At 72.3% G+C, this 57,671-nt stretch carries 53 protein-coding genes (1 of these 53 running past the window's edge); 15 read left to right on the top strand and 38 right to left on the bottom strand.

Features of this window, described 5'->3' with window-relative positions; all coding sequences use genetic code 11:
• The 3 genes from thyX to ABZU91_RS26740 all read right to left on the bottom strand — a co-directional run.
• Positions 1-7, bottom strand: the 5' portion of a protein-coding gene (gene thyX / locus ABZU91_RS26750) for an FAD-dependent thymidylate synthase (RefSeq protein WP_355245997.1). 734 nt of this gene lie to the left of the window's left edge; the window shows 7 of its 741 coding nt (coding positions 1-7); its start codon is at positions 5-7; the stop codon falls past the left edge of the window.
• 132 nt (positions 8-139) lie between these two features.
• Positions 140-661, bottom strand: coding sequence for a DUF2752 domain-containing protein (locus ABZU91_RS26745; protein WP_355245994.1), 522 nt, complete (start codon positions 659-661; stop codon positions 140-142).
• 64 nt (positions 662-725) lie between these two features.
• Positions 726-1,955, bottom strand: a complete 1,230-nt coding sequence (locus tag ABZU91_RS26740; protein ID WP_355245939.1) for a crosslink repair DNA glycosylase YcaQ family protein — start codon at positions 1,953-1,955, stop codon at positions 726-728.
• 80 nt (positions 1,956-2,035) lie between these two features.
• Here ABZU91_RS26740 and ABZU91_RS26735 point away from each other — a divergent pair, with 80 nt between their 5' ends.
• On the top strand, positions 2,036-2,587 hold the full coding sequence (locus tag ABZU91_RS26735) for a GNAT family N-acetyltransferase (RefSeq protein WP_355245936.1): 552 nt from the start codon (positions 2,036-2,038) through the stop codon (positions 2,585-2,587).
• On the opposite strand, the gene ABZU91_RS26730 is transcribed toward ABZU91_RS26735, so the two are convergent.
• A complete protein-coding gene (locus ABZU91_RS26730; protein WP_355245934.1) occupies positions 2,486-3,760 on the bottom strand; it encodes a glycosyltransferase 87 family protein in 1,275 nt (424 codons plus the stop codon). The genes ABZU91_RS26735 and ABZU91_RS26730 overlap by 102 nt on opposite strands.
• A gap of 36 nt (positions 3,761-3,796) precedes the next feature.
• Here ABZU91_RS26730 and ABZU91_RS26725 point away from each other — a divergent pair, with 36 nt between their 5' ends.
• Positions 3,797-4,372 carry a GNAT family N-acetyltransferase gene (locus ABZU91_RS26725; protein ID WP_355245932.1) on the top strand — a complete coding sequence of 192 codons (576 nt, stop codon included), beginning with the start codon at positions 3,797-3,799 and terminating at the stop codon, positions 4,370-4,372.
• Between the two features lie 37 nt (positions 4,373-4,409).
• Here ABZU91_RS26725 and ABZU91_RS26720 read toward each other — a convergent pair whose 3' ends face one another.
• From ABZU91_RS26720 to ABZU91_RS26705, 4 genes are all read right to left on the bottom strand, one after another.
• Positions 4,410-5,294 (bottom strand): carbohydrate ABC transporter permease, encoded by an 885-nt coding sequence (locus tag ABZU91_RS26720; RefSeq protein ID WP_355245929.1) that lies wholly within the window; start codon positions 5,292-5,294, stop codon positions 4,410-4,412.
• A 1-nt stretch (position 5,295) separates the two neighbouring features.
• Positions 5,296-6,417, bottom strand: coding sequence for a sugar ABC transporter permease (locus ABZU91_RS26715; protein ID WP_355245926.1), 1,122 nt, complete (start codon positions 6,415-6,417; stop codon positions 5,296-5,298).
• A gap of 72 nt (positions 6,418-6,489) precedes the next feature.
• A complete protein-coding gene (locus ABZU91_RS26710; protein WP_355245923.1) occupies positions 6,490-7,740 on the bottom strand; it encodes an extracellular solute-binding protein in 1,251 nt (416 codons plus the stop codon).
• Positions 7,741-7,766: 26 nt separating this feature from the next.
• Positions 7,767-8,753, bottom strand: a complete 987-nt coding sequence (locus tag ABZU91_RS26705) for a substrate-binding domain-containing protein (RefSeq protein WP_355245920.1) — start codon at positions 8,751-8,753, stop codon at positions 7,767-7,769.
• 145 nt (positions 8,754-8,898) lie between these two features.
• Here ABZU91_RS26705 and ABZU91_RS26700 point away from each other — a divergent pair, with 145 nt between their 5' ends.
• Positions 8,899-11,001, top strand: a complete 2,103-nt coding sequence (locus ABZU91_RS26700) for a glycogen debranching N-terminal domain-containing protein (protein ID WP_355245917.1) — start codon at positions 8,899-8,901, stop codon at positions 10,999-11,001.
• Between the two features lie 210 nt (positions 11,002-11,211).
• Here the strand turns inward: ABZU91_RS26700 and dapB are convergent, their stop codons facing one another.
• From dapB to rimP, 16 genes are all read right to left on the bottom strand, one after another.
• Positions 11,212-11,964, bottom strand: coding sequence for a 4-hydroxy-tetrahydrodipicolinate reductase (gene dapB, locus ABZU91_RS26695; RefSeq protein ID WP_355245914.1), 753 nt, complete (start codon positions 11,962-11,964; stop codon positions 11,212-11,214).
• A 60-nt stretch (positions 11,965-12,024) separates the two neighbouring features.
• Complete coding sequence (locus ABZU91_RS26690) at positions 12,025-13,422, bottom strand: pitrilysin family protein (RefSeq protein WP_355245911.1); 1,398 nt, start codon at positions 13,420-13,422, stop codon at positions 12,025-12,027.
• A gap of 47 nt (positions 13,423-13,469) precedes the next feature.
• A complete protein-coding gene (locus ABZU91_RS26685; RefSeq protein ID WP_355245909.1) occupies positions 13,470-15,860 on the bottom strand; it encodes a polyribonucleotide nucleotidyltransferase in 2,391 nt (796 codons plus the stop codon).
• Positions 15,861-16,087: 227 nt separating this feature from the next.
• Positions 16,088-16,357 carry a 30S ribosomal protein S15 gene (gene rpsO, locus ABZU91_RS26680; protein WP_007456699.1) on the bottom strand — a complete coding sequence of 90 codons (270 nt, stop codon included), beginning with the start codon at positions 16,355-16,357 and terminating at the stop codon, positions 16,088-16,090.
• 191 nt (positions 16,358-16,548) lie between these two features.
• Positions 16,549-17,478, bottom strand: coding sequence for a bifunctional riboflavin kinase/FAD synthetase (locus ABZU91_RS26675; protein WP_355245905.1), 930 nt, complete (start codon positions 17,476-17,478; stop codon positions 16,549-16,551).
• A gap of 78 nt (positions 17,479-17,556) precedes the next feature.
• On the bottom strand, positions 17,557-18,441 hold the full coding sequence (gene truB, locus ABZU91_RS26670; RefSeq protein ID WP_355245903.1) for a tRNA pseudouridine(55) synthase TruB: 885 nt from the start codon (positions 18,439-18,441) through the stop codon (positions 17,557-17,559).
• Positions 18,442-18,472: 31 nt separating this feature from the next.
• Positions 18,473-19,795: an MATE family efflux transporter gene (locus tag ABZU91_RS26665; RefSeq protein ID WP_355245900.1), complete on the bottom strand. Its 1,323-nt coding sequence runs from the start codon at positions 19,793-19,795 to the stop codon at positions 18,473-18,475.
• A 588-nt stretch (positions 19,796-20,383) separates the two neighbouring features.
• Complete coding sequence (locus ABZU91_RS26660) at positions 20,384-20,593, bottom strand: DUF6186 family protein (protein WP_355245992.1); 210 nt, start codon at positions 20,591-20,593, stop codon at positions 20,384-20,386.
• Positions 20,593-21,000 (bottom strand): hypothetical protein, encoded by a 408-nt coding sequence (locus ABZU91_RS26655; protein WP_355245897.1) that lies wholly within the window; start codon positions 20,998-21,000, stop codon positions 20,593-20,595. Before ABZU91_RS26655 ends, ABZU91_RS26660 begins: the two co-directional genes overlap by 1 nt.
• A gap of 126 nt (positions 21,001-21,126) precedes the next feature.
• A complete protein-coding gene (locus tag ABZU91_RS26650) occupies positions 21,127-22,185 on the bottom strand; it encodes a bifunctional oligoribonuclease/PAP phosphatase NrnA (RefSeq protein WP_355245895.1) in 1,059 nt (352 codons plus the stop codon).
• On the bottom strand, positions 22,182-22,682 hold the full coding sequence (gene rbfA / locus ABZU91_RS26645; RefSeq protein ID WP_355245892.1) for a 30S ribosome-binding factor RbfA: 501 nt from the start codon (positions 22,680-22,682) through the stop codon (positions 22,182-22,184). Before rbfA ends, ABZU91_RS26650 begins: the two co-directional genes overlap by 4 nt.
• A gap of 126 nt (positions 22,683-22,808) precedes the next feature.
• Positions 22,809-23,105 (bottom strand): DUF503 domain-containing protein, encoded by a 297-nt coding sequence (locus ABZU91_RS26640; RefSeq protein ID WP_355245889.1) that lies wholly within the window; start codon positions 23,103-23,105, stop codon positions 22,809-22,811.
• 90 nt (positions 23,106-23,195) lie between these two features.
• A complete protein-coding gene (gene infB, locus ABZU91_RS26635; RefSeq protein ID WP_355245887.1) occupies positions 23,196-26,213 on the bottom strand; it encodes a translation initiation factor IF-2 in 3,018 nt (1,005 codons plus the stop codon).
• 93 nt (positions 26,214-26,306) lie between these two features.
• The gene (locus tag ABZU91_RS26630) at positions 26,307-26,639 is read right to left on the bottom strand and encodes a YlxR family protein (protein ID WP_355245884.1); all 333 of its coding nucleotides are present in this window, start codon (positions 26,637-26,639) and stop codon (positions 26,307-26,309) included.
• Between the two features lie 16 nt (positions 26,640-26,655).
• Positions 26,656-27,699 carry a transcription termination factor NusA gene (gene nusA / locus ABZU91_RS26625; protein WP_355245881.1) on the bottom strand — a complete coding sequence of 348 codons (1,044 nt, stop codon included), beginning with the start codon at positions 27,697-27,699 and terminating at the stop codon, positions 26,656-26,658.
• A complete protein-coding gene (rimP, locus tag ABZU91_RS26620; RefSeq protein WP_355245878.1) occupies positions 27,696-28,403 on the bottom strand; it encodes a ribosome maturation factor RimP in 708 nt (235 codons plus the stop codon). The genes nusA and rimP overlap by 4 nt, the downstream gene beginning before the upstream one ends.
• 230 nt (positions 28,404-28,633) lie before the next feature.
• On the opposite strand from rimP, the gene ABZU91_RS26615 reads away from it, so the two are divergent.
• The 7 genes from ABZU91_RS26615 to ABZU91_RS26585 all read left to right on the top strand — a co-directional run bounded on the left by ABZU91_RS26615 (position 28,634) and on the right by ABZU91_RS26585 (position 35,082).
• The gene (locus ABZU91_RS26615) at positions 28,634-29,086 is read left to right on the top strand and encodes a hypothetical protein (protein WP_355245990.1); all 453 of its coding nucleotides are present in this window, start codon (positions 28,634-28,636) and stop codon (positions 29,084-29,086) included.
• Positions 29,083-29,520, top strand: a complete 438-nt coding sequence (locus ABZU91_RS26610) for a ferritin-like domain-containing protein (protein WP_355245875.1) — start codon at positions 29,083-29,085, stop codon at positions 29,518-29,520. The genes ABZU91_RS26615 and ABZU91_RS26610 overlap by 4 nt, the downstream gene beginning before the upstream one ends.
• Before the next feature lie 52 nt (positions 29,521-29,572).
• A complete protein-coding gene (locus ABZU91_RS26605) occupies positions 29,573-30,175 on the top strand; it encodes a PadR family transcriptional regulator (protein WP_355245872.1) in 603 nt (200 codons plus the stop codon).
• 17 nt (positions 30,176-30,192) lie between these two features.
• Positions 30,193-30,906: an ABC transporter ATP-binding protein gene (locus ABZU91_RS26600; protein WP_355245987.1), complete on the top strand. Its 714-nt coding sequence runs from the start codon at positions 30,193-30,195 to the stop codon at positions 30,904-30,906.
• Positions 30,907-30,923: 17 nt separating this feature from the next.
• Positions 30,924-33,698, top strand: a complete 2,775-nt coding sequence (locus ABZU91_RS26595; protein WP_355245869.1) for an FtsX-like permease family protein — start codon at positions 30,924-30,926, stop codon at positions 33,696-33,698.
• A gap of 91 nt (positions 33,699-33,789) precedes the next feature.
• Positions 33,790-34,290 (top strand): nitroreductase/quinone reductase family protein, encoded by a 501-nt coding sequence (locus ABZU91_RS26590; RefSeq protein ID WP_355245867.1) that lies wholly within the window; start codon positions 33,790-33,792, stop codon positions 34,288-34,290.
• A gap of 54 nt (positions 34,291-34,344) precedes the next feature.
• Positions 34,345-35,082, top strand: a complete 738-nt coding sequence (locus tag ABZU91_RS26585; protein ID WP_355245864.1) for a nucleotidyltransferase domain-containing protein — start codon at positions 34,345-34,347, stop codon at positions 35,080-35,082.
• Positions 35,083-35,089: 7 nt separating this feature from the next.
• Here ABZU91_RS26585 and ABZU91_RS26580 read toward each other — a convergent pair whose 3' ends face one another.
• Positions 35,090-35,803, bottom strand: coding sequence for a VIT1/CCC1 transporter family protein (locus ABZU91_RS26580; protein WP_355245861.1), 714 nt, complete (start codon positions 35,801-35,803; stop codon positions 35,090-35,092).
• Between the two features lie 114 nt (positions 35,804-35,917).
• The gene (gene map / locus ABZU91_RS26575) at positions 35,918-36,775 is read right to left on the bottom strand and encodes a type I methionyl aminopeptidase (RefSeq protein WP_355245859.1); all 858 of its coding nucleotides are present in this window, start codon (positions 36,773-36,775) and stop codon (positions 35,918-35,920) included.
• Positions 36,776-36,870: 95 nt separating this feature from the next.
• Here map and ABZU91_RS26570 point away from each other — a divergent pair, with 95 nt between their 5' ends.
• Positions 36,871-37,185 (top strand): STAS domain-containing protein, encoded by a 315-nt coding sequence (locus ABZU91_RS26570; RefSeq protein WP_355245856.1) that lies wholly within the window; start codon positions 36,871-36,873, stop codon positions 37,183-37,185.
• 17 nt (positions 37,186-37,202) lie between these two features.
• On the opposite strand, the gene ABZU91_RS26565 is transcribed toward ABZU91_RS26570, so the two are convergent.
• From ABZU91_RS26565 to ABZU91_RS26535, 7 genes are all read right to left on the bottom strand, one after another.
• A complete protein-coding gene (locus ABZU91_RS26565) occupies positions 37,203-40,862 on the bottom strand; it encodes a SpoIIE family protein phosphatase (protein ID WP_355245853.1) in 3,660 nt (1,219 codons plus the stop codon).
• A gap of 196 nt (positions 40,863-41,058) precedes the next feature.
• Positions 41,059-41,610, bottom strand: coding sequence for a pyridoxamine 5'-phosphate oxidase family protein (locus ABZU91_RS26560; protein ID WP_355245850.1), 552 nt, complete (start codon positions 41,608-41,610; stop codon positions 41,059-41,061).
• A 47-nt stretch (positions 41,611-41,657) separates the two neighbouring features.
• Positions 41,658-42,407 (bottom strand): gamma-glutamyl-gamma-aminobutyrate hydrolase family protein, encoded by a 750-nt coding sequence (locus tag ABZU91_RS26555; protein ID WP_355245848.1) that lies wholly within the window; start codon positions 42,405-42,407, stop codon positions 41,658-41,660.
• A complete protein-coding gene (locus ABZU91_RS26550; RefSeq protein ID WP_355245845.1) occupies positions 42,404-43,171 on the bottom strand; it encodes a 3-oxoacyl-ACP reductase in 768 nt (255 codons plus the stop codon). Before ABZU91_RS26550 ends, ABZU91_RS26555 begins: the two co-directional genes overlap by 4 nt.
• 5 nt (positions 43,172-43,176) lie before the next feature.
• Positions 43,177-44,532: an aldehyde dehydrogenase family protein gene (locus ABZU91_RS26545; RefSeq protein ID WP_355245843.1), complete on the bottom strand. Its 1,356-nt coding sequence runs from the start codon at positions 44,530-44,532 to the stop codon at positions 43,177-43,179.
• 116 nt (positions 44,533-44,648) lie between these two features.
• Positions 44,649-46,013: a glutamine synthetase family protein gene (locus tag ABZU91_RS26540; RefSeq protein WP_355245840.1), complete on the bottom strand. Its 1,365-nt coding sequence runs from the start codon at positions 46,011-46,013 to the stop codon at positions 44,649-44,651.
• 115 nt (positions 46,014-46,128) lie between these two features.
• A complete protein-coding gene (locus ABZU91_RS26535) occupies positions 46,129-47,679 on the bottom strand; it encodes an amino acid permease (RefSeq protein WP_355245837.1) in 1,551 nt (516 codons plus the stop codon).
• Positions 47,680-48,282: 603 nt separating this feature from the next.
• Between ABZU91_RS26535 and ABZU91_RS26530 the strand changes: the two genes are divergently transcribed.
• Positions 48,283-48,516, top strand: a complete 234-nt coding sequence (locus tag ABZU91_RS26530) for a hypothetical protein (RefSeq protein WP_355245834.1) — start codon at positions 48,283-48,285, stop codon at positions 48,514-48,516.
• Positions 48,517-48,567: 51 nt separating this feature from the next.
• Here ABZU91_RS26530 and ABZU91_RS26525 read toward each other — a convergent pair whose 3' ends face one another.
• The 5 genes from ABZU91_RS26525 to pcaF form a co-directional block, all read right to left on the bottom strand.
• A complete protein-coding gene (locus ABZU91_RS26525) occupies positions 48,568-49,332 on the bottom strand; it encodes an MBL fold metallo-hydrolase (RefSeq protein ID WP_355245832.1) in 765 nt (254 codons plus the stop codon).
• A gap of 67 nt (positions 49,333-49,399) precedes the next feature.
• Positions 49,400-49,900, bottom strand: a complete 501-nt coding sequence (locus ABZU91_RS26520; protein WP_355245829.1) for a DUF456 domain-containing protein — start codon at positions 49,898-49,900, stop codon at positions 49,400-49,402.
• An 85-nt stretch (positions 49,901-49,985) separates the two neighbouring features.
• A complete protein-coding gene (locus ABZU91_RS26515) occupies positions 49,986-52,148 on the bottom strand; it encodes an EAL domain-containing protein (RefSeq protein WP_355245826.1) in 2,163 nt (720 codons plus the stop codon).
• Positions 52,149-52,152: 4 nt separating this feature from the next.
• Positions 52,153-52,965, bottom strand: a complete 813-nt coding sequence (locus ABZU91_RS26510; RefSeq protein WP_355245823.1) for an SAM-dependent methyltransferase — start codon at positions 52,963-52,965, stop codon at positions 52,153-52,155.
• Between the two features lie 147 nt (positions 52,966-53,112).
• Positions 53,113-54,318, bottom strand: coding sequence for a 3-oxoadipyl-CoA thiolase (gene pcaF, locus ABZU91_RS26505; RefSeq protein WP_355245820.1), 1,206 nt, complete (start codon positions 54,316-54,318; stop codon positions 53,113-53,115).
• Between the two features lie 106 nt (positions 54,319-54,424).
• Here pcaF and ABZU91_RS26500 point away from each other — a divergent pair, with 106 nt between their 5' ends.
• The 3 genes from ABZU91_RS26500 to ABZU91_RS26490 all read left to right on the top strand — a co-directional run bounded on the left by ABZU91_RS26500 (position 54,425) and on the right by ABZU91_RS26490 (position 57,543).
• Positions 54,425-55,390, top strand: coding sequence for a glutathione S-transferase C-terminal domain-containing protein (locus ABZU91_RS26500; RefSeq protein ID WP_355245817.1), 966 nt, complete (start codon positions 54,425-54,427; stop codon positions 55,388-55,390).
• Complete coding sequence (locus ABZU91_RS26495; RefSeq protein ID WP_355245814.1) at positions 55,383-56,051, top strand: DUF998 domain-containing protein; 669 nt, start codon at positions 55,383-55,385, stop codon at positions 56,049-56,051. Before ABZU91_RS26500 ends, ABZU91_RS26495 begins: the two co-directional genes overlap by 8 nt.
• A gap of 424 nt (positions 56,052-56,475) precedes the next feature.
• The gene (locus tag ABZU91_RS26490; protein ID WP_355245811.1) at positions 56,476-57,543 is read left to right on the top strand and encodes an NADH:flavin oxidoreductase/NADH oxidase; all 1,068 of its coding nucleotides are present in this window, start codon (positions 56,476-56,478) and stop codon (positions 57,541-57,543) included.
• The last annotated feature ends 128 nt before the right edge of the window (positions 57,544-57,671 follow it).

Raw genomic sequence — 57,671 nt, 5'->3', positions numbered from 1 at the left:
GCACCATCTCCGGCATTCCTGGGACTGTAGTGGCCGGCGGCCCCTTGCCGAATCACCGGGGGCCGTTGGTGTTCAAGATCTCGACAGCCGTGCCGGAGCTCCGCCGATCCCTGGGTCTCCCTCGGACGAAGCGGCGCGGTCAGACGTAGAGCGAGGTGAAGGGCGCCCAGGGCAGGTTACGTATCACCGTGAACGCCAGCCATGCGCCCATGAAGCCGCCGATCACCTTGGGGCTGATCCGCAGCTCGGGCAGCCGCCAGCCGAACGCCTGGTTGCCTGCCCACGCCACGAAGAGGTACGCCAGGAAGGGCAGCGAGAAGACGAACAGGAAGTGGTGTCGGGCGGCGGCCGGCAGATCGGCGTGCAGCACGTACCAGAGCGCTCGGGTGCCGCCGCAGCCCGGACAGTCGAACCCGGTGGTCAGCTTGAGGATGCAGGTGGGCGCGGCGTCCGGGTCGGCGTGGGTCGGGTTGCTCAGCAGGGCGTAGGCCATGCCGAGCCCGACGCAGCCGACCGCGGCCAGTGGGACGGCCCAGCGCGGCGAACGCTCGTGGATCCGCAGGACGAGACGGGTCAGACGGTCGGGCTCGGGCGCCGGATAGTGGTAACCACCGGGCGGGCCTGCCGGCCAGCCGTTCTGGTCGGCGCCGGCGGTGGGCACCGTCTGGACGGCACCGGCGGCGGGCGGTGACTGGTCGACCGGTCCGGGAGCGCTCGTCACGCGTTCACGGTACACCCGACACGCTCGCCAGGGTGGCCGTGAGCGGACCGGCCAGGTCACCGGCGGTGGGTGGCGCGACCGCGTCCAGCCCGAGCCAGCCGGCGAGCCGGTACAACTCGGCGGCCAGCGCCACGGCGGTCTCCCCCGCGTCGGCACCGGGCTCGAGCCAGGCGGCCGGCACCAGCAGCACCCCGGCCTTGCGGTCGGCCTTCAGGTCGACCCGAGCGGTGAACCGGTCGCCCTGGAGGAACGGCAGCACGTAGTAGCCGTACACCCGCTGCGGGGCCGGTACGTAGATCTCGATCCGGTAGCTGAAGTCGAACAGCCGCTCGGTGCGGGCACGTTCCCAGATCAGCGGGTCGAACGGGCTGACCAGTGTGCTGCCCCGAACCCATCGGGGCAGCCGGGCGGACGCGTGCAGCCACGCCGGCTGCCGCCAGCCCGCGACGGTGACCGGCACCAGCTCACCGGCCTCGGCCAGCTCGGCGACCGCCTGGCGAGCGCCCGCGACCGGCAGCCGGAAGTAGTCGCGAAGCTCCGGTTCGGCGGCCACCCCGAGCGACCGCGCCGCCAGGGCCACGAGACCGCGGTACGCCTCGGCGTCGGCCGGTGTGGGCGCGGCCAGCACGGACGCCGGGAGCACCCGCTCGGGCAGGTCGTACCGGCGGGCGAACGAGGTGCTCCGCTCGGCGGCGGTCACCTCGCCAGCCCAGAACAGGTACTCCAGCGCCTGCTTGACCGCCGACCAGTTCCACCCCCAGTTGCCGGTCTGCCGGGGCGCGTCGTGCTCGATCTCGGCGGCGGTCAACGGGCCCCGGGCGGCCACCTCGTCGCGTACCCAGGCCACCAGGTCCGGCTGCTCCTGGGCGATGCGCCGCATGCCGCCCCAGGCCTCGCTGTGTGCCCGGGCCATCCGCCAGCGCAGCAGCGGGTGCAACCCGACCGGCACGAGGGACGCCTCGTGGCCCCAGTACTCGAACAGGTCGCGCGGACGGCGGTAGGCGGCCTGGTCGAGCAGGGTCGTCGGGTACGGGCCGAGCCGGCTGTAGAGCGGCAGGTAGTGCGCCCGTTGCAGCACGTTGACCGAGTCCATCTGGATCAGGGCGACCCGGTCGAGGACACGGCGCAGGTGCCGGCGGGTGGGCACGCCGGTCGGCGGCGGGTCGGCGAAGCCCTGGGCGGCGAGCGCCACCCGCCGGGCCTGGGCGAGCGAGAGTGATTCCGGTGCGGCCATCGTCGGCGACGATAAATCATCGGTACGACGCCGGTGCGGGAAGCTGGACTCCGACCGTCATCGGGGCATAGAACGGTGCAATGCTGACCATCCGCCGGGAGGAGCCGGACGACGCCGAGGCGATCGCCCGGGTGCACGTGCACGGCTGGCAGTCGGGTTACGCCGGTGTCATGCCGGACGAGGTGCTCGGGCGGCTCAACGTGTCGGCCTGGGCGCAGCGCCGTCGGGACGTGGGCACCGCCGACCCGGAGCACCCGTTCACCACTCTCCTCGGCGAGGTCGACGGACTGGCCGTCGGCTTCACGACGTTCGGGCCGTACCGCCGCAACCAGGACCGTGACGACCTGGACCCGAGCGTGGGCGAGCTGCTGGCGCTCTACGTCGAGCCGGCGTTCTGGGGCGACGGGACGGCCACCGCGCTGCTCGCGGCCGCCCGTGCCGGGCTCAGTGAGCGGGGCTGGACCGGCTACCGGCTGTGGGTGCTGGCCGACAACGGGCGGGCCCGCCGGTTCTACGAACGGGCCGGCCTGTCACCGGACGGTGAGCGGTCGACCTACCAGGTGCCGCTCGCCGGCGGGCGCGGGCCGGTCGGGCTCGTCGAGGTGCGGTACGCCGGACGCCTCGACGAGTGACCCGCCCGGCGTCAGCCACCGGCGGACCGGCAGGAAGGCCAACAGGGCCAGACTGATCCAGACGTACGCGTTGCTGCCCAGGAAGCCGTCGACGCCGGTGAAGTCCTTCTCCCAGAACCAGACGGTCCGGCTGATCAGCAGGACGTACCCGATGATCGCGGCGGTCAGCAGGACGCGCCGACGGCGGCCGGCCGGCGCGGCCATCGCGTTGTCGACCAGCAGGATCAGCGCGGGCAGCAGCCAGACCAGGTGGTGCACCCAGGTGACCGGGCTGACCAGGCACATCACCGCGCCGGTCAGGGCCAGGCCGGTCGCCTCGTCGCCGGCCGCCACGGCCGAGCGGGACCGCCAGACCCAGAGCGCCAGGGTGCCGAGCACCAGCAGCAGCCAGAGCAGGGTGCTCGGGTGCTGCGGGTCGAGGCGGGCGACCACCCCGCGCAGCGACTGGTTGGAGACGAACGCCAGTTCGCCGACCCGCCCGGTGTTCCACAGCGCCTCGGTCCAGAACTCCCGGGAGGCGTCCGGGAAGAGCGCACCGGCCAGCACGGACACTCCGGCGGCCGCGCCGCTTGCGGTGAACGCCGCCCGCCACCGCCCGGTGACGAGCAGGTAGACGATGAAGATGCCCGGGGTCAGCTTGATCGCGGTGGCCAGGCCGATGCCCACGCCGGCCCAGCGGTTGCCGGCCGGCAGCAGCCACAGCAGGTCCACCGCGACCAGGAAGAGCAGCAGGGTGTTGACCTGACCGAAGTTGATCGTCTCGCGCATCGGCTCGAACGCGGCGGCGAGGCAGAGGGCGACGGCGAGAGCGAACCAGCGGGTCCACCCGGCCCGCCGGGCGATCGGGTCGACGAACCACCAGATCAGCACCGTGGTGGTGGCCACGCTGGCGAGCACGCTCACCACGATCGCGGCCGTCCACGGCAGGTACGCCATCGGGAGCATGACCAGCGCGGCGAACGGCGGGTAGGTGAAGCCGTACTGGGTGCCGGGCTTGAGGTAGTCGTAGATCTCGCCGCCGTCGTGCACCCACCACGTCAACGCGCCGTAGTAGACCTTCAGGTCGAAGAAGCCGTGCCGTACCGCGGCGACGGCGAGGAACGCGGCGACCGCCGCGGCGAGCACCACCACCCCGACGACCTGCGCGGTCGTCCTGCTGGCACCCTGCGCCACCGTCGCCTCCCTGGCCCTTGAGTAGGCTTCCGTCCCATGGCTCTCGGGTACGTCCGCCCGGCGCGTCCCGAGGACGCCGGCGAGATCGCACGCATCCAGCTCGCGACCTGGCGGGTCGCGTACCGCCGGATCCTGCCCCGGCACGTGCTCGACAACCTGGACGAGGCGTTCCTCGCCCGGCGGTGGAGCGCCGCGGTGCTGGAGCCGCCCTCGGGCGCGCACCGGGTGCTGGTCGCCGTCGAACAGGCCGAGCAATCGTATCTGGTGGGGTTCGCCGCCTCCGGTCCGGCCGACGGCGAGGCGCTCGCGCCGGGTGAGCCGGCCGACGCGCTCGGCCCGGACGTGGCGGCGGTGACCGACCTGCTGGTCGAGCCGCGCTGGGGTCGGCGCGGGCACGGCAGCCGGCTGCTCGCCGCGACCGTCGACCTGTGGCGCGAGGACGGGCTGGGTCGGGCGGTGGCCTGGGCGTTCGACGGCGACGAGGCGACCCGCAAGTTCCTCACCAGCACCGGTTGGGAGCCCGACGGCGCGGCTCGGGCGCTGGACGTCGACGACATGCTGGTGCCTCAGGTGCGCCTGCACGTGGCCGTACCGGCCGAGAAGAGCGAGTGAACCGGTGCGGCGGCTCAGGGCCGCCGCACCGGCACGGTCAGCCCTTGTCCGAACCGTCGTTGGCGTCGCGGACGAAGTAGCGCTGGAACACCACGAAGATGATCGCCACCGGGATGGTGGCGAGCAGCGCCGCGCCCAGTTTGAGCGGGTACTGGGTGCCGCTGCCCAGTGAGCCGCTGACCAGGTCGGCGAGGCCGCGCGGCAGGGTGAACAGGTCCGGGTCCTGCACCGACACGAGGCTGTGCGGGAACTCGTTCCAGGAGCCCTGGAACGACAGGATGGTCAGGGTGATCAGCGCCGGTTTCGCCATCGGCAGCACCACCGACCAGAAGGTGCGGAAGATGCTCGCCCCGTCGATGCGGGCGGCCTCCTCGACGCTCACCGGGATCGACTCGAAGAACTGCTTCATGATGAACACGCCCGCCGCGTCGGCCAGCAGCGGCACCACGAGGCCGGCGTAGCTGTTGTAGATGCCGAGCTGGTTGAGCACCAGGAACTTCGGGATGAGCAGGACCACTCCGGGGACGGCCATCACCGCGATGACCGCCGCGAACAGGCCGCCGCGCCCGCGGAACCGCAGCCGGGCCAGGGCGTACCCGGCGAGCGAGTCGAAGAACACCCGCCCCGCGGTGACCAGCACGGTCACCAGCAGCGAGTTGCCCAGCCAGAGGGGGAAGTTGGTGCCCGCGAAGATCCGCTCGAAGCCGGCCAGGGTGAGGGGGTCCGGGAACGGCGAGAGCGGGTTGGCCGCCGCGTCGGGCTCGGTCTTGAGCGAGCTGGCGATCTGGATGACGAACGGGTAGAGGAACACCAACCCGAAGAACACCAGCGTCGCGTACCCCAGAAGGCGGGTGGCCAGTGTGCGGGCGCCGCGTCGGTCGCCGCGCGCGGGCCTCGCCGGGCGGTCGGTGAGCACGGCCATCTCAGGACCTCTCCGGTACGCGCCGACGCCGCCAGCCGCGGCGCGGCCGGTCACTGTCCCGCTCGGCCAGCGCACGGCGCTGGACCAGCGTGAGCACGATGATGATCAGGAACAGCACGAAGGAGATCGCCGCCCCGGAGCCGTAGTCGAAGTCCCGGAAGGCGGTCCGGTACGACAGGTACGCCGGAGTGAGGGTGGTCTTGGCCGGGTCACCCTGACTCATGACGTACACCTGGTCGAAGACCTGCCAGGAGCCGATCAGGCCGAGGGTGAGCACCAGGAAGGTGGTGGGCCTGATCATCGGCAGCGTGACGTAGCGGAACCGCTGCCAGCGGGACGCGCCGTCGAGGGTGCTCGCCTCGTCCAGCGTCACCGGGACGTTCTGGAGCCCGGCCAGGAACATCAGCATGAACGTGCCGGAGGTCGTCCAGACGACCAGCGTGATGATCGAGGTCATCGCCACACTCGGGCCGGCCAGCCAGTCCCACCAGCTCAGCCCGAACGGGCCGCCGTCGGTGAGCGCCGTCGGGGGCGTGTCGACGCCGACCGCGCCGAACAGCAGGTGCAGTACGCCCCGCGAGTCGGCGAACCACTCGGGTCCGTCGATCCCGACGAAGCCGAGCAGCGCGTTCACCGCGCCCGAGTTGGCGAACAGGAACAGGAACACCACGCTGATCGCGACCGAGCTGGTGACCGAGGGGAAGTAGAAGGCGCTGCGGAAGAAGCTCTTGCCCCTGAGCATCCGGTTGTTGACGACAAGCGCCAGCCCCAGCGCGAGCACGGTCTGCGCCGGCACGACGATCGCCACGTAGTAGATGGTGTTGCGGATGCTCGTCATGAAGTCACGGCGAGCCAGCCCGTCCTCGGTGAACAACTGGGTGTAGTTGCGGCCGCCGACGAACGGGACGTCGCCGGTGAACGGGCTGCCCTGACCGTTCCAGTCGGTGAGGCTGACCCAGAGCGCCATCAGGATCGGCAGCAGCAGGAACAGCCCCAGGATGACGATCACCGGTGCGACGAACAGCCAGCCGGCGACGTTCTCGTTGCCGCGGATGCCACCACGGCGGCGGCGGGGAGCCGCACCGGGCGCGGTGGCCGCGGCGGTCAGTGTCTCGGTTGCCATCTTCCCTCCCTTCCTTTCCTCGGGCCGACGGTGCGAGGGGCCCCGCTCGTCGTCGGGGCCCCCACCGTCACCTCAGCTGCCGCCGAGCGCCGCCTTGGCGTTCTTGTCGAAGTTCTGCAGAACGGCCTTCGGGTCACCGTTGGCGAGGCCCTGCAGACCGGTGTCCAGGTCCTTGAGGACGCTGTCCATCTTCGGAGCGTTGACCGGACCCTGGGCGTACGCGGCACCGTCGATGAAGACCTTGTCGCCCGGGGAGGCGGCGATGTACTGGTCGCGCACCGACTGCCGCGACGGCATAACACCGACCGCCTTGGCGAACGTCAACTGCTGCTCACCGGCGGTCATCGCCTCGACGAACTTGATCGCCTGGTCCTTGTACTTGCTCTTCGCCGCGATGCCCCAGCACTGGGTGAACGAGAGGGTGCCCTGACCACTCGGGCCGGCCGGCAGCGGCACCACCTTGTACTTCACGTTCGGGAAGTCGTTCTGCATGGCGCCCTTGATCCAGTTGCCCTCGATCGTCATCACGGCCTTGCCCTTGCCGAACGCCTCACCCGACCAGCCCGAGTCGAGCTGCTTCGGGTACTTCGCCAGACCGGAGGTGAGCAGGGTCTTGACGTACTCCAGGGCCGCCAGGTTCTTCGCGCTGTCGGCGGTCGGCTGCTTGCCGTCCTCGCTCATCAGCCAGCCACCGTTCTGCACCAGGAAGGCGCCGATCCGGTCCCGGGTGTCGCCGAGCGCCAGGGCGACCTGCCCCTTCGCCTTGATCTTCTGGGCGGTCGTCGTGAGCTGGTCCCAGGTGGTCGGCACGTCGGCGTCGGTCAGCCCGGCCTTCGCCCAGAGGTCGGTGTTGATCTGCAGGGCCAGGGTGGAGAAGTCCTTGGGCGCGCAGTAGAGCTTGCCGTCGTAGCTGAACGTCATCCGCAGGCTCTCGTAGAAGTCGCCCTTGTCCGAGATCTTGTCGCCGTACGGCTCCAGCGCGCCGACGCTGGCGTAGTCGGCGAAGCGGGCCGCGTCGACGTAGAAGACGTCCGGCGGGGTGCCGCCGGCGAGGGCCTGGCCGAGCTGCTGGGTGAGGTCCTGCGCCGGGGTGACCGTCGCGGTGTTGCCGGAGCTGTTGGCCCATGTGGCGGCGGCGTCCTGCACGGCCTTGGTCTCGGCGTCGCCCGAGGAGCCGATGAGGATCTGCAGGCTCGCCGGGCCGCTGGACTGGGCGGCGTCGCCAGAGGAGTCGTCGAAGCCGCTGCCGCAGGCCGCGGAGCCGAGCAGTGCGACGGCGGCGAGGCCGGCGACCGCTGCCCGGGTGAGGGTTCTGGGTGCCATGGGTTTCTCCTGGTGAGGGGGTGGGGTTACGCGGTGTGCCGCAGTGCCAGTGAGGGCGCGAGCAGCACGGGGGTGGGCGTCTGGTTGCCGTCGAGGACACCGGTGAGCAGGTCCACGCAGCGGGCGGCGGCCTCGCCGAGTGGTTGGCTGACGCTGGCCAGGCCGATCGCGGCGGCCACCGGCGTGTCGTCGAAGCCGATCACCGAGACCGGCGGGTCGAGGTCGCGGATCGCCTGGAGCGCGCCGAGGGCGAGCGAGTCGCTGGCGCACACCACGGCGGTCGGCGCCTCGGCGGCGAGCAGGTCACGCATGAGACGTTCCCCCTCGCTGACGCTGTCCTCGGTCTCCCGGTGCAGCCCCGCCGGGTCGACGCCGGCGGCGTGCAACGTGTCGTGCCAGCCGGCGCGCCGGTCGTCGCCGACACCGGAGCCGGCCGGCCAACCGATGAACGCGATCCGCCGGTGCCCGGCGTCCAGCAGGTGGCGGGTGGCCGCGGCGGTGCCGGCCGCACCGTCCACGTCGACCCAGGGGTGCGCGTCGAGCGCGTCCCACGGACGACCGAACGTCACGAAGGGCACCTCCCGCTCGGCCAGCCAGGCGGTACGTGGGTCGCCGTACTTGGTGCCGACCAGCACGAACGCGTCCAGCTCGTACGTGCCGAGCAGGTCGTCGTAGGTGGCGATCTCCCGCTCGTCGTCGGGGGCGGTGTAGAGCAGCACCCGGTAGCCGGCGGCGTCGGCGGTCTCGGTGAGGCCGTGCAGGAAGCGGTCGAGCACCGAGCCGTTGATGCCGTCGCGGGTCGGTTCGATCCGGGCGGCGATGAGTCGGGACCGGCCGGTGCGCATCTGCCGGGCGGCCTGATTGGCCCGGTAGCCGAGCGCGGTGATGGCGTCCTCGACCCGCTGGCGGGTCTCCTGCCGCACGATGTGGGGAGAGTTGAGCACGTTGGAGACCGTTTGGCGGCTCACTCGGGCGTGCCGGGCCACCGTCGCGATGGTTACCTTCTCGGGCACTTTATCCCTCTCGCCGTCTTGAACGATCCAATTTGGATAGTGCAGGATTAGATCGTTCAAGTTTCTGGAATGTTTCGCACTTTGCACCGCCGGGGGCGCGTTGTCAAGACGTCCGCCCCGCACCCTGAGGATCTGGAGCCGCACCGTGATCGAACGCCAGCTGCAACCCCTTCTGCACGAGTTGGTGGGGGTGGTGCTCGCCCCCACCAGCGCGCTGGGGGACGCGACCGGGCAGATCCGCCCGACCGGTGTCCAGGGGGTCTTCCACGCCGACGCGCGCGTGCTCTCCCGAGCCGAGCTGCGCGTGGACGACCAGGAGTTGGAGGGGCTGACCCACGGCGAGGACGGCCCGCACGGCACCCGCTTCGTGGGCCTGGCCCGCTGGCTCGGCGACCCCACGCCCGACCCCACCGTGCGTGTCGACCGCTCCCGCCGGGCCACCCGCAATGGCCTCACCGAGGAGCTGCGGATCGTCTCCACCGCCACGATCGGCGTACGGGCCACCGTCAGCGTCGACCTCGCCTGCGACCTGGCACCCATCGAGGTGGTCAAGTCCGGCGGAGTCGCCGCGCCGCTGGAGGCGAAGACCGGCCAACCAGGCGTGCTCACCTGGACTGCCGAGGGGACCACCGTCACCGTCAGCGCCCCGGACGCCGATGTCCTCGCCACCGGCGAGCGGGCCACCGCGCCCCGACTGACCTGGCCGATCGAGCTGCCTCCACGAGGCGAGACGGTGCTGCGCTGGCAGTTGACCGTCGCGGACCCGCGCGCCGTGGTGGTCGGCCCGGCCGGCGAACCGGAGTGGTCCCGGCCGGAGGTGACCGCCGACGACCGGCGGCTGGTCCGACTCCTCGACCGCAGCCTGGACGACCTGCGTGGCCTACGCCTGGCCGAGACCGGCGCACCCGGGGACGTCTTCCTCGGCGCCGGCGTGCCCTGGTTCCTCACCCTGTTCGGCCGGGACAGCCTCTGGGCCGCCCGGATGATGCTGCCGCTCGGCACCGACCTGGCCGCCGGCACCCTGCGCGTACTCGCTCGCCGCCAGGGCACCCACGTCGACCCGGCCACCGGGGAGGCCCCCGGCAAGATCCTGCACGAGCTGCGGCGGCACGAGTTCGCGCTGCCCGACGACGGGCTTCGGCTGCCGCCGGCCTACTACGGCACCGTCGACGCCACCATGCTCTGGGTCAACCTGCTGCACGACGCGTGGCGTTGGGGCCTGCCGGCCGAGCAGGTCGAGCCGCTGCTGCCGCACCTTCAGGCCGCGCTGCGCTGGCTCGGCGAGCACGCCGACCCGGACGGCGACGGCCTGGTCGAGTACGTCGACACCACCGGCCACGGACTGTCCAACCAGGGCTGGAAGGACTCCGGCGACGCCGTACGCTTCCACGACGGTTCGCTGGCCACCGCCCCGATCGTGCTGGCCGAGGTCCAGGGGTACGCGCACGAGGCGGCGGTGAACGGCGCCGCACTCCTGGACGCCTTCGGTCGCCCGGACGGGGACCGCTGGCGCGAACACGCCGCCGGCCTCGCCCGCCGGTTCCGGGACAACTTCTGGGTCGACGGCCCGTACGGCCCGCAGCCCGCGCTGGCCCTCGACCGGGACAAGCGCCCCGTCGACTCGCTGACCAGCAACATCGGGCACCTGCTCGGCACCGGCCTGCTCGACGCCGACGAGGAGGGACAGATCGCCCGCCTGCTCACCACGGACACGCTGGCCGGCGGTTTCGGACTACGGACGATGTCCACCGACGACGCCGGCTTCAGCCCGCTGTCGTACCACTGCGGTTCGATCTGGACCCACGACACCGCGATCGTGCTCGCCGGCCTGGCCCGGGGCGGGCACTCCGAGGCCGCCCTCGGCCTGGCCGAGGGACTGCTCTCGGCGGCGGAGGCGTTCGACTACCGGATGCCGGAGCTGTACGGCGGCGACGACCGGACCCTGCTGAGCCGCCCGGTGCCGTATCCGGCGGCCTGCCGTCCGCAGGCATGGGCCGCGGCCGGTGCGGTCCTGCTCCTCCAGGCCGCGACGGGCCTCTACCCGGACGTGCCGGGCGGCACGGTCCGGCTGACGCCGCTGGCCGGCCCCGAACTCGGCGCGCTGCACGTGGACAACCTCCGCGTAGCCGGCACACCGGTGAGTGTCACCGTCAACCAAACCGGAAACGCCCAGGTGAAGGGCCTCCCCACCCCCCTGACCCCAACCCTCCCCACCCAACGCAACCCCAAAACCCCCCTCCCGCGATAACCCCGCCCTCACCCTCGCCCTCGCCCCCGCCCTCGCCCTCGCCCCCCGCCCCCGCCCCCGCCCCCGCCGATCTTGCACTTTCTGCTGTCGATATGTACGGGACGCATGCTTATGTCCCCACCGAAAGTGCAAGATCGGCGGGGTTGGGGTGGGGTGTGGGGTGTGGTGGCGGGGTGGGGTGGGGTGGGGGTGTGGCGGTTGTTGAGGCCGTTAGGCGAGGAGGGGGTCCAGGCCGATGGTCAGGCCGGGGCGGTTGCGCACCGCGCGGACGGCCAGCAGCACTCCGGGCATGAAGGACGCCCGGTCGTACGAGTCGTGCCGGATCGTCAACGTCTCACCGGTGGTGCCGAAGAGCACCTCCTGGTGGGCGACGAGGCCGGTGGCGCGTACGGCGTGGACGCGTACCCCGTCGATGTCGGCGCCCCGCGCGCCCGGGACCTCGTCCTTCGTCGCGTCCGGAACCGGGCCGAGGCCGGCCTCGGCGCGAGCCTGGGCGATCTGCCGGGCGGTGTGCGTGGCGGTGCCGCTCGGGGCGTCCAGCTTGCGCGGGTGGTGCTGCTCGATGATCTCGACGGACTCGAAGTGCCGGGCGGCCCGCGCGGCGAACTGCATCATCAGCACCGCGCCGATGCCGAAGTTCGGGGCGATGACCACGCCGACCTCCGGCTTGTCGGCCAGCCAGCCGCGCACCTGCTCCAACCGCTGCTCGGTGAAGCCGGTGGTGCCCACGACCGCGTTGATGCCCTGGCCGATGGCCCACTCGAGGTTGTTCATGACCACGTCCGGCGTGGTGAAGTCGACGACCACCTGAGCGGCGGACGCGGCGTCGAGGCCGTCGCCCTGGTCGACCGCGGCGGCCAGGTCGAGATCGTCAGCCGCGTCGACGGCCTTGCAGACCTCGACGCCCATCCGACCACGGGCACCGAAAACGCCGACCCGGGTCTTCCCCTGCTCGTCAGTCACGGGGCACAACCTATCCCAATCGGGACGTGCCCTTCCGGCCGGTACAGATCCCGACGGGTCTCAGCCGGCGAAGTCGCCCTCGCCGAACGGGCCGACCACGGCCAGCGACATCGGCCGGCTCAGCAGCTCGGCGGCGAGGCTGTTCACGTCCGCGACGCTGACCTCGTCGACCCGGCGGAGCAGCTCGTCCACCGGCATCAGGTCGCCGTAGAGCAGCTCCCCCTTGGCCAGTCGGCTCATCCGTGAACCGGTGTCCTCGAGGCCGAGCACGAACGAGCCCTTGCTCATGCCCTTGCCCCGGGCCACCTCGGCCTCGGTCAACCCGTCGGCGGCCACCCGGGCCAGCTCGGCGCGGGTCAGGGCCAGCACCTCGTCCACCTTGCCCGGGGCGCAGCCGGCGTAGACGGCGAACAGGCCGCTGTCGGCGTACTGGCTGGCGTAGGAGTAGACCGAGTACGCCAGGCCGCGCTGCTCGCGGATCTCCTGAAAGAGGCGGCTCGACATGCCGCCGCCGAGCACGTTGTTGAGCACACCGAGGGCGAAGCGCCGGTCGTCGGTGCGGTCGATGCCGGGGCAGCCCAGCAGGACGTGCGCCTGCTCGGTCTCCTTCGGCTCCACCAGGGTGGTGGCCGGCTTGGTGCGTACCGCCGGGGTGGACGCGCGGTGTGCGGCCGGCGCGGCCGGGTCGCTGTCCAACGGCGTGCCGCGCACGGCCTGGCGGACCAGCTTGATCACCGCGGCGTGGTCGAGGTTGCCGGCGGCGGCGATGACGATCTGCGGCGCCGTGTAGCGACCCCGGTAGAAGGCCTGGATCTGCCGGCGGGTCATCGGCGTGACGGTCTCCTCGGTGCCGGAGATCAGTCGACCCAGCGGGTGGTCGCCGTAGACCGCGCGGGCGAAGAGGTCGTGCACCTCGTCACCGGGCTCGTCGTCGTGCATGGCGATCTCCTCCAGGATCACGCCACGCTCGGTCTCCACGTCGGCCGGCTCCAACAGGGAGTCGGCGACCAGGTCGCACATCACGTCGATCGCCAGCGGCAGGTCCTCGTCCAGCACCCGGGCGTAGTAGCAGGTGTATTCCTTCGTGGTGAAGGCGTTCGTCTCGCCACCGACCGCCTCGATCTGCGACGAGATCTCCAGCGCGGTCCGCTTGTGGGTGCCCTTGAAGAGCAGGTGCTCCAGGAAGTGCGCGGCACCGGCCTGCGGACGGGTCTCGTCCCGCGAGCCCACCGCCACCCAGATGCCGAAGGAGACGCTGCGCATCGTCGGGATCGCCTCGGTGAGCACGCGCAGACCGCTGGGCAGCACGGTACGTCGTACCGTGCCGCCCAGCGGGTCGTCGCTCAGCGTCCGGGTAACCGCGCGGGCGGTGCCGCCGGAGCGGACCGCCGCGGTGTCCCGAGACGGTGCCACCCCCCGTCGATCCGGTGGAAACGGCGCACTGAAGGCCCGACTCACGTGGTGCTCCCGGTTCGACGAGGGGTGGGTGTTACAGGTGCTGGTGGTCAGCTGTGCCGGGTCCGGCGACGCGGACGCTCGCCGCCCTCGCCACCACCCTCGCCGCCGCCGTTGCCGCCCTCGCCGCCGCGCTCCGGGCCACGCCCGCCGCGGTCACCGCCACGCTCGCGGTCACCCCGGTCACGCGGACCCCGGTCGCCCCGGTCCCGGCCGGACGGACGGTCGCCACCGGCGGCCTCACCGGCTGCCGGCGCCTCGGCGCCCTCCGGACGGACCTTGTCCAGGTAGATCTTGCCGCGGGCGTCGATGTCCGCGATCTCGACCTCGACCCGGTCGCCCACGTTGAGGAAGTCCTCGACGCGCTCGACCCGCTTGCCGTCGCCCACCTTGGAGATGTGCAGCAGGCCGTCACGCCCCGGCAGCAGTGAGATGAACGCACCGAACGCGGCGGTCTTGACCACCGTGCCGAGGAACCGCTCGCCCTGCTTCGGCAGCGTCGGGTTGGCGATCCCGTTGATCCGGTCCACGGCCGCCTGGGCCGACGGCCCGTTGGTGGCGCCGACGTAGATCGTGCCGTCGTCCTCGATGGAGATCTCGGCGCCGGTCTCGTCCTGGATCGCGTTGATGGTCTGACCCTTCGGGCCGATCACCATGCCGATCTTGTCCACCGGGATCTTGACGGTGGTGACCCGCGGCGCGTAGTCGGACATCTCGGCCGGAGCCTCGATGGCCGCCTTCATGACGCCGAGGATGACCTGCCGGGCCTCGTTGGCCTGCTGCAACGCGGCGGCCAGCACGTCCGACGGGATGCCGTTGAGCTTGGTGTCGAGCTGCAGCGCGGTGACGAACTCCGGCGTACCAGCGACCTTGAAGTCCATGTCACCGAACGCGTCCTCGGCACCGAGGATGTCGGTCAGCGTCACGTACTGGGTCTTGCCGTCCACCTCGTCAGAGATGAGCCCCATGGCGATGCCGGCGACCGGCGCCTTCAGCGGCACACCGGCCGAGAGCAGGCCCAGCGTCGAGGCGCAGACCGAACCCATCGAGGTGGAGCCGTTCGAGCCCAGCGCCTCGGAGACCTGCCGGATGGCGTACGGGAACTCCTCGCGCGACGGCAGCACCGGGATCAGCGCACGCTCGGCGAGCGCCCCGTGGCCGATCTCGCGCCGCTTCGGCGAGCCGACCCGGCCGGTCTCACCGGTCGAGTACGGCGGGAAGTTGTAGTTGTGCATGTAGCGCTTGCGGTTCTCCGGGGACAGCGTGTCCACCATCTGCTCCATGCGGAGCATGTTCAGCGTGGTGACGCCCAGGATCTGGGTCTCACCGCGCTCGAACAACGCCGAACCGTGCACCCGGGGCAGCACGCCGACCTCGGCGGTCAGCGCGCGGATGTCGCGCGGGCCCCGGCCGTCCATGCGGACCTGCTCACGCAGCACGCGGTTGCGCACCTCGGACTTGGTCAGCGACCGGAAGGCAGCGGACAGCTCCTTCTCCCGACCCTCGAACCGAGCGCCCAACTCCTCGGCGACCCGGGCCTTGACGCGGTCCAGGGCCTCCTCGCGGTCGGCCTTGCCGGCGATGGTGATCGCCTCGGCGACCTCGCCACGGGCCAGGTCGGCGACGGCGTCGTACACGTCGTCCTGGTAGTCCAGGAAGACCGGGAACTCGGTGACCGGCTTGGCGGCGACCTCGGCCAGCTCGGCCTGCGCGCGGCACAGCTCGCGGATGGCGGGCTTGGCGGCCTCGAGGCCGCTGGCGACGACCTCCTCGGTCGGGGCGGTGGCACCGGCCGAGATCAGGGCGACGGCGTTCGGCGTGGCCTCGGCCTCGACCATCATGATCGCGACGTCGCCGTCCTCGAGCGTGCGGCCGGCCACGACCATGTCGAAGGTGGCGCGGGCCAGCTCCTCCAGGGTCGGGAAGGCGACCCACTGGCCGTCGATGTGGGCGACGCGGGTCGCACCGATCGGGCCGGAGAACGGCAGGCCGGACAGCTTGGTCGACATCGAGGCGGCGTTGATGGCCACGACGTCGTACGGGTGCTGCGGGTCGAGCGCGAGGATGGTCTCGACGACCTGGACCTCGTTGCGCAGGCCCTTGACGAACGACGGGCGCAGCGGCCGGTCGATGAGCCGGCAGGTGAGGATCGCGTCCTCGCTGGGCCGACCCTCACGGCGGAAGAACGAGCCGGGAATGCGGCCCGCGGCGTACATCCGCTCCTCGACGTCGACGGTCAGCGGGAAGAAGTCGAACTGCTCCTTCGGGTGCTTACCGGCGGTGGTGGCGGAGAGGACCACCGTCTCGCCCAGCTGGGCGATGACGGAACCGGCGGCCTGGCGGGCCAGCCGACCGGTGGAGAAGGTGATCTCACGGGTGCCGAAGGCCCCGTTGTCGATCACGGCGGTGCGGGATTCGGTGCCGAGTTTGGTCTCGGTCATGTGCTGTCGTGCTCCTTCGCGTCGTGGGCCCGCGACGTCGGGGAGCTGCTCAGCCGGCCGGTCTTCGATCGAAGCGCCCGGGTGGCCGGCTTACTGCCGGGTTCCCGGGGGCCACTACCGGAGACCGGTACGCTGACCGGCTCCCTCTCGGGTGGTCGCGCGGCCCGTGTTTCTTTCAGGTGGGACGCCGATCGGGGGAGCGGCCGGTCGGCCACTCCCCCGTCACGTCACCGGCGCAGGCCGAGCCGCTCGATGAGCGTCCGGTAGCGGGCAATGTCCTTCTTCTGGACGTAGTTGAGCAGCCGACGGCGACGGCCGACCAGCAGCAGCAGCCCACGGCGGCTGTGGTGGTCGTGCTTGTGCACCTTCAGGTGCTCGGTCAGCTCGGCGATCCGCTTGGTGAGGACCGCGACCTGGACCTCCGGCGAACCGGTGTCGCCCTCGGCGGTCGCGTACTCCGCGCGGATGCTGGCCTTGGCTTCCTGGTCGAGCGCCATGTTCTCCCTGTTTCGATGGGTTGATCAAGTAGGTGTCCGTCGTCCCGATGAGACCGGGAACGGACCGGTACCTCGCACCCGCGGCGTCGAGCAGGCACGCGAGGCCCCACGCCGGTCACCCGACGTCCCCGCAAGACTACCAGCACCCGCGGGTAACACCCGGCCAAGGGCCCGCGCGGCCTCGCCGATGATCAGCTCAGCGCGCGCCGGGTGCGCTCGACGTCCTCTTCGATCTGGGCGATCAGGGGCTCGATCGAGTCGTATCGGACCTGCCCACGCAGGTGCGTCACGAAGTCCAGCGCCAACCGCTCGCCGTAGAGATCACCGGAGAAGTCCAGCGCGTACGCCTCCACCCGCCGCTCCCGCCCGGAGAAGGTCGGGTTGGTGCCGACCGACACCGCGGCCATCAGCGGCTCGGGCTGGCCGCGGCGGATCATGCGGGCCGCGTACACCCCGTCGGCGGGCACCGCCGCGTACCGGTGGCAGAGCAGGTTCGCGGTGGGGAAGCCCAGCACCCGGCCGCGCTGGTCACCACGGACCACGACGCCCTCGACCCGGTGCGCCCGACCCAGCGCTCCCGCCGCCGTCCCCACGTCACCCGCGTCGACGCAGGAGCGGATGTACGTGGAGGAGAAGACCGTCCCGTCCTCGGCGATCAGCGGGCTGCCCTCCACCCCGAAGCCGAAGGTCTGGCCCAGCCGTTCCAGCAACGCCACGTCGCCGGCCGCGCGGTGCCCGAAGCGGAAGTTGTTGCCGACCACCACCAGCGCCGCGTGCAGATTCTCGACCAGGATGTCGTGCGCGAACTGCTCGGGGGGCAGCCGGGAGAACTCGGGAGTGAACGGCACCACGCAGAGCACGTCCACGCCGAGCGCCTCGATCAACTCGGCCTTGCGGGCCGGCTCGGTGAGGATCGCCGGGTGCGAGCCCGGGCGGACCACCTCGGCCGGGTGCGGGTCGAAGGTGACCACCACCGACTGCACGCCCAGCTCCCGGGCCCGGGACACGGCGTGCCCGATGGTCGCCTGGTGCCCCTTGTGCACGCCGTCGAAGACGCCGATGGTGACGACCGAGCGCCCCCATCCTCCGGGCGCCGCGTCGTACCCCCGCCACCGCTGCATGCCAATCCTCTCCTGCTGTCCCGCGCATCGGCGGGTCGACTGCGCCGACCGGGGGGCCGGCGGACCTGCGTCCCGCCGTCAGGCCGGGGCGAGCACGATCTCCGCGCGAGCCCGGCCGTCCCGCTCGCTGACGATAGCGATGAGGCCACCGGTCGGCCCGAAGACGGCGTACGGCCCGGCGATGCCGGCCGGGTCCAACGGACCCCCGTGGCCGAGCACCTTGGCCTCGTCGGGGGTCGCGTCGCGGCGGGGGAAGAACCGGTCGGCCGCCGCGTCCAGCGGCAGGTTGACCACCTCCGGGGCGCGCTGTTCCAGGTCGTCGAGGGTGGCCGCCTCGGCGAGGGCGAACCCACCGACCGCGGTCCGGCGTAGCGCGGTGAGATGGCCGCCGACACCGAGGGCCAGGCCCGCGTCCCGCGCGATGGCCCGGATGTACGTGCCCGAGGAGCAGGTCACGTCGACGTCCACGTCGACCACGTCGGACTCGCCGCGGCGGATCGCCAGCACCTCAAGCCGGGAGATGGTGACCCGCCGGGCCGGCAGCTCGACGCTCTCGCCGTCGCGTACCCGCTTGTACGCCCGCTGCCCGTCGATCTTGATGGCGCTGACCGCGCTCGGCACCTGGTCGACCTCGCCGCTCAGGGCGGTCAGCGCGGCGCGGATGGCCTCGTCGGTGACGTGACCGGCCGGGGTCGTGGCGATCACGTCGCCCTCGGCGTCGTCGGTGACGGTGGCCTGGCCGAGCCGGATGGTGCCGGTGTAGCTCTTGCCCGCGCCGATCACGTAGGTCAGCAGGCGGGTGGCACGGCCGACGCCGATCACCAGCACGCCGGTGGCCATCGGGTCGAGGGTGCCGCCGTGCCCGACGCGCCGGGTCCTGGCGAGTCGGCGGATTCGCGCCACCACGTCGTGCGACGTCATGCCGCCGGGCTTGTCGACGACGATCAGACCATCGGTGCTCACGTCGCCCAAGCCTGCCAGACGCGGGCGTCGGTCATCGGACGGCCCCGACCACCGCCCAGCCGCCGGAGCGCACCCGCAGCAGCAGGGCGACAAGTCGAACCACCACGAACAGGGTGAGCCCCGCCCAGATACCCCCGAGCCCCAGGTCGAGCACGTACGCCAGCCAGATGGCGGGCAGGAAACCGCCGAGCGCCGCCACGATGGTGAGGTTGCGCAGGTAGCGGACGTCGCCGGCCCCGATCAACACGCCGTCGAGCGCGAACACCACCCCGGCCAGCGGCAGCATGGCGACGAACCACGGCCAGGCGATCATGGCCTGCTCGCGTACCTGCGTGTCGGAGCTGAACCAGGACGGCACGACGCCCGCCCCGGCGGCGATCACCAGGGCGAAGGCGATGCCGCAGACGCCGCCGAGCAGTCCGATCCGCCGGGCCAGCGCCCGCGCGCCCGCCGCGTCACCGGACCCGAGCGCGGCGCCGACCAGGGACTGCGCGGCGATGGCGAGGGCGTCGAGCACCAGCGCCGTGAAGAACCACAGTTGCAGGGCGATCTGGTGGGCGCCGACGGCGGCAGCGCCGAAACGGGCGGCGACCGCCGTCGCGGAGAGGAAGCTGGCCTGGAACGCCAGGCCCCGGATCAGCAGGTCCCGGCTGAGGACGAGCTGGTCGCGGATCAGGTGCGGCCGGGGTCGCAGCGACACCCGCTCGGCGACAAGCGCCCCGGCGAAGAGCACTCCGGAGAGGGTCTGCGCGACCGCGTTGGCGACCGCCGAGCCGGGCAGGCCGAGGCCGGCGGGGTAGACCAGCAGCGGGCAGAGCAGCGCGGAGACCAGGTTGGGGCCGAGCACGAAGTACAACGGGCGGCGGGTGTTCTGCACGCCGCGCAGCCAGCCGTTGCCGGCCGCGGCGAGCAGCAGGCCGGGAGCGCCGAGCGCCGCGATGCGCAGCCACTGAGCGGCGGCGCCGGCCACGTCGCCACCACCTCCGGCGAGGGTACGCGCCAACGCGCCCCCGCCGATCTGCATGCCGATCGCGACCAGCAGCCCGACGCCGAGCGCCAGCCAGGACGACTGCACTCCCTCGGCCACCGCCGCCGCCCGGTCGCCAGCGCCGAAGCGGCGGGCCGAGCGCCCCGTGGTGCCGTACGCGACGACTGTCCCGAGCCAGGCGGTGAGCGTCATCACGGTGCCGCCGACGGCGAGCGCGGCGAGGGGCACCCGACCGAGGTGCCCGACGACGGCGGTGTCGACGAGCACGTAGAGCGGCTCGGCGGCGAGCACCACGAGCGCCGGGAGGGCGAGACTCGCGATCCGGCGTGGTGAGGCGGATCGGTCGACGGTGGGGGTCTGGCTCATCGCCGCCGATCGTGGCACGAGCGCAGTAAGGACCGCAACCCTGCGGGATGCTTACCCCAAGTGCCGAGCCAACAGCAGCGCCCAATCTCGTCGATCTTGCACTTTCTGCTGGCGAAATGCGGCTTTGAGCCGGCTTTGGCACCACAGCATGTGCAAGATCGGCAGACCGGGTTGGGTGTGGGGTGTGGGGGTTTTGGTCTGCTTGGGCCGGGGAGGGGGAGGGAGGGGGTTACTGGCGGGTGTCCATTGACGTTTGCAGCGCGCGGCGGGCCTGCTCGCGGGCGTCGTCGGTGGTCTCGGGCTTGGGCTTGTTCGGCATGGTGGCGCTCCTTCCAGGGTGCGAGCCACCGGCGCGCGGCGGCCCTCACGGGCGGTCGTGCTGAGCGCCCCACGACGGTCCGGGGTTACCGGAGCAGCCGATCGGGCAGCTGGAGCCCGGGTCGGTCCGACCCTGGAGGGAGGCAGCGCGAGGTGTGGCACCACCGCCCACGACCTGCACCACAACGCGATGCGGGCCGTCTCCCAAGTTATCGTTCAGGTCCATATGCTGCCCACGGTTCCCGCCATGTGGACGCTTCGCAGCCCGCCTCAACGGGCCAGGAAGTGCCAGCCCAGCCACCACCAGAAACCGAACAGACCGATCCTGCCCACCGGGACCGGCCCGACCTCGTAGCGCATGACGTACGCGCACACGTCGCCCAGCGTGGGAACCCGGGAATCCTCCCGCCGGGCCAGCCACTCGACCACGACGAAGAGGGCCAGCGCGGTCAGGAAACCGCCGATCGCAAGGGCCCGCATCATCGCCGCACCAACCCCCAGAACGCGGCCAACCAGGCGAACCACGCCGCCGAGCGGGTCAGATGATCTTCCAACAGAGGATCGGCGAGCCGCGAGAAGGTAGGAAAGTCGTCGCCCACCGCCAGCACGAACGTCGCGCCCTCGAAGACCCCGAAGATCACCACCGGGAGAGCCCACCACGCCGCCTGAGCGCCCAGCCGGGGCGGCGCCGGACGCCGGGGCACCCGGTTGCTCAGACCGAGCCAGATCAACACCCCGCCGGTGCCGAGCGTGTAGAGATTCGCCTCGGTGGAGAACGACGCGAACCGACCGCCGACGAGGGACAGGCAGAGGAGAACCGGAACGGAGACGGCGGGCCGGTCCCAGGCTCGGGGGGCCTCCACGGTGAGGTCGTGCGGCTGCTCCATCCCGCAATTCTTCCCGGTCTCACGCAGCGCGGGAAGACCAACACTCCCCGGAGCTGACCCTGAACTTGCCGCCCCACGCGCAGCCCCGATCGACACCGCCACCCGAGCGGGACGGGCCGCGCACGGTCAGGCGACGCCAGCGATCAGCGCCGCGACCAGCTCGCCGCGGATCGCGTCCACGACCTGCTCGGCGCTCCCCCGGCCGGTGAACCCGGCCGCGAACGTGTGGCCACCGCCACCCAACGCGACCGCCACACGGCTGACGTTCACCGCGCCCTTGCTGCGCATCGACACCGCCCACTCGTCGGGCGCGGTCTGCTTCAACACGCAGCTCACGTCCGCCTCGGCGGTGCACCGCACCGAGTCGATGAGCGCCTCCAACACGTACGGCCGCTGGTCGTGGCGGGCCAGGTCGTCGAGGGTGGCGAAGGTCCAGACCAGCCCTCGACCGGCCGCGGCGGCCGGCTCCAGACGGGCGCGGCCGAGCACCTCTCCGAAGAGGCGGACCGCGCCGAAGGGCCTGGTGTCGAAGACCCGCCGGGAGATGTCACCGGGCGAGATGCCGGTGGCGAGCAGCCGGGCGGCCAACTGGTGTACGGCCGGAGTGGTCGCCTCGAATCGGAACGAGCCGGTGTCCGTGGTCAGCGCCACGTACAGGCACTCGGCGATGGCCCGATCCACAGTCACGCCCAGCCGCGCCAACAGCCGATCGGCGACCACCGACGTGGCCGCGGCCCTCGGGTCGACCAGGTTGACCGTGCCGAAGCCCGAATTCGAGGCGTGGTGGTCGAGCACCAACGCGGCACCTGCCGTCGACAGGCGGTCGGCCAGCTCGCCGAGGCGCGACTCGCTCGCCGCGTCGAAGCAGATCACCAGATCCGGTGCCGGATCGGCGGCGGCCGCCGGGACCAGCAGCTCCGCCCCGGGCAGACCTCGGAACGGTTCGGGCACCTCCGGCGGCCCGGGAAAGGTCGCCTGCAACCGGTGTACGCCGAGCTGACGCAGACCCAGACCGAAGCCGAGCATGCTGCCCAGCGCGTCACCGTCCGGGTTGACGTGACAGATCAACAACACCCGGCCGGCCGACGGAAGGGCGCGGATCAGCGCCTCGGCAGCCGCCCAGTCCGCCTCGGCCGGGCCGACGTCGACCGTCGCGGCGAGTTGGGCACCGGCGGCGCCCGTCACCGCGCTGCCCCACCCCGGGGGGTCTCCGTGACATCGGCGGCCCCGTCGGCCTCATCCGTCTCGTCGGTCTCTTCGGTCTCGTCGTCGACCCGGTACGGCTGCGCCTCGCCCGCGTACTCCGCCCGGGCGGCGATCCGCTGCACCTCCGCGTCGGCGTTGCGGGCGGCGGCGAGCAGGTCGTCGATGTGCTTGACCTGGTCCTGCACGTCGTCGAGGACGAACGTCAGCGTCGGCGAGTGCCGCAGCCCGAGCGCCTTGCCGACCGTGCTGCGCAGCAGCCCCTTGGCGCTCTCCAGGGCGGCTGCGGTGTCCGCCTGGGCCACCGCGTCACCCAGCACCGTGTAGAAGACCGTCGCGTCGCGCAGGTCAGCGGTGATCCGGGCGTCGGTAATGGTGATCATGCCCAGGCGCGGGTCCTTGATCTGGCTCCGCACCACCGAAGCGACCAGCTCACGCACCCGTTCCGCGTGCCGGCGTACCTTGGCCGGATCAGACATCTCGCCACCTCCACGGCGTCCCGCTCCCGGCCGGCCCGGCGACCCGCAGGCCGCCGGCCGACCGACCAACATCTCGAACACTACCTTCGTGGCGGCACCGGTCGCCGGGCACCGCCGGCCCGTGGGTCAGTCGTCGTCCACGCCGTACAACCGGCGTCGAACCGACAGCAACTCGACCTCGGGGCGCGCGGCCACCAGGTGCTCACACGAGTCGAGCACCTCGCGGACGTGCGCCGCCTCTGCGGCGACCACGGCCACCGCTACCTCCGCTCGACCGTGCAGGTCGAGCGCACCCACCTCGGCGGCCGAGACCTCGAAGCGGCGCAGCGCCGCCACGATCGGCCGTACATATGATCTCTTGGTTTTGAGCGACCGGGAGTCGCCCGGCAGCAGCAGGTCGAAGACCGCGGTTCCGGTGAACATCGCCTGGGACGATACCGCCAACCCGCCCCGCATGATCAAGGGGTTTACGCCAGACGGCGTAAACCCCTTGATCAGCGTGTCACTACCGGATCAGGCGCGAACCTTCTCCCGCATCTCGAAGGTCTCGATGACGTCGCCGACCTGGACGTTGTTGTAACCACCCAGGGTCAGACCACACTCGAAGCCCTCGCGGACCTCGGTGGCGTCGTCCTTGAACCGCTTGAGCGAGGTGATCGTGAGGTTGTCCGCCACGACCGTCCCGTCCCGAAGCAGTCGAGCCTTCGCGTTGCGTCGGATGATGCCCGACCGGACGATGCAACCGGAGATGTTGCCGATCTTGGACGAGCGGAACACGTCGCGGATCTCCGCGGAGCCCAGCTCGACCTCCTCGTACTCCGGCTTGAGCAGGCCCTTGAGCGCTGCCTCGATCTCCTCGATGGCCTGGTAGATGACCGTGTAGTACCGGATCTCCACGCCCTCGCGGTCGGCCATCTCGCGGACCTTGTTCGAGGCCCGAACGTTGAAGCCGATGATCGTGACCGGCTCGGACGACGCACTGGCGAGCATGACGTTGCTCTCCGTGATCGCACCGACGCCCCGGTCGAGGACCTTGAGCTGGACCTCCTCGGGGATGTCGAGGTTGAACAGCGCGTCCTCGAGGGCCTCCACCGAACCGGAGACATCGCCCTTGAGGATGAGGTTGAGCGAGGTCTTCTCACCCTCCTTGAGCTGCTCCATGAGCGTCTCAAGAGTGGCCCGGCCACGGGAGTTGGCGAAGGACGCCGCCCGCCGCCGTGCCTGCCGCTGCTCGGCGATCTGCCGCACCGTACGGTCGTCCGCCGCGGCGAGGAACGTGTCACCCGCACCGGGCGGCGCGGTCAGACCCAGAACCATGACCGGACGCGCCGGACCAGCCTCGGAGAGCTGGTTGCCGTTCTCGTCGAGCATGGCCCGGACCCGGCCGTGCGCCCCACCGGCGACGATCGAGTCGCCCGCCCGCAGGGTGCCCTTCTGCACCAGCACCGTCGCCACCGCACCGCGGCCCTTGTCCAGGTGCGCCTCGATGGCCACACCCTGCGCCGGCCCGTCGATCGGAGCGGTCAGCTCCAGCGACGCGTCGGCGGTCAGCAGGACGGCCTCGAGCAGTTCCTCGATGCCGATGCCCGGCTTGGCGGCCACGTTGACGAACATGGTGTCGCCGCCGTACTCCTCGGCGACCAGTCCGTACTCGGTCAGCTGCTGGCGGACCTTGTCCGGGTTGGCGTCCGGCTTGTCGACCTTGTTGACCGCGACCACGATCGGCACGTCGGCCGCCTTGGCGTGGTTCAACGCCTCGATGGTCTGCGGCATCACGCCGTCGTCGGCCGCGACGACCAGGATCACGATGTCCGTGACCTGGGCACCACGGGCACGCATGGCGGTGAACGCCTCGTGACCCGGGGTGTCGATGAACGTGACCGCCCGGTCCTCGCCCTCGTGCGGGACGTGGACCTGGTAGGCACCGATGTGCTGGGTGATGCCACCCGCCTCGCCGGCCACGACGTTCGCCTTGCGGATGGCGTCGAGCAGCTTGGTCTTACCGTGGTCGACGTGACCCATGACGGTCACCACCGGCGCACGGCTGACCAGACGCTCCTCGGCCACCTCCGCGTCGAGGTCGATGTTGAACTGCGCGAGCAGCTCGCGGTCCTCGTCCTCCGGGCTGACGATCTGGATGTCGAAGCCCAGGTGCTCACCCAGCAGGTGCAGGGTGTCGTCAGAACAGGACTGGGTCGCGGTGACCATCTCGCCCAGGTTGAACATCTCCTGGACCAGCGAACCCGGGTTGGCGTTGATCTTGTCGGCGAAGTCCGACAGCGAGGCGCCACGGGAGAGCCGGACGACCTGACCCTGACCCCGGGGAGCACCCGAGCTCATGGTCGGAGCCGACAGGTTGTCGAACTCCTGTCTGCGCTGCTTCTTGGACTTGCGACCGCGCGTCGGCCGACCACCCGGACGCCCGAAGGCACCCGCGGCGCCGCCGCCACGGCCACGACCGCCCGCACCCGGACGACCGCCGCCACCGGCCGGACCACCCGGACGGAAACCGCCACCGGGAGCACCGCCACCGCCGCCGGGACCGCCACGGTAGCCACCGCCACCGCCGGCACCCGCGCCGCCACCGGGGCCGCCGCGGTAACCGCCACCGCCACCGGCGCCACCGCCGGGACCGCCACGGAAACCACCGCCACCGCCACCGGGACGACCGGCGCCACCGCCACCGGGGCGACCAGCGCCACCGGGGCCGGGACGACCGGCGGCCGGACGCTGACTCGGCATGGACGCCGGGCTGGGCCGCGGCGGCATGGAGTTCGGGCTCGGCCGCGGCGGCATACCCGCCGGGCTGTTCGGCCGGGGGCCACCCGCACCGGCGGCCGGCGGCCGCTGCTGCTGGCCGCCCTGGATGCCGAACGGGTTGTTGCCGGCACCGCGCGCCGGCGGACGACCGCCGGGGCGGGCACCCGGACCGGGAGCCGGCGTGTTCGGACGAGCTGCCGGTGAACCGGGACGGGGCGGCATCGCCGCGGGACCCGGCCGAGGACCGGGCCGGTTGCCGTCAGCCGGAGGCTCCCGGCGGACGGGGTTGTCACGCTGCTGCTGGCGGGCGGCCTGCGCGGCCTTGACCGCGGCCTCCTGCTCAGCCTTCAGCGCGGCGGCACGCGCCTCCGCGGCCGCCACCTCGATGTCGTGAGCACTCGCCGGCTTGGCGACCGGGGCCGCCGACTGCGGCGCACCGGGCACCGGACCCTTGGGCTTCGGACCGGGTACCGGCGCGGCCGGCCGCCGAGGCGGCATCGGCCTGGCCGAGACCCGGGGCGCGCCCGGGGTCGGAGACGGCGTCGGGGTCGGCGTCGAAGCCGGCGTCGGCGCGGGCGCCGACGGGGCTGCCGGCGCCGAAGCACCGGCGGACGCGACGAATGCGTTCCTCAGCCGTCGGGCGACGGGCGCCTCGACCGTGCTGGACGCGGACTTGACGAACTCGCCCATCTCCTTGAGCTTGGCGAGAACGGTCTTACTCTCGACCCCGAGCTCTTTTGCAAGCTCGTGTACGCGGGCCTTGCCTGCCACTGCACTCCTCACTCCGAGGTCGTGCGGGCAGCACCCGCAGCGACCTCACTCGTGCACTTGAAGCCTGGTCATTTCAGGGACTTCATCGTGTGCTCATGTCGGTCGTCCTACCCTGCTAGCGACCCTCGCCCGGTCGGGCTGACCGGACGTAGTGGTTGGCGCATCGACGTGCTCTGCCAGCACACCGTGGTCGAGGACCTCGGTGATGCGCAGCGCTCGCCCGAAGGCGCGGCGCCGCACCGCCAGCGCGAAGCAGGCCGGATCCGGGTGCATGTTCGCTCCCCGACCCGGCAGCCTGCGGCGCGGATCAGGCCGGAGGCTGTGACCAGCCTCGTTTCCGATCGCGACGACCCGCAGCAATTCGCTGGCCGGCGCACGTTGCCGGCAACCCACACAGGTGCGCTCCGGCTGAGTGCGTCGTACCACTGGAAGAAGTCTACCCCTAGCTGCCCGAGATCGCGCCGCCCGGCTCCCGTACCTGATCCACGGCCCCGCGGGCGGCCGGCGCCGTCTGCTCCGCATCGGACCGAATATCGATCCGCCAACCGGTCAAGCGGGCAGCAAGGCGGGCATTCTGCCCCTCACGGCCGATGGCGAGCGACAGCTGGAAGTCCGGAACGGTCACCCGGGCAGCCCGTCCGGCCAGGTCCACGACCTCGACCCGCAGCGCCTTGGCCGGGGACAACGCGTTCCCGACGAAGGTGGCGGGGTCGTCCGACCAGTCGATGATGTCGATCTTCTCACCGTGCAGCTCGCTCATCACGGCACGCACCCGCTGACCCATCGGGCCGATGCAGGCGCCCTTGGCGTTCACACCGGGCGTGGTGGAACGGACGGCGATCTTCGTACGGTGACCTGCCTCACGGGCGATCGCGCCGATCTCGACGGTGCCGTCGGCGATCTCCGGGACCTCCAGCGCGAACAGCTTCTTGACCAGCGCCGGGTGCGACCGGGACAGGGTGATCTGCGGCCCGCGCATGCCCTTGGCCACGTGCACCACGACGCAGCGGACCCGCTCGCCGTGCGCGTACCGCTCGCCGGGCACCTGCTCGGACTGCGGCAGCACACCCTCGAGCTTGCCCAGGTCGACGCTGACGATGCCCTTCTCGATACGGGTCTCGTGCGCCTGCACCACGCCGGTGACCAGGTCACCCTCGCGGCCCACGTACTCGCCGAAGTGCACCTCGTCGGTGGCCTCCCGCAGGCGCTGGAGGATCACCTGCTTGGCGGTCATGGCGGCGATCCGACCGAAGTCGTGCGGGGTGTCGTCCCACTCCCGCACCAGCGAGCCGTCGTCGTCCATCTCCTGGGCGTACACCAGGGCCGCGCCGGACTTACGGTCGATCTCCACCCGGGCGTGCGGCTCGGCGCCGTCGGTGTGCCGGTAGGCGGTCAGCAACGCGGTCTCGATCGCCGCGAGGATCGTGTCGAACGGGATCTCCCGCTCGCGCTCGAGTGCGCGCAGCGCCGCGAGGTCGATGTTCACCTCTCCTCGTCCTCCACATCATCATCGTCGTCGATGTCGTCTGCATCGTCGTACTCGTCGGTCTCGTCGGTCTCGTCCGCGTCGTCGAGCTCGTCCGGCTCACCCAGCTCGGCGAGGCGGGTGAACTCGACCTGTACCCGTCCCGGGCCCAGCTGGTCGTACGCCCACCGGGCCTCGCCGCCGTCGGTCTCCAGTCGCACGCCCTCGTCGTCGGCCCCGACCACCCGGCCGGTCAGCTGGCGGTCCCCGGAGGGCTGCTCGCCGCGCTGGCCGGGCAGCGCGGCCGCGCCCCGGACGGTGACCTTGACCAGTCGGCCCACGTTGCGCCGCCAGTGCCGGGGCAGGGTGAGCGGCCGGTCCACGCCGGGCGAGCTGACCTCGAGCTGGTATTCCCCGGCCACGATGTCGCCGTCGGCCTCCTCGGCCGCGTCCAGCGCCTTGGAGACCGCGCGGGAGACGTCCGCGACGGCGTCCAGGTCGATCCCACCGTCCGCGTCCACGAGCACCCGCACCACGTGTCGGCGACCCGCCCGGGAGACCGACAGGTCCTCCAGGTCGTAGCCCACGTCGTTGACCACCGGCTCGATCACGGCCCGCAACCGGGTACGCCGGGCCGCGAGATCACCGCCGCCACGTGGACCGCGGGGGCCAGCCTCGTCGCGGGGTCGACCCGTCGACCTGGTGGCACGGCCACGCTGCGTCATCTGCGCACCCTCTCCCTGGTCGATGAGGGACGGTTGTCCCGCCATGCCGGCACGCCACCGGAGCGGACGCGCCGGTGGCTGCGCAGAGCGTAACGCGCCTGCCGGGCGGTGGACCGGGCGGCGCACCGACGCCCGTGGCCCCCACACCGGCCCCGATGGTGTTGACTTGCCCGGTGGGGATCGGCAGAAGGACATCGGGCGACCAAGTATCCGGACATTCTCGGCGAAAGATCCTGCGCGCCGGAATGCTCCTGGCGCTCGGCGGCGCGGCAGCGCCGCTGACAGGCTGTGATCTTTTCGACCGTGCGGACGAGCCGGAGCCGCCGCCGGACCCGTTGCGGCCGATGGTGGACGAGTCGCTGGGCCTCGCCGCGGCGTACCGGGCGAGCGCCCTGGCCCACCCGGACCTGGCCGACCGACTCAATCCCATCGCCGACACGCACACCGCGCACGCCACCGAGCTCGCCCGGATCGTCGGCGTCACCCTCGGATCCGCACCCGCCGTCGACCCGAGCGCCACTGCGGCGAGCGCGCCCGCCGCCGCGCTCGCCGCGCTGCGGGCGCGGGAGAAGGCCGCCCAGCAGTCCGCCACCGCCGCCTGTGCGGCGGCGCCCGCCGAGCGGGCAGCGTTGCTCGGGTCGATCGTCGCGGCGCGGGCCACCCACCAGGAGGCACTGAAGTGAGGCAGTCCACCGCCGAGGAGGCCCTCGGCGCCGCCCTCGCCGCCGAGTACGCGGCCATCTACGCCTACGGGCGGATCGGCGTCCGACTCACCGGCGCCGCACGTGACGCCGCCCATCAGGCGGAGGCCGCGCACCGACGCCGGCGCGACGCGCTGGTGGTTCAGTTGAGCACGTCGGGGGGCACCGTGCCACCGGGTCGGGCCGGGTACGCGCTGCCGTTCCCCGTCACCGACCGGGCGAGCGCGTTACGGCTGGCGGTCGAGGTGGAGGAGCGCACCGCGGCGCACTGGCGGGCCGCGTTGGCGTCCACCACCGGTGCCGACCGTGACCGGGCGCTGGCGGCGCTCGTCGAGTACGCCGTGCGGGCCACCCGGTGGCGCAAGACCGCCGGGGTGACCCCACCGACTGTCGCTTTTCCCGGTCGCCCGACCTGAACCGATCCGCCCCGGTTGCGGAGCCCATACCAGGTATGCATACTCCGTTGCCATGTCCATCCGTCACGGGCTGCTCGCCCTCCTCGAACGCGGCCAGATGTACGGCTACCAGCTGCGCGCCGCATTCGAGGAGTCGACCGGCTCGACCTGGCCGCTGAACATCGGGCAGGTCTACACCACGCTGGCCCGGCTGGAACGGGACGGTCTGGTGCGCCCGTTGCCGGAGAGCGAGGCCGGGCAGCGCCCGTACGAGATCACCGACGCCGGGCGGGCGGACCTCGCGCTGTGGTTCGCCACGCCGATCAGCCGCACCGACCGCCCGCGTGACGAGCTGGCGATCAAACTGGCCCTGGCGCTCACCACCCCCGGCGTGGACGTCCGCTCGGTGGTGCAGGGCCAGCGCAGCGCGACGATGCGCGCGTTGCAGGAGTTGACCCGGTTGAAGTACGGCAGCAACCGACCGGAGGACCTGCCGTGGCGGCTGGTCCTGGACTCGATGGTGTTCCAGGCCGAGGCCGAGGTGCGTTGGCTGGACCATTGCGAGAGCAGTCTGGTGCGGCACCAGCCCGGCGGCCCACCGCCGCAACCATCCCGACCGGCCGCCGGTGCGGCGTCCGACGCCGCACGGTGGGCCGACGAGGAGGCGCTACGGTGAGCGGATCGGACGACGCGGTGCTCGAGCTACGCGCCGTCCACCGCACCCACGGGGTCGGCCCGGCGGCGGTACACGCGCTGCGCGGTGTCAGCCTGGTCGTCCGGCCCGGCGAGCTGGTCGCCGTGATGGGCCCGTCCGGCTCCGGAAAGTCGACGCTGCTGGCCCTCGCCGGCGGCCTCGACCGCCCGACCCGCGGGGACGTCCGGGTGGAGGGGCAGCCGCTCGGCGCGCTGGACCGCCGGGGGCTGGCCCAGCTACGCCGACGCCGCATCGGCTACATCTTCCAGCACCTCAACCTGCTGGGCAGCCTGAGCGCGCTGGAGAACGTGGCGCTTCCACTGGAGCTCGACGGCGTCGGCGGCCGGCGGGCCAGGACGGCCGCGCTGACCGCGCTGACCGAGGTGGGTCTACCGGCGTTGGGGGACCGCTTCCCCGACCAGCTCTCCGGTGGGCAGCAGCAGCGGGTGGCCATCGCCCGGGCGCTCGTCGGCGAGCGACGGCTGGTGCTCGCCGACGAACCCACCGGGGCGCTCGACTCGCAGACCGGCGAGGCGGTGCTGCACCTCCTGCGCCGCCGTGTCGACGCGGGCGCCGCCGGCATCCTGGTCACCCACGAGGCGCGACACGCCGGCTGGGCCGACCGGGTGGTGTTCCTGCGCGACGGCGTGCTGGTCGACACGACGGCGCCGCTGGGCAGCGTCGAGCAACTCCTCTCCGGCAGCGACCGTTGACCCTGCGCCGGACGCCGGTGACACGCGGCCGCGTCGACGCGCCGGCCGGCCCGCCGACACCGCTCGAACCCGGACGACGGCGACGGCTCGCCGAGCTGACCGGCTCGTGGCGGGCGGCGCTGCGGATCGCCCGCCGGGAGTCGCGGCGGGCGCGGCGGCGTACCGCCCTGGTGCTGGCGATGATCGCGCTTCCGGTGCTGGTGCTGGCCTTCCTGGCGGCGAGCTACGACATGGCCGAGCTGACGCCGCAGGAACAGCTCGACCGCCGACTGGGCGTCGCCGACGCGGAGCTGCGCTGGTTCGCCGACACCCCGGTCGTGCAGGACGAGTGGGGTGACACCTGGCATCCCCGTGACGACGGCCGGTCGGTGCTGGCCCGTCCGACCACCGCCGACGAGGTGACCGCGTTGCTCGGCCCCGGCAGCCGGGTCACCGAGATACGTGCCGGCAGCCCGGTGACGGTGCGGGGTCCGCGCGGCGACGAGACCCTCCAGGCATGGATCCTCGACCTCACCGACCCGCTGGCCCGCGGCCTGGTGCGGTTCCGCTCGGGGCGGGCGCCGCAGCAAGCCGGAGAGGTCGCGCTGAGTCCGACAGCGCTGCGCCGGCTCGACGGACGCCTCGGCGAGGCGGTGCCCACCGCCGACCGGAGCCGGACGTACACGGTGGTCGGTGTGGTCGAGTTCCCTGACGACCTCGGCCCGGTGATCGCGCTGCACCCGGCGGCCGTCGGCCGGGCCGATACCCAGCCGGACAGTCGCTGGCTGATCGACGTGCCCGGCACCGTCGACGCGGCGATGGTCGCCCGCCTCAACGAACGCGGAGTCGTGGTGGCGCCTCGCCACGTGCCGGCTTCGACGACGTCCTCCCGGACCTTCATCGGGTACGTCGGGCCCGCCGACACCAGCGACCTGAGCACGATGGTGCTGATCGCCGGGCTGGGGTTGCTGGAGGTGGTGCTCCTGGTCGGGCCGGCGTTCGCGGTGGGGGTGCGCCGTCGACGCCGGGATCTGGCGCTGGTCGCGGTGGCCGGCGGGGACGCGGCCCACCTGCGTCGGGTCGTACTCGCCGACGGGGTGGTGCTGGGCGTGCTGGGCGCCGTGGCCGGCCTGCTGCTCGGTGTCGGAGCGGCGTTCGCCGGACGTCCCGTCATGGAGCAGTACGTGTTCGGAGCACGCTTCGGCGCGTACCGCTGCTGGCCGCTGGCCTTGGTCGTGCTCGGCGGGGTCGCGGTGCTGGCCGGGGTGCTGGCGGCGTTGGCGCCGGCCTGGACGGCGGCCCGGCAGGACGTCATGGCCGGGCTCGCCGGTCGACGGACCCCTCCCCCGCCCCGGGCCCGCGCGCTCGTCAGCGGACTGGTGCTGGTTGTCGGCGGGGCGGCGCTCGCGGCATTCGGGGCCACCCGGACGTCCCCCGCGGTGATCCTGGCCGGTCTGATCCTCGGTGAGCTGGGCCTGGTCTGTTGCACACCCACCCTGATCGGCGGGCTCGCCCGGCTCGGCCGGGTGCTGCCGCCGGCGCCTCGGATCGCGCTGCGCGACGCGAGCCGTAACCGGGCCGCCGCGGCGCCGGCGATCTGCGCCGTGATGGCGGCGGTGGCCGGCAGCGTCGCGCTCGGCGGCTACGTGGCCAGCGACGCGGTCCGCGACGCCCGTACCTATCAGCCGCTGCTGCCCACCGGTCACGTCCTGGTCAACCGCAATGACCCGGCCCTGCGACCGGAACCGACGTTGGAGCAGGTCAGCACCGCCGCCCGGGAACACCTCGGTGCCAGTGCCGTCGCCCTGGTGCAGGCCACGGCCTGCCCGTCGGCCGACGGCCCGGCCAGCTACTGCTCCGTCGTACCGGAACTTCCGCCGGATCGCGCCTGCCCCTTCCAACCCGGGGACAACCTGTCCGCGACCCAACGCCGGCAGGCGCTGGCCGACCCGCGCTGCCGGGACCGCGCGGCGGACTACTTCGGGAGCTACGTGCAGACGCTCGTGGACGACGGCAGCGCGCTGCCGCTGCTCACCGGCGCCGACCCGGCGGCGACCACCGCCGCCACCGCCGTGCTGCACGCCGGGGGCGTGGTGGTGACCGATCCGCGCTACCTGCACGACGGCCTGGTGACCGTGCAGGTGAACGAGGTACGGGCCGGCCGGGACGAGGCAACCACCAGGCGACGGGACCTGCCCGGGTACGCCCTGACGCCGCCGAGCGGCCAGCCTCGCCTCCTGCTGTCCGCTTCGGCGGCCCGGCAGCTCGCCCTGAAGCCGGTCTCGAACGGTTGGGTGGTCGACACCTCGACGCCGCCCAGTCAACGTCGCCAGGACCGGTTCACCGCCGACCTGCGGGCCTTCGGAACGTTCTCTCTCCAGGTGGAGGAGGGTGCCGCCCCCCGCGACGACTCACCTCTACTCCTGCTGCTCGCCGCCGCGGCAGGGGTGATCACGATGGGCGCGGCCGGGATCGCCACGGCGCTCGCCGCCGCCGAGGGCCGTGCCGAGCTGTCCACGCTCGCAGCGGTCGGCGCGGCCCCCGCCGTACGACGACTGCTGGCGATTTGCCAGGCCGGGGTGATCGCGGGTCTCGGTTCGGTGCTCGGCATCGTGGCCGGTCTCGGCACCGCGGCGATCGTGCTGTTCTCGGCGAACCGGGAGTACGCCACGGCCTGGCCGGCGCTGGAGCCGTACCCGTACCTGGTGCCGTGGCCGGCGCTGGGCGTCCTGGTGCTGGTGCCGGTGGTGGCGATGCTCGGCGCGGGCCTGTTCACGCGGGCGGGGCTGCCGATCGAACGCCGCCTGGACTGAACCGAGCCACCCCGGGGCCGTGGGGTCCTGGGGCCGGAACTGGACCGTCCGGGGGTGCCGTCGGGGCGGGTCAGCCGGCAGACTGATCCGCGTGTCAGCGCTCGCTACCCTCACCCGTCGGCTCGGCCACCACCGCTGGTTCGGCACCGCCGCCCGCCTGCTGGTTCCCGCCGACCGGATCGTCGGCCGGCTCACCCGAGGACGGGTGGTGGCCCTCGGCCTGCTCCCGTCGCTGGTGATCACCACGACCGGCCGGCGGTCCGGCAAGCCGCGCAGCAACCCCCTGCTCTACGTGCCCGACGGCGACGCGTACGTGGTGATCGGCTCCAACTGGGGGCAGACCCACCAGCCCGGTTGGGCCATGAACCTGCTCGCCGACCCGGCCGCCGAGGTGGACGTCAAGGGTCGCCGCCTGCCGGTGCGGGCCGAGCCGGCCACCGGAGCCGAACGGGATCGCCTGTGGGACCTGCTCGTCGCCCAGTGGCCGGCGTACCGCACGTACGTCGAGCGGGCCGGCGGCCGCGAGATCCGGATCTTCCGGCTGGTGCCGACCGGGCGCGGCGGCCCGGCCGGCCCGTCGTCGGCTGGCTAGGCTGACGCCAACCCCGACGGGGAGGTGTGACCTGAGCGCACAGAGGTGTGACCCGTGAGCGCGAGCAGCGAGCGGTCCGATGTCGACCGGGGCGGTGACGACCGGCGGTGGTCGGTGGCGGAGCGGGTCGCCGAGGCGATCCGGCGGCGGTTCCCGGCCGATGTGCTGGCGATCGCGGTCCACGGCCCTCTGGCGCACGGCGACGACGACGGTGGCGGGGACGGCGAGGTGGGGATGCTGGTGGTCACCTACCGGCCGGGTGGCGGTCCGCCGCCGGCGACCCGACGGGTGGACGGGGTGCTTGTCGACCTCACCGTGGCGGCCGCCGACGACTACCTCGGACAGGCCCGGACGCTCACCCCGTTGTGGCCGCTGACGGCTGACCGGTACGTCACCACCCGATCGCTGTACGACCCGACGGGCTGGCTGCGGACGTTGCGGGACGAGCACCTGAGCCGACTCGCCCGTGCCCGGCCGGCGGAGTTCAGCACGGCGGCGCGGCAGGCCTGGTACCGGGGCAGTGCGGCGCACTCCCGGGCCGCCCGCCTGGCCGAGTGGTACGAGACCGACCAGGCGCTGCTGATGCTCGGTGAGGCACGGTTGGCGGCCGCGACGGTGACCGGCCTGCTGGGCCGCACCTACTACCGGGATCCCGGTGACGCGGTCCGGCGCACGGGCCTGGCCGGCGCGGACATGACCGAGGTCGGTGTGGTGCTGGCGCGGCAGGCAGACGAGCTGGCGGCGCGTGGCCGCCCGGTCGACGGCACGATCGACGAACTGCTCGGCGGGTGAGCGGGCGTCACAGCCCGCCCTGCACCCCGATCAGAGAGCCGACGAGGTAGGTGGCCCCGGCCGCGGCGGCGCCCAGCACGAGTTGACGTAGGCCGCTGGTCCACCAGGGTCGGCTGGTGAACCGGGCCACCACCGCACCGGCGGCGAACAGCCCGAGCCCGCCGACGGCGAGTGCAAGCCAGAGTTCGGTGGCGCCGAGCAGGTACGGCAGCAGTGGGACCAGCGCCCCCACCGAGAAGAACACGAACGAGGAGACCGCCGCCGCCCACGGGCTGGGCTGGTCGTCGGGGTCGACGCCCAACTCCTCGCGGACGTGTACCCGCAGCGCCTCCTCCGGGTCGCGCCGTACCGCCTCGGCGACCTGCGTGGCGAGGTCGCGGGGCAGTCCTCGCGCCACCCAGGCGTCGGCCAGCTCGCGCGCCTCGGCCTCGGGGTGCCGTTCCAGCTCGCGCCGCTCCTTGGCGACCTCGGCGGCGACCTGCTCGTTGGCCGAGCGCACGCTGGTGTACTCGCCGAGTCCCATCGAGATCGCGCCGGCCACCAGGCCCGCGGTGCCGGTGAGCACGATGCTGTGCGGCGAGACGCCACCGCCACCGACGCCGGCGATCAGGGCGATGTTGGTGACCAGGCCGTCCATCGCGCCGAAGACGGCCGGGCGCAGCCAGCCGCCGGAGACGTCCGCGTGGTGGGCCTCGCGCAGCGCGGCGGGAGTGTCCGTCACGGCGTCTGCCCTTCGTTCGCGACTGCGGGACTCCGCTTCGCTGCGTTCCGCGCGCTCACGGCGCTTGCCCTTCGTTCGCGACTGCGGGACTCCGCTTCGCTGCGTTCCTCGCGCTCACGGAAGCGTCAGGATCTCGTGGCCGTCGTCGGTGACGACGATGGTGTGCTCGAACTGGGCGGTCCACCTGCGGTCCTTGGTGACCACCGTCCACCCGTCGTCCCACATGTCGTACTGGTAGGTGCCGAGGGTGATCATCGGCTCGATGGTGAAGGTCATCCCCGGTTCCATGATGTCGGTCGGGCGAGGGCTGTCGTAGTGCGGCACGTAGAGACCGCTGTGGAAGGTCTCGCCGATCCCGTGGCCGGTGAAGTCGCGGACCACGCCGTAGCCGAACCGCTTGGCGTACGACTCGATGACGCGACCGACCACGTTGATCTGGCGACCCGGGGCTACCGCGCGGATGCCACGCATCATCGCCTCGTGGGTGCGTTCGACGAGCAGCCGGGCTTCCTCGCTGACCTCGCCGACGCAGAAGGTGGCGTCCGTGTCACCGTGCACCCCGCCGATGTACGCGGTCACGTCGACGTTGATGATGTCGCCGTCGCTCAGGATGGTGGAGTCCGGGATGCCGTGGCAGATGACCTCGTTGAGGCTGGTGCAGCAGGACTTGGGGTAGCCCCGGTAGCCGAGCGTCGACGGGTACGCGTCGTGGTCGCAGAGGAACTCGTGCACCACGCGGTCGATCTCGTCGGTGGTGACGCCGGGCTTGCAGTGCTCGCCGGCGAGCTGCGTCGCCTGGGCGGCGAGCCGGCTGGCGATCCGCATCTTCTCGATGGTCTCCGGCGTCTGCACGTGCGAGCCGCGCCACGGCCGGGGGCCCTTCTTACCCACGTACTCCGGGCGGGGAATATGAGTGGGCACCGGTCGCGTCGGGGAGAGCGTTCCTGGGGTCAGCGGCGCACGGACGGTCATGCCGCAAGCCTATCGCCGCAGCGGTCGGTGACCTGTGCCACGGCCGGGCGGGAGCGGTTGTTGCCCTGCCAGGTCGGCTGTGCCATGGTGTCAGCGTGGATCAAGGGGGAGCACCACCCGTCTTCTCCGCCCGCGCGGAGATCGACGGGGAGCACCTCCACGTGGTGGTGACCGGCGAGGTCGACATGGCGACGGCCGACACGATGCTGCAGACCGCCCTGCGCGATCCGGCCAGCCGGATGACCCTCGACCTGCGCGCGGTGACGTTCTTCGACTCGGCAGCCATCCACGCCCTGGTCCGGCTCACCCAGCAGTTCTCGGGCGCGCTCGCCGTGCTGCCGTCCCGGCAGGTACGCCGCGTGCTGGAGATCTCCGGCCTGGGCGACCAGACCTGGCTCGACCCGGTCTGACCTGCGGGCGCGCGGGGTCAGCCCTGCAACTGCCGCCGCAGCGTCACCTCGGTGCCCTCGTCGGTACGCCGCACCATCAGGTCACCCAGTGCCTTGATCAGCGACAGTCCGCGCCCCCGGAACCCGGAGTCGGTGGACTCCCGCCACTGTCCGGTGTCGCGCACGGTGGCGATCACCGTCTGGTCCTCGATGGCGACCTCCACGGTGATCATCGCCTCGGCGGGGTGGACGGGGTGCTCGATGGCGTTCGCGGCGGCCTCGGAGACCGCCACGGTCAGGTCGAACAGGTCGGTCTCGCCGACGTCGTGCGCGACGAGGAAGTCCTCCAGACGCTTGCGGAGCACGCTCAGCCGCGTCGGGTCGGCCGGCAGCCGCAACACCAACCGGTTCAGCTCCGCCGCCTCCACGGCGAGCACCGCCACGTCGTCGCGGCGCGGTCGCCCGGCGACCCGCTCGACCACCGCGTCGATCAGATCCGCCACGTGCTCGCCGGGAACGGCCGCGTCGACGCGTAGCTGGGCCAGCGCGGCGTCGATGCCGAGCTGGCGGTCCTCGATCAACCCGTCGGTGTAGAGCAGCAGCCGGCTCCCCGGGGACAGCTCCCCCTCCACGGTCCGGTAGGTGGCACCGGGGATCGCGCCGACGGGCGGGCCGAGCGCGCGGTCGTGCAGGAACGCCACGTCGTCTCCTCGGATCAGCAGGGGGGACGGGTGGCCGGCGCTGGCGTAGCGCAGCCGACCGGTACGAGGGCTGAACAGCAGGCAGAGCACCGTCGCGAACGACGACTCCTCGGTGGACCCGACCAGCCGGTTGAGGCGGCTCAGCGACTCGCCCGGGTCGAAGCCCTCCAGCAGGTACGCCCGCAGCGCGTTACGCAACTGCCCCATCGCCGCTGCGGCCTGGACGCCCTTGCCGACCACGTCGCCGATGACCAGCACCAGGTTGTCGCCGTCGAGCACGAGCGCGTCGTACCAGTCCCCACCGACCTCGACGTCGGCGCTGCCCGGCAGGTAACGGCTCGCGACGACCGCGCCCGGCAGCTGCGGCAGCGACCTCGGCAGCAGACTGTGCTGCAACGTGGTGGCGATGCGGTGTTCGGCCTCGTAGAGCTGGGTGTTCTCCAGTCGGACACCGACCAGTCGGGCCAGCTGGGTGAGCGCCGCATCGTCGGCCTGCGCGTCGTCGTCCGCGGTTCGCCAGACCCGCAGCTCGCCGAGCTGCTCGCGGCCGGTCCCGGTCAACGGAGCCACGAACGTCGGCTCGGTGGGAGTGTCACCGCCGGCGTCGGCCTCGAACCGGGAGCCCGCCGCGCTCACCACGACCCGGGCCGCCTCGGCGAGGCTGAGCGCGTGCCGGGCGGCGACCTGGAGCACGTCGCCGGTCGAGCGTGCCGTGTTGACCGCCACCGCCGCGTCGGCCAGGGCCCGGAGGCGACGGATGATCTGCCCGCGCAGCTGGCCCAGCTCGACGTTGGACCGGACCCGGGCGATCAGCTCCTGTCCGGAGAACGGCTTGGTCAGATAGTCGTCGGCACCGGCGGCGAGGCCGGCGACCGCCTCCGCGGAGCCGGCGCGGGCGGAGAGCAGCACGATCGGCACATCGCGGGTACGAGGGTCCGCGCGCAGCGCGCCGACCAGACCGAACCCGTCCAACCGGGGCATCATCACATCGCTGAGCACCAGGTCGAACCCACCCGCACGGGCCAGCGTCAGCGCTTCCAGCCCGTCGCTCGCGGTGACCACCTCCCAGGTCGGCGAGAGCAACCGGGTGACGTGCTCGCGCAGGTCGACGTTGTCGTCGACGACCAGGATGCGGCCGGTGGAGGCGGCGGAAGCCGGCTGGCGCACGGCCTCGGTGAGAGTGCCCTCGTCGGCCCACCGGGCCGTCTCCGCCACGAAGAGCCGGGCCTGCTCGGGCTCACCCGTCGGCAGGGGGGCGAACGGGGCCACCCGGTCGGCCGGCAGGTGCGCCGACCCCAACGGAACGGTCACCGTGAAGGTGCTGCCCTCGTCGATTTGGCTGGTCAGCCCAACCTCACCGCCGTGCATCTCGACCAGCTCACGGACCAGCGCCAGCCCGATGCCGGTGCCCTCGTGGGTACGGGAGCGCGCGCCGGGCACCCGGTGGAAACGCTCGAAGACGTGCGGCACCTCGGCCGGAACGATCCCGACGCCGGTGTCGACGACATCCAGGCGGGCCAGGCCGTCGTCGGCCCGGACCCGCACCCGGATCTCGCCGTCGAAGGTGAACTTCACGGCGTTCGACACCAGGTTGAGGACGATCTTCTCCCACATGTCCCGGTCGACGAAGACCGGCGCGGGCAGCGGCGGGCAGTCCACGACCAGGCGCAGGCCGGCGCGCTCGATGGCCGAGCGGAAGGTGCTGGCCAGCCGGGCGGTGTAGCCGGCCAGATCGGTCGGCTGGTAGCGGGCGGCGAGCCGGCCGGATTCCAGCCGGGAGAAGTCGAGCACGGTGTTGACCAGCTTGAGCAGCCGCAACGCGTTGCGGTGCATCATCACGAGCCGCTCGGTGTGCGCGGCGGGCAGTTCCGGGTCGGCCAGCAGTTCCTCAAGCGGGCCGAGCACCAGGGTCAACGGCGTACGGAACTCGTGACTGACGTTGGCGAAGAAGTTGGTCTTCGCGCGGTCGAGCGCGGCCAGCTCGGCGGCCCGGGCGCGCTCCTGCTCGTACGCCCGCTGGGTGCCGACCGCCCGGGACACCTGCGCGGCCACCAGGTCGAGGAAGTCGCGGTACTCGTCGCCGAGCGGCAACAGCCGGGCCACGCCGACGACGAGCGCGCCGACCGTCTCGTTGGTCGCCTTGACGGGCAACACCAGTGCCACGTCGGCCGCATCGGCCGGTCGCCGCACGAGGAGGTCGCGCACCTGCATGGTGGCGGGAACGCCCTCGGCGACCAGCCCGGCGAACCTGTCCGGCGTGACGGCGACCGCCGCCGGGTCGACGCCACTGGCCCCGGTCAGCCGGAACGCGCCCGTGCCGTCGGCCAGATAGATCAGCGCGAAGGGCACGTCGGCGGAGTGCCGGCCGAGCACGTCGGCGGCCGTCCGGCCCAGCTCCCCTGCGCTGCTCACGTCGGCCAGCTCGGCGCCCAACTCCGACAACGTCCGCAGTCGGCGTTCACCGACCACCCGACCGGTGGTCTCGTTGACGATGCAGTACACGCCGCTGACCGAGCCGTCGGCGCCGCGGATCGGGTCGTACGAGACGTCGAAGTAGGTCTGCTCGACGAAGCCGGAACGGTCCAACAGGAAGGGGTGGTCGGCGCCACGGTAGGAGAGCCCCGTGCTGCGGACACCTTCGAGCAGCGGACCGAGGACGTCCCACGTCTCGGCCCAGTTGTGTCGGGCCGGCTGACCGAGCACCTGCGGGTGCTTGCTGCCGATGGTCGGCCGGTACGCGTCGTTGTAGAAGGCGAGATGGTCGTCGCCCCAGAACATGACGATCTGCGCGCTGGAGGAGAGCATCATGCCGACCGCGCTGGCCAGCGCCACCGGCCAGCGGGACGGGCTACCCAGTGGTGCGGTCGACCAGTCGAAGGCGCGGAGCCGTTCGCCCAGCTCGCCGCCGTTCGCGAAGGCGGCTGACAGCAGCGCGGGGACCTGCCGGCCGTCCGCGAAGGAATGCCCCGCGTCCGCGCCCCCCTGGGCCGAGCTCATGCAGCCTCCCCCGCTTCGGCCGTACCCCACAGCCGTTGATCTTCATGCGCCGTGCCCCGACTTGTACCCCGGCGGACCAGCAACGTAACGCATGACGACCCGCGGACGCTGGTTACGTGCACTCCGGTGGTCGACGACCCGACAGCACGGGGGCGGACGCGGACCACCCAAGGGGGCGCACAACGGCCCTGAGCACTTAGAAGACCGGCAATCCGTCGATGCTCGCGGCATTCCTGGTGGCCCGGTAGGTCACCAGATCGTCGGTCGTGCGGCGGGAGTGTGCGGTGAGTAACAGGTCGCGTTCCGCACGGTAGTCCATCAGGGGCACCGAGTAGCCGCAGGAGTCGCTGACCCGCTGGACGTCGACGGTGATGACGGCCCGCACGGCGTGCACGTCGGGTGGCGCGGGAAAGTCGGCGAGACGGTCGGCGAAGCCCGCCTCGGTCACCGCAACGCTGTGGCCCCTGCCGTGCAGACGCACGATCTTCGGCGGACCGTCGAACGCGCAGAACATCACCGTGATGCGGCCGTTGTCCCGCAGGTGGGCGATGGTCTCCGCACCGCTGCCGTGGTAGTCGAGGTAGGCCACCCGGTGCGGGCCGAGGACCACGAGCGTGCCCGCCATGCCCTTCGGTGAGACATTGACATGCCCCTCGGGACCGGAGGGCGCGGTGGCGACGAAGAAGACCGGCTGGGCCGCGATGAACTCCCGCAGACGATCGTCGATCTCCGGATAGACCTTACCCATGCGCTGATCCTCCCACTGGTCGTCCTACACGACGGGGGCGACCTGCGTCACACGGCCGTCGACCCGGTCGCGCGTACCCCCTCGTCGCGGTCACCCACCGACGGACCGGACGGCCCGGCGGCCCGGACCAGCGCGGTGATCGGGCGCGGGTCCGGCTCGTTCTCCGGATGCCACTGCACCCCGAGCACGAACGGACGGCCCGGGTCCTCCACCGCCTCGATCACGCCGTCGCCCGCCCAGCCGGTCACCGCGAGCCGGCCCGGGGTGGCGACCGCCTGATGGTGGTACGAGTTGACCTGCCCCACCCCGGCCATGGTGCGCGCCGCCAGGCTGCCCGGCGCGAACCGCACCGGGTGCGTGCCGTAGACCCCCGGTGCCGGACGGTGCGCCTCGGAGCCCAGCACGTCGGGCAGGTGCTGGTGGAGGGTGCCGCCGTACGCGACGGCGAGCAACTGCATTCCCCGGCAGACGCCCAGCACGGGCAGGTCGGCGGCGAGGGCCGCCGTCAGGAGGGTCAGCTCACCGGCGTCCCGGTCCGGCCGGTCCTCGGTCCGCGGGTGCGGCTGCTGGCCGTACCGACCCGGGCCCACGTCCGCGCCCCCGGCCAACAGCAGCCCGTCGAGGACCGCCAGCACGTCGGCGTCGCAGTCGTCCGGGGGCAGCACCACCGCCCGGCCTCCGGCGGCGGTCACCGCCCGCACGTACGCCGCAGGCACCAGGACCGCCCGCACACCACGCCAGACGGCCCAGTCGGCGGGCTCGACGTACGCGCTGATCCCGATCAGGGGCCTTCTCATAAGGGAGTGACGTACGCGCCGGTGATCCCGCCGTCGACGACGAACTGCGCGGCGGTCATGAAGGACGCGTCGTCGCTGGCCAGGAAGGCCACCGCGGCGGCGATCTCCTCCGGCTCACCGAACCGACCCATCGGCACGTGCACCAGCCGGCGGGCGGCCCGCTCGGGATCGGCGGCGAACAACTCCAGCAGCAGCGGCGTGGCCACCGGGCCGGGACAGAGCGCGTTGACCCGGATGCCCTCGCGGGCGAACTGCACGCCCAACTCGCGGGTCATCGCCAACACGCCGCCCTTGCTCGCGGTGTACGCGATCTGCGACGTCGCCGCTCCCATCAACGCGACGAACGAGGCCGTGTTGATGATCGAGCCCTTGCCCTGCCGCCGCATGTGCGGGATCGCGTACTTGCAGCACAGGTAGACGCTCGTGGTGTTGACGCGCAGCACCCGCTGCCACGCGTCCAGGCCGGTGTCCAGGATGGAGTCGTCGTCCGGCGGTGAGATGCCGGCGTTGTTGAACGCGATGTCGACCCGCCCGTGCCGCTCGGCCACCCCGTCGAACAGGTCACGTACCGCCGCCTCGTCGGCGACGTCGGCGCGGACGAACTCGCCGCCGCACTCCTGGGCGGCCTTCTCGCCCGCCGCCGCGTCGATGTCGACGCAGACCACCCGCGCCCCCTCGGCGGCGAACCGCCGGACGGTGGCCAACCCGATGCCGCTGCCCGCGCCGGTGACCACGGCCACCCGGTCCTGCAACCGACCCTGCACTGGCCTCACTCCTTCGTCGCGATGAACACGTTCTTGACGTCGGTGAAGGAATGCAGCGCGTCCGGGCCCAGCTCGCGGCCGAGTCCGGAGCGCTTCATCCCGCCGAACGGGGTCCAGTAGCGCACCGAGGAGTGCGAGTTGACACTGAGGTTGCCCGAGTCGACCGCCCGGGCCATCCGCAGCGCGCGCCCGACGTCCCGGGTCCAGATGGAGCCGGAGAGGCCGTACTCGGTGTCGTTGGCGAGCCGGACCGCGTCGGCCTCGTCGTCGAACGGCAGCACCGAGACCACCGGCCCGAAGATCTCCTCCCGCCAGTGCCGGTCGGCGGGCGAATCGGCCAGCAGCACGGTCGGCGCGTGCCAGAAGCCGGCGCCGTCGGGGCACGAGCCGGCGAAGGCGACAGTCGCGCCGGTCACGTAACCGGCGACCCGGTCCCGCTGGGCCGCCGAGATCAACGGGCCCATCTCCGCGGTGTCGCGGGACGGGTCCTCGACCCGCACCGCACGTACCGCTGGTTCGAGCAGTTCCAGGAACCTGTCGTACACCGGGCGTTGGACCAGGATGCGCGACCGCGCGCAGCAGTCCTGGCCGGCGTTGTCGAAGACCGCGCCGGGCGCGGTCGCGGCGGCGGTTTCCAGGTCGGCGTCGGCGAACACGATGTTGGCGCTCTTGCCGCCCAACTCCAGGGTGAGGCGCTTCACCTGGGCGGCGCAGCCGGCCATGATGCGCGTGCCCACCTCGGTGGAGCCGGTGAAGCAGATCTTGCGGACGGCCGGGTGGCTGACGAACCGCTCCCCCACCACCGAGCCCTGACCCGGCAGCACGGTGAACACGTCGTCGGGCAGGCCGGCCTCGCGGGCCAGCTCGGCCAGGCGCAGCGCGGTGAGCGGGGTCAGCTCGGCGGGCTTGAGCACCACGGTGTTGCCGGCGGCGAGCGCCGGGGCGAACCCCCAGGCGGCGATCGGCATCGGGAAGTTCCACGGCACGATCACGCCGACCACGCCGAGCGGCTCGTGGAAGGTGATGTCCAGGCCACCGGGTACGGGGATCTGCCGGCCGGTCAACCGCTCCGGCGCGCCCGCATAGTAGTCCAGCACGTCACGGACGTTGCCGGCCTCCCAGCGGGCGTTGCCGATGGTGTGCCCGGAGTTACTGACCTCCAACAGGGCCAGCTCGTCCAGATGCGCGTCGACAACCGAGGCGAATCGTCGCAGCAACCGCCCCCGGTCCCCCGGCCCGACCGCACGCCACGTCTCGAACGCGGCAGCGGCACGCGAGATCGCCGCGTCGACGTCCGCCTCCGAGGCCCCGGGAACCTCCCGAAACCCCTTTCCGGAAGCCGGGTCAACAATCACACTCACGCGCCCCACCCCTCGCCCAATCCCCGCGATCTTGCAGTTTCTGTGCCGACATAAGCCGCGAGTCATCCCAGACCAACGACAGAAAGTGCAAGATCGCGGCGGAGGGCGACCCGCGCTTACAGGCGTTCGAAGCCACGGGTCAGCTCCCAGTCCGTTACCGCCGCGTCGAATGCGCTCAGCTCGACCCTTGCCTGGTTGGCGTAGTGGGCCACCACCTCGTCGCCGAACGCCTCGCGGGCCACCTCGGACTTCTCCCACAGACTCAGGGCGTCGCGCAACGTGGTGGGGACGCGCTCGGCGTCCGGGTCGTCGTACGCGTTGCCGGTGCACTCCGCGCCCAACTCCAACTCCCGCTCGATGCCGTGCAGCGCGCCCGCGACCAGCCCAGCGATCGCCAGGTACGGGTTGACGTCGGCTCCGGGGACCCGGTTCTCCACCCGCATGCCCTGCCCGTGCCCGACCACCCGCAGCGCGCAGGTGCGGTTGTCCACGCCCCAGCGCAGCGCCGTCGGAGCGAACGAGCCCGGCTGGTAGCGCTTGTAGGAGTTGATGTTCGGGGCGAAGAGCAGGCTGAACTCCCGCATGGTGGCGAGCAGCCCGGCGAGCACCCGCTGGCCGGTCGGCGACAGGTGCGCCGGCCCGTCGCCGAGCATCGCCGACGAGCCCGACGCGTCGCGCAGCGAGAAGTGGATGTGGCAGGAGTTGCCCTCCCGCTCGTTCGGCTTGGCCATGAAGGTGATCGACATGCCCTCCTGGGCGGCGATCTCCTTCGCGCCGTTCTTGTAGATCACGTGGTGGTCGGCGCAGGCCACCGCCTCGTCGTACCGGAAGGCGATCTCGTGCTGGCCGAGGTTGCACTCGCCCTTGGCGCTCTCCGGCGTGAGCCCGGCGCCGGCCATCTCGGTGCGGATCCGGCGCAGCAGCGGCTCCACCCGGGCGGTACCGAGCAGGGAGTAGTCCACGTTGTACTGGTTCGCCGGCGTGAGGTCGCGGTAGCCGCGCTGCCAGGCGTCCTCGTACGAGTCGCGGAACAGGACGAACTCCAGCTCGGTGCCGGCGTACGCGGTCAGCCCGTGCTCGGCCAGCCGGTCGAGCTGCCGGCGCAGGATCTGCCGGGGTGAGGCGACCACGTCACCGGAGCCGTCCAGCCAGGCGAGGTCGGCCAGCAGCATCGCCGAGCCCGGTTGCCACGGCACCCGGCGCAGCGTGGCGAAGTCCGGCACCATGGCGAAGTCGCCGTAGCCGCGCTCCCAGCTCGACATCGCGTACCCGTCGACGGTGTTCATGTCGACGTCCACCGCCAGCAGGTAGTTGCAGCCCTCGCTGCCGCCCTCGACCACCTGGTCGAGGAAGAAGGGCGCGTGGAACCGCTTGCCCTGCAACCGGCCCTGCATGTCGACGAGGGCCAGCACCACCGTGTCGATCTCACCGTCGTCGACGGCGACCCGCAGTTGTTCCAGCGTGAGCGGCGCATTCCTCATGAGCGGGCCTCCATCACCAAGGTCTACTGGCAAACCGGATCACCGTCAATGCCCCCGGCGGTGGAGGCGGCAAACCCGGCGGGACGGCCGCGAGGACCATCCCGCCGGGCGCGGATCAGGCCGGGCCGTCGGCGGGCGCCGGGTCGGCGACCGACGCACGTTCCTCGACGGTACGGACCGGTCCGGTGAACCACCTGCGGGCGGACGCGTACCACCACACGGCGACGACCAGTAGCACCCCGCCGACGGCGAGCGGCGCGTAGTTCACGGCCGACCAGGTGAACTCGTCGTTGCCGGGCACCCCGGCGGGCACGATCGGCAGCACGAAGTAGACCGCGATGACGGCGATCTCGATGACCGCGATCCAGCCGAGCAGTTTGTACTTGCGGCCCAGCGTCCACGGCCCCGGGCTGAACCGGTCACCGAGACGCAGCCGCAGGGCGATCGGGATGAGGAAGGACAGGTAGAGCCCGAGCACCGCCACCGAGACCACCGCGTAGAAGGCGACGGGGATGCCGGCGGAGCTCTCGTAGAGCGCTGGCAGGGTGAGCACCAGTCCGGCGATCGTGGCGCCGATGATCGCGTTCACCGGCGTGCCGTTGCGGTCGACCTTCGACCAGAGCCGCCAGCCCGGCACGGCCCGGTCGCGGCTGAACGCGTACGCCATCCGGCTCATCGACGTCACGCAGCTCATGCCGCAGAAGAACTGCCCGATGGTGGAGATGATGATGACGACCTTGAAGAAGACCGGCGTCAGCGCCGACTCGAAGATGGCACCGGAGAAGCCGCCGGCGGCGTTGACCGCCTCGACGTCGGTGGCCGCGAACAGGAACGCCAGCAGCAGGACCCACCCACCGACGGCCGAGTAGAAGATCGACTGCCAGAGCCCACGGGCGGCGGCCTGCGAGGCCCCCCGGGTCTCCTCGGAGACGTGCGCGCAGGCGTCGAAGCCGGTGATCGTGTACTGGGTCAGCAGGAAACCCAGCGGCAGCACGTAGAACCAGAACGTCAACCCGCCGGTGTCCCCGTCGCCGAACCCGGAGTTGTTGAACCGCTCGGTGAACACGAACTGGAAGCTCTGGTGGTTGTCCGGGACGAACACCAGGATGGCCACCACGACGGCCGCGCCGGCCACGTGCCACCAGACCGAGACGTTCTGGAGTACGTCGATGATCCGGTGCCCGTAGATGTTGATGAGGCCGTGCAGCGCCAGGATGATCACGAAGAGCACGAACGCCTGCCGCAGCGTCCCCGCCCAGCCGTCGAAGAGCGCCGACAGGGTGAGGTTGAGGAAGGTCGCGCAGCCGTAGTCGACCGACGCGGTGACCGCGACCAGGCCGATCAGGTTCAACCAGCCGGTGAACCAGCCGTGCACCGGGCGACCCATGGTCGCCGCCCACCAGTAGATGCCGCCCGCCGTCGGGTACGCCGACACCAGCTCGGCCATGCAGAAGCCGATGATCAGGATGAACAGTGAGATCAGCGGCCAGCCCCAGGAGATGGCGACCGGACCGCCGTTGTTCCACGCCTGGCCGAACGTGGTGAAGCAGCCGGCCAGGATCGAGATGATCGAGAAGGAGATGGCGAAGTTGGAGAAGCCGCTCCACTTGCGGCGCAGCTCCTGCTTGTAGCCGAGTTCGGCGAGTCGCCGAGCGTCGTCGTCCATCGGTTGCTCTGCGGTCGGAACGGGCGTCGTGGCCACTGCGCACCTCCCTGAGGTGGTTCCGTCAACGAGTGCGCAAAGTGTCGTCCCGATGATCAGGGGCGGTCAATACGTCGCCGGTGCTTAAGTCCACGGCCCACGGCGCAATGAGTGTGATGCCTGTGAGTCATCTAGATGACTCACAGGCATCACGCTTTCCATGGTGGGTCCGCCCCGACGCCTCCGCGGCGCCGCCCACCCCGCGCGCGACATCCCGTGGAGCCGTGCACGCCACCACCGACGACGTCCCGCTAATCCCGTTGCCACCACACGTCGTGCGACAGCATGCTGTTACCCGTGGCCAGGCCCGATCGCGACGGGCTCCGCCGGGCGCTCGGCAAAACGCCCGGCAGACGGTGGCGCGGGGCGCCGCCTCTCTCTCGCGTACGGCCTCCCGCCGTATCCGACGAAGGTGCCCCGCGCCGCCGTCGCGTTTCGGGCCGAACGGTTCGTTCGGCACCGTCCCGAACAGCGTTCACCGTTGCCCCGGTTAATCCGTCGTCCCCCTACGTCGATACCACGAACGGTTCCGCGGCGGCGTACCTGGACGTCTACAACGCCTGGGAGTTGTCGGTCTGCGACGACGCGAAGGACGGCTACCGGGCGCGGGCGGAGATGAGGAACCTCACGACGGGCCGGGTCATCGCCACGGCCGAGGACGCCAACGGCTCCTTCAACGCCTGCGACGACGGCAACCACGCCTACCCCACCCCGAAGCTGAGCGACACCGTCCGGGTGACCGTGTGGGTGCAGGACGGCACGACGGGCAGCCGTCGGTACACCGCCTCGCAGGACTACTGAACGGACCTGCGACCACGACGGGGTGCCCGGCCTGCTGGCCGGGCACCCCTGTCAGGGCAGCCCTTGCTGTCCGGCGGGCAGATCGACCACCATGCCCGATCGGGTCACGGCGACCGGCCCCCCGTACGCCTGCTGCGCCGCGGTGACCGCCGCGTCGGGGTCCGTGCCGGGCCACAGGTGCGTCAGCAGGACCGCTCTGGTCCGTGCCGCGCTGGCGTAGCGACCCACCTCGGCAGCGCTCGACAGGAATCCGACGTGCCGGTCCGGGATCTCGTCGACGTACGTCGCGTCGGCGATCAGCAGGTCGGCGTCGCGGGCCACGTCGACAAGCGCCGGGCTCGGGCCGGTGTCCCCGGTGTACGCCAGCACCGTTCCCCCGGCGGAGATGCGGGCCCCCGCGCTCGGCACCCAGTGCGGCAACGACCAGGTCCGTAGGGAGAACGGACCGACGTCGAAGTCGTCGCCGGGGGTGAACCCGTGCAGGTGGTACGCCGTGTCGACGAGACCGGGCTCGTCGATCGCGAGCAGCGGGTCGAGGCTGCCGGTGGGCGCGTACACCGGCAGGGCCGGGGCGGGTCGGTCGGCCAGCGCCCTGACGCGCAGCAGTGGCTGGAGGTCGGCGCAGTGATCGGGGTGGCCGTGGCTGACGTACACCGCGTCGACCGCCGAGGCGGGCAGGCGGGTCAGCAGCGGTTGCAGGGTCGCGTAGCCAGGGTCGATCAGGAGCCGGAAGCCCCGGTGCTCGACCAGGAAGCCGGCACAGCCCTGGTCGGCGGAGGGCCAGGTGCCACGACCACCGAGCACCACGATGCGCACGGGACCGACCCTAGCCAGAGCGGTGGCACCGTACCGCCCTGAAGCCGTCCGACCGGGGGCGGGCGGATCACGTCAGCAGGAGACCGCCGACCCAGAGTGCGCCGATGGTCAGGCCGGCCAGGAACTCCACCAGCATGGACAGACCGGCGGCCTTGAGGGCCTGCACGGTGGACGGCCAGGCGAGCTTGTTGCTGCCCAGCCGCAGTCGCTCTGCCGCCCAGACCCCCGCGACGAAGCCCAGCAGCAGACCGACCACGGGGATCACGAAGAATCCCACCAGCCCGAGCACGCCCCCGGCCAGCAGGGACGACGTCGGCACACCGGTGCGCTTGAGGTTTCGCCCGGGCCAGAGGTATTTGACGACGATGCCGCCGACCGCGACGAGCGTGGCGGCCGCGAACACCGCCCAGCCACCGGGACCGGCGCCACCGAAGATCGCCCAGACCAGTACGCCACCCCAGCACAGCGGCAGCGCCGGCAGGCCGGGCACCACCACACCGGCCAGTCCGGCCAGGATGGCCAGCGCGGCCACCACCGTCACCACCGTCTGCGAGTCGTCCACGCTCACGCCGTCGCCTTCCGTCGGCACCACCCGGACCGGAGCGGTCCGCCGGTCACGCGTCGGCCGGCCGTCACCGGCCAGGACGCGCGCCTCACGTCGTACCCTGCCGGAGGCGAGTCGTGATGTCCTGCGCCGGAGCTGGCGCACCGAAGTACCGCCCCTGCCCGGTGTCGCAGCGCAGCGCCCGTAGTCGCTCCGCCTGCACCCCGGTCTCCACCGCCTCGGCCGTCACCCACAACTCCAACGCGTGCGCCAACCTGACCAACGCGTCGACGATCCGCTCGTCGCGGTGGTCCGCCGCCTCGTCGGTCCCGTCGGCGCGGATGCCCTCGACGAACGGGCCGGCCAACTTCAGACAGTGGATGGGCAGCCGGCGCAGGTAGGCGAGGTTGGAGTAGCCGGTGCCGAAGTCGTCGACCGCCAGCCGGATGCCCAGCGCCGCGAGCCGATGCAGGCTGCGTAGCGGCTCGCCCGCGCTGCCCATCACGGCGCTCTCGGTCAGTTCCAGTTGCAGCAGCTCGGCCGGCAGGCCGCTGGTGGCCAGCGCGTCGGCCACCGTCGCGACGATCGCCGGGTCGTCGGCCTGCCGGGCGGCCAGGTTGACGCTGACCACCAGCCGGGCCTCGGGGAACTCCCGCCACCAGCGTTCGGCGTCACGGCAGGACTGCCGCAGCACCCACTCGCCCAGCCGGACGATCAGACCGGTCTCCTCGGCGAGACCGATGAAGCGGTCCGGTCCGATCAGGCCCAACTCCGGGTGTTCCCAGCGGACGAGCGCCTCCACGGCGAGCATCGTGCCCTCCAACAGCGACACGATCGGCTGGTAGTGCAGCACGAACTCACCCCGGTCGAGCGCGGCCGGCAGCCCGGCGACCAGCGCCGACCGGGCGAGGTCTCGGGCGCTGCGCTCCGGGTCGTACACCGCCCACCGCCCCCGGCCCGCCGCCTTGGCCCAGTAGAGCGTCGTGTCGGCGGCCTTCATCAGATCCGAGGCGGTGGTCTCCGCGGCCGGGCAGTCCACGATCCCGACGCTGGCGGAGACCGCCAACTGCTGGTCGCCGACGTGCACCGGCGCGGCGACGGCGGCCAACGCGGCCTCCGCCACGACCACCGCGTCCTCGACGTCGCCACCGCCGTCGACCAGGATGACGAACTCGTCGCCGCCCATCCTGGCGACCAGGTGGCCGCGGTCGGCCACGCACTCGGCGAGGCGCTTGCCGATCGTCACCAACAGCCGGTCGCCGAGGTCGTGGCCGAGGCCGTCGTTGATCGCCTTGAAGCCGTCCAGGTCGAGGAAGCACACCCCGACCCGCTGGCCCGGCCCGGCGGAGTCCAGGACCCGGCCCAACGTCTCGAAGAACAACGTCCGGTTGGGTAGCCCGGTCAACGGATCGTGCAGCGCCTGGAAGCGCAGCCGCTGCTGGAGTTCGTACCGCTCGGTGATGTCCTCGACCATGGCGACGGTGAACCGGGGCCGGCCGTCGTCGTACCGGATCAGGGAGACGGCCAGATCCGTCCAGACGACGCTGCCGTCCTTGCGGTGGTAGCGCTTCTGGACCCGGGCCGAGTCCTGCTTGCCCTCGATCAGCTCCTGGTACAGCTCCCACATGCCGGCGGCGTCGTCGGCGTGGAACAGCGCCGCCACGTTCATCTGGCACAGCTCCTCGGCCGAGTAACCGAGCATGTCGGCGAACGCCGTGTTGACGTCGATGATCCGACCGTCCACCCCGGCGATGCCGATACCGATCGCGGCACCGGTGAAGACCGCCCGGAACCGCGCCTCGCTGTCGCGCAGCGCCTGCTCGACCTCGTCCCGCGCCTGCCAGGCCGAACGGGCGATGCGCTCCTGCTGGGCGAAGATGCGGTCGCGCAGCGCGCGGGCGAACCCGGCCGCCAGCCCGCCCTGCACCGCCGCGATCCGCTCGCCCAGATCGGCCGGTCGGCCGTCGACCGCCAGCACCCGGGCGGGGAAGTCGTCACCGAGGGCGCGCAACGACCACTCCAACGCCCGGGGCTCGGTCAGGTGCGCCTCCACCAGGGCCCGCCCGATCTCCTCGGCCGGGCGGGCGCTGAACGGCTCCGCTCGTACGACCTCCGCCAGCCGGACGGTGTGCAGCAGCAACAGCCGCTCGGTCTCGGCCGCGCTGAGCGGCACGAAACCGATGCGACGTACGGCACGGGCCCAGTCAGCGGCGTACGCCTCGACACCGGTCCGGCCGACGTCGACCCCGGTGGGGTCCGGCACGGCGGCCACCGGATCAGCCGGCGTGCTGGTCGTACCGGGCGACGCCCCCGAAGGCGCCGAACCGCTCGGGGTGCTCGTCCACGTCGTCGGGCGAGTCGGGCCGCCACAGTGGCATGTGCACCACGCCTGGTTCGAGGACCGTCCAGTCGCCGAAGAAGCCGGTGACCTGCGCGCGGGAGCGCAGTGTGATCTCGGTGTCGGTACGGGAGGAGAGGCGCTGGGCGTCCAGCATCTCCTGCGGCTGGTCCTCGAAGGTGGAGTGCGAGACCACCAGGAAGCTGCCCGGCGCGGCGGCGGCCCGCAGGGTCGCCAGGATCTCGTCGGGGCGGTCGGCGTCCGGAACGAAGTGCACCACCCCGGCCAGCAGGATGCCCATGGGCCGACTGAAGTCGATCAGCCCGAGCCGCCGCGTCTCGGTGAGGATCCGCTCCGGCTCGCGCAGGTCGGCGTGGATCACCCCGGTCAGGTCGTTGCCGGCTAGCAGTTCGCGGCTGTGCGCGACGGCCACCGGGTCGATGTCGACGTAGACCACGCGTGCCTTCGGGTTCGCCGCCTGGGCCACCTCGTGCACGTTGCCCACGGTCGGGATGCCGGAGCCGATGTCGAGGAACTGGTCGATACCGGCGTCGAGCAGCACCCGGACGGCCCGACGCAGGAAGTCCCGGCCGGAGCGCATGGTGGCGGCGAGGTTCGGGGTCATGCTGGCGATCTGCTCGGCCAACTGCCGGTCGATCTCGAAGTTGTGCGCCCCGCCCAGGAAGTAGTCGTACACCCGGGCCGCGCTCGGCCTGGTCAGATCAATCTCGGTCGGCAGTGCGTCCGGCATCGGTGTGCTCCCCAGTTCGCGGCGCGGGGCGGCACCGGCGTCGGCGGGCGCGCGCGGCCGCCGGCCGACCCGCGGGTCGTGTGGTGTGGACCACTCTAGGCCGCCGACCACGGCGTACGGGAGATCCCTTCACGTAACTTTCCGCCCTCAGGCGGCCGATTCCAGCAGCAGCGAGATGCCCTGACCCACACCGATGCACATCGTGGCGAGGGCACGGCGGCCACCGCGCCGGCGTAGCTCCAGGGCAGCGGTCAATGCCAGGCGCGCGCCGCTGGCACCCAGCGGATGCCCGAACGCGATCGCGCCTCCGTTGGGGTTGACGTGCTCGGCGTCGACGGGCAGCCCCAACTCGCGCAGCACCGCCACGGACTGCGCGGCGAACGCCTCGTTCAGCTCGACGACGTCCACCGAACCCAGGTCGACGCCGGCCCGGTCGAGCAGCTTGCGGGTGGCCGGCACCGGGCCGATCCCCATGATCCGCGGCGGTACGCCGGCCGTCGCCGCGCCGCCGACGCGGGCCAGCGGGGTGAGACCGTACCGCTGCACCGCCGCCTCGCTGGCCACCAGGAGCGCGACCGCGCCGTCGTTGACGCCCGAGGAGTTGCCGGCGGTCACCGTGCCGCCGTCGCGGAACGGGGTGGGCAGCGCGGCCAGCTTCTCCAGGGACGTCTCGCGGGGGTGCTCGTCGACCTCGACCAGCCGGGTCTCCCGCCGGCCGGCCGGCACGGAAACCGGCACGATCTCCTCGGCGAACCGGCCGCCGGCCTGCGCCTTGGCCGCGCGCTGCTGCGAGCGGTATGCGAAGGCGTCCTGCTCGGCCCGGTCGACGCCGTACTCGGCGGCCACGTTCTCCGCCGTCTCGGGCATCGAGTCGACCCCCCAGCCGTCGCGCATGAGCGGGTTGACCAGCCGCCAGCCCAGGGTGGTGTCGTACATCTCGGCCGCGCGGGAGTACGCCGAGGTCGCCTTCGGCACGACGAAGGGCGCCCGGCTCATGCTCTCCACCCCGCCGGCGATCACCAGATCCGCGTCCCCGGCCACGATGGACCGGGCGGCGGTGGCGAGGGCGTCCAGGCCCGAGCCGCAGAGCCGGTTGACAGTACTGCCCGGCACCTCCTCCGGCAGGCCGGCGAGCAGCGCCGCCATCCGGGCCACGTTGCGGTTGTCCTCGCCGGCCTGGTTGGCGCAGCCGAGGACGACGTCGTCGACGCGGGCCCAGTCCACCGACGGATGCCGGGCGACCAGCTCGCGGATGACGTGGGCGGCCAGGTCGTCGGGGCGGACGCCGGCCAGCGCGCCCGCGTACCGGCCGATCGGGGTACGGACACCGGCCACCAGGTATGCCACGGTCATCGCGAGTCCTTCAGGGGTGCAGACGGCGGGGGTGGGGCACACCCACCGGATCGCGGGGGCTGCCGGCAGCCAGGATATCCGCGTCGGCAGCGGATAGGTTGACGGCATGGCCCGGGCCCAGTTCAGCGCAGAGACCAGCCGTGGCGGCGAGTTCGTCCGTCAGCCCAACCGGTTCACCGGTCGGGTCACCGCCGACTCGACCGCACCTCCCGGTGGCGGTCCGGACGAGCAGGACCGCTGGCCGTTGGAGGCCGGCCGCTACCGGCTCATCTGGTGCCGCGCGTGCCCCTGGGCGCACCGGGCGAGGATCGTACGTGGCCTGCTCGGGCTGGACGACGCGATCTCGCTGGGCACCGTCGACCCGATCCGGGACGAACGCGGCTGGGCGTTCGCCCTCGACCCGGACGGCTTCGACCCGGTCCTCGGCGTCCGTTTCCTCTCCGAGGCGTACCTGGCCACCGACGCGGACTACACCGGCCGGGTGACCGTGCCGGCGCTCGTCGACACCCTGACCGGCCGGGTGGTGACCAACGACTATCCGCAGCTCACCCTCGACTTCTCCACCGAGTGGCGGCCGCTGCACGCGCCCGGCGCACCCGACCTGTACCCGGTCGCGCTGCGCCCCGAGATGGACGCGCTGATGGCCGAGATCCACCACGACGTCAACAACGGCGTCTACCGGTGCGGGTTCGCCACCTCGCAGGAGGCGTACGACGAGGCGTTCCAGGCGTTGTTCGCCCGGCTCGACGCGCTGTCCGAGCGGCTGGCCGGGCAGCGCTACCTGATGGGCGACGCGATCACCGAGGCCGACGTGCGGCTGTTCACCACGCTGATCCGCTTCGACGCGGCGTACCACGGGCACTTCAAGTGCAACCGCGACAAGCTGACCGAGATGCCGGTGCTCTGGGCGTACGCCCGGGACCTGTTCCAGACCCCGGGCTTCGGCGAGACGGTGGACTTCGACCACATCAAGCGGCACTACTACGGCACCCACCGGGAGATCAACCCGACAGGCATCGTGCCACTGGGGCCCGACGAGTCCGGTTGGACGACGCCGCACGGGCGTGGCTGACCGGGGTCGGGGCGGCACCGCGACGACGCCCACCGCCCGCGGGGACGTCGCCCGCCGGGTCGCCGCGTCCGCCGCAGCCGGGAGCGCGGCAGCCGGGGCTGCCGCGGTGACGGTCGCGGTGGTCGCCGGTCCCGGTCCGGGCTTCACCGGGTACGTGAGCGAGGCGGGCATCGCCGGCAGCGCGCACGCCGTGACGTACCGGATCGGGGTTCTCGCCCTGGCCGGCGCGTTGCTGTTGATCGCCGCGGCGCTGCCGCCAGGGGTTCGGGTGGCGGCGGCGCTGCTCGCCGCCGGTGCCGTGCTCACGGCGGTGTCGGGGGCGGTGACCTGCTCCGCCGGCTGCCCGCTGCCGCCGTTCGAGCGGACCACGGTGGCCGACCTGGTGCACGGTGGCGCGAGCATCGCGGCGACGGCGGCGGTGGTCCTCGCCATGGTCGCGTTGGCGGTGTCCGGGCCGGCCGGACCGGTGGTACGCCGGCTGGCGGCCGGTGCGGCGGCGCTCGCCCTGCCGCTGTGCGCCACGATCGGACTGGCCATGCTCGTGGTCGGCCGGGGTTCCCTGGTCGGCGTGGTGGAGCGGGTGGTCCTCGGGCTCGCGGTGCTCTGGGGCGTGGCGACCGGCACGGCTCTGGCCCTGACGTGCCGCAGGCAAAGCCTGTAAGGAGCGTTACGCGCATCGCCGCTTGCAGATGGGGCTGATCGGGTACCGTTGGCCGACGATGACCAATGTCTGGGGCCTCACCGTCCGCCTGTATGTCGATCTCCGACTGCAGGCCAGCGGCGTCTGTCCGGCGTAGCCGCCCTCCACACGCCTACCCCGCCCAGATAACGGACAACCGGACATCCCATGCCCTTCGGCCTGCGCAAAATCCCCTTCTCCGTGCGGATCCTGCTCGGCCTCGTGCTTTTCAGCGCCATCGTGGTCAGCGCGGTCAGCCTGCGCGGCGTGACCCGATCCTGGACATGATGCGCACGGTGGCCGCCGACACGCGACCGGAGCTGAACCCCGTACCCGCCTGACCCGTTCACCACGGCGACGGACCCCTCGTCAGCGGGGTCCGTCGCCGTACCGAGAGGATGACGTCATGAGTTCCCTGTTCACGCCACTGGCCCTGCGTGGGGTCACCCTGCCCAACCGCATCGCCATGGCGCCCATGTGCCAGTACTCCGCCGGCCCGGACGGCCTGCCCACCGACTGGCACCTCGTGCACCTCGGCACCCGCGCGGTCGGCGGGGCCGGGCTGGTGCTGACCGAGGCGACCGCCGTACTCGCCGAGGGTCGGATCTCCCCGCAGGACACCGGGCTGTGGTCCGGCGCACACGTCGACGCCTGGCGGCCGGTGACCGCGTTCGTCGCCGCGCACGGCGCGGTGCCGGCCGTCCAGCTCGCACACGCCGGCTTCAAGGCCTCCACCTACCGGCCGTGGGACGCGGGCAACGGCGGGGTGCCGGACGCCGAGGGCGGCTGGACGCCCGTCGCCCCGAGCGCCGAGCCGTTCAGCCCCACCTACCGGACGCCGACCGCGCTCGACGCGGCGGGCATCGCCGGCGTGGTCGACGCGTTCGCCGCCGCCGCCGAGCGCGCTCTCGCCGCCGGTTTCGCCGCCGTGGAGGTGCACGCCGCGCACGGGTACCTGCTCAACGAGTTCCTGTCGCCGCTGACCAACCACCGCACCGACGCCTACGGCGGTGACCGGGCCGGCCGGATGCGCCTCACGCTGGAGGTCGCCCGCGCGGTACGCGCCGTGGTCGGCGAGAGCGTGCCGGTGCTCACCCGGATCTCCGCCACCGACTGGGTCGAGGGCGGCTGGACCATCGAGGACAGCGTGGTGCTCGCCGGTGAGCTGGCCGCCGTCGGCGTCGACCTGGTCGACACCTCCACCGGTGGCGTCAGCACCGAGCAGCGCATCCCGGCGCTCGGCCCCGGCTACCAGGTGCCGCTTGCCGCCCAGATCCGCCGCGAGGCCGGTGTACCCACCGGCGCGGTCGGCCTGATCGTCGAGCCGGAGCACGCCGAGCAGATCATCGCCAGCGGTGAGGCCGATCTGGTGCTGCTCGGCCGGGAACTGCTGCGCGACCCGTACTGGCCGCGCCGCGCCGCCGGAAAGCTCGGCGTCGCGTACAACGGCCCCGCCCAGTACGCCCGCGCCTGATCGGGAACCCTTCGCGGGGGGGGGGGGGGGGCCCCCCCCCCCCCCCCCGGCGGGGCCCCCCCGGGGGGCGCCCCCCCGCCCCCCACCACCCCCCCCCCGACCACGGCGGCCCCCCACACCCCCCCCCC

The sequence above is a fragment of the Micromonospora sp. NPDC005174 genome (genome assembly GCF_040608495.1).
Classification (GTDB): Bacteria; Actinomycetota; Actinomycetes; order Mycobacteriales; family Micromonosporaceae; genus Micromonospora.
This window is presented reverse-complemented; position numbering and strand designations above follow the sequence as displayed.

Coding starts and splice junctions, on each gene's coding strand:
- ABZU91_RS26740 (WP_355245939.1), bottom strand. CDS start 1,955: ATGGCCGCACCGGAATCACTCTCGCTCGCCCAGGCCCGGCGGGTGGCG.
- ABZU91_RS26735 (WP_355245936.1), top strand. CDS start 2,036: ATGCTGACCATCCGCCGGGAGGAGCCGGACGACGCCGAGGCGATCGCC.
- ABZU91_RS26725 (WP_355245932.1), top strand. CDS start 3,797: ATGGCTCTCGGGTACGTCCGCCCGGCGCGTCCCGAGGACGCCGGCGAG.
- ABZU91_RS26720 (WP_355245929.1), bottom strand. CDS start 5,294: ATGGCCGTGCTCACCGACCGCCCGGCGAGGCCCGCGCGCGGCGACCGA.
- ABZU91_RS26715 (WP_355245926.1), bottom strand. CDS start 6,417: ATGGCAACCGAGACACTGACCGCCGCGGCCACCGCGCCCGGTGCGGCT.
- ABZU91_RS26710 (WP_355245923.1), bottom strand. CDS start 7,740: ATGGCACCCAGAACCCTCACCCGGGCAGCGGTCGCCGGCCTCGCCGCC.
- ABZU91_RS26685 (WP_355245909.1), bottom strand. CDS start 15,860: ATGACCGAGACCAAACTCGGCACCGAATCCCGCACCGCCGTGATCGAC.
- rpsO (WP_007456699.1), bottom strand. CDS start 16,357: ATGGCGCTCGACCAGGAAGCCAAGGCCAGCATCCGCGCGGAGTACGCG.
- ABZU91_RS26675 (WP_355245905.1), bottom strand. CDS start 17,478: ATGCAGCGGTGGCGGGGGTACGACGCGGCGCCCGGAGGATGGGGGCGC.
- ABZU91_RS26665 (WP_355245900.1), bottom strand. CDS start 19,795: ATGAGCCAGACCCCCACCGTCGACCGATCCGCCTCACCACGCCGGATC.
- ABZU91_RS26660 (WP_355245992.1), bottom strand. CDS start 20,593: ATGCGGGCCCTTGCGATCGGCGGTTTCCTGACCGCGCTGGCCCTCTTC.
- ABZU91_RS26655 (WP_355245897.1), bottom strand. CDS start 21,000: ATGGAGCAGCCGCACGACCTCACCGTGGAGGCCCCCCGAGCCTGGGAC.
- rbfA (WP_355245892.1), bottom strand. CDS start 22,682: ATGTCTGATCCGGCCAAGGTACGCCGGCACGCGGAACGGGTGCGTGAG.
- ABZU91_RS26640 (WP_355245889.1), bottom strand. CDS start 23,105: ATGTTCACCGGAACCGCGGTCTTCGACCTGCTGCTGCCGGGCGACTCC.
- rimP (WP_355245878.1), bottom strand. CDS start 28,403: ATGACGCAGCGTGGCCGTGCCACCAGGTCGACGGGTCGACCCCGCGAC.
- ABZU91_RS26605 (WP_355245872.1), top strand. CDS start 29,573: ATGTCCATCCGTCACGGGCTGCTCGCCCTCCTCGAACGCGGCCAGATG.
- map (WP_355245859.1), bottom strand. CDS start 36,775: ATGACCGTCCGTGCGCCGCTGACCCCAGGAACGCTCTCCCCGACGCGA.
- ABZU91_RS26565 (WP_355245853.1), bottom strand. CDS start 40,862: ATGAGCTCGGCCCAGGGGGGCGCGGACGCGGGGCATTCCTTCGCGGAC.
- ABZU91_RS26560 (WP_355245850.1), bottom strand. CDS start 41,610: ATGGGTAAGGTCTATCCGGAGATCGACGATCGTCTGCGGGAGTTCATC.
- ABZU91_RS26555 (WP_355245848.1), bottom strand. CDS start 42,407: ATGAGAAGGCCCCTGATCGGGATCAGCGCGTACGTCGAGCCCGCCGAC.
- ABZU91_RS26540 (WP_355245840.1), bottom strand. CDS start 46,013: ATGAGGAATGCGCCGCTCACGCTGGAACAACTGCGGGTCGCCGTCGAC.
- ABZU91_RS26535 (WP_355245837.1), bottom strand. CDS start 47,679: ATGGACGACGACGCTCGGCGACTCGCCGAACTCGGCTACAAGCAGGAG.
- ABZU91_RS26510 (WP_355245823.1), bottom strand. CDS start 52,965: ATGCCGGACGCACTGCCGACCGAGATTGATCTGACCAGGCCGAGCGCG.
- pcaF (WP_355245820.1), bottom strand. CDS start 54,318: ATGACCGTGGCATACCTGGTGGCCGGTGTCCGTACCCCGATCGGCCGG.
- ABZU91_RS26500 (WP_355245817.1), top strand. CDS start 54,425: ATGGCCCGGGCCCAGTTCAGCGCAGAGACCAGCCGTGGCGGCGAGTTC.
- ABZU91_RS26490 (WP_355245811.1), top strand. CDS start 56,476: ATGAGTTCCCTGTTCACGCCACTGGCCCTGCGTGGGGTCACCCTGCCC.